The 49,483-nt window shown below is 68.8% G+C and carries 47 protein-coding genes; 14 read left to right on the top strand and 33 right to left on the bottom strand.

What is annotated here, in order from left to right; translation table 11 throughout:
• Positions 1-93: 93 nt before the first annotated feature.
• The 4 genes from ABT130_RS29220 to ABT130_RS29205 are packed head-to-tail and all read right to left on the bottom strand — an operon-like array spanning position 94 to position 4,539.
• Entirely contained in the window at positions 94-1,272 is a 1,179-nt protein-coding gene (locus tag ABT130_RS29220) for an ABC transporter permease (protein ID WP_350960582.1), read from the bottom strand.
• Entirely contained in the window at positions 1,259-1,936 is a 678-nt protein-coding gene (locus ABT130_RS29215; RefSeq protein ID WP_350960579.1) for an ABC transporter ATP-binding protein, read from the bottom strand. Before ABT130_RS29215 ends, ABT130_RS29220 begins: the two co-directional genes overlap by 14 nt.
• Positions 1,929-3,668: a peptidoglycan-binding protein gene (locus ABT130_RS29210; RefSeq protein ID WP_350960576.1), complete on the bottom strand. Its 1,740-nt coding sequence runs from the start codon at positions 3,666-3,668 to the stop codon at positions 1,929-1,931. Before ABT130_RS29210 ends, ABT130_RS29215 begins: the two co-directional genes overlap by 8 nt.
• Before the next feature lies 1 nt (position 3,669).
• Positions 3,670-4,539, bottom strand: a complete 870-nt coding sequence (locus ABT130_RS29205) for a hypothetical protein (RefSeq protein WP_350960574.1) — start codon at positions 4,537-4,539, stop codon at positions 3,670-3,672.
• Positions 4,540-4,834: 295 nt separating this feature from the next.
• Between ABT130_RS29205 and ABT130_RS29200 the strand changes: the two genes are divergently transcribed.
• Positions 4,835-5,014, top strand: coding sequence for a hypothetical protein (locus ABT130_RS29200; RefSeq protein WP_350960571.1), 180 nt, complete (start codon positions 4,835-4,837; stop codon positions 5,012-5,014).
• 176 nt (positions 5,015-5,190) lie between these two features.
• On the opposite strand, the gene ABT130_RS29195 is transcribed toward ABT130_RS29200, so the two are convergent.
• Positions 5,191-6,075: an NAD(P)-dependent oxidoreductase gene (locus ABT130_RS29195; protein WP_350960568.1), complete on the bottom strand. Its 885-nt coding sequence runs from the start codon at positions 6,073-6,075 to the stop codon at positions 5,191-5,193.
• Between the two features lie 49 nt (positions 6,076-6,124).
• Here ABT130_RS29195 and ABT130_RS29190 point away from each other — a divergent pair, with 49 nt between their 5' ends.
• Entirely contained in the window at positions 6,125-6,532 is a 408-nt protein-coding gene (locus tag ABT130_RS29190; RefSeq protein ID WP_350960566.1) for a MerR family transcriptional regulator, read from the top strand.
• A 204-nt stretch (positions 6,533-6,736) separates the two neighbouring features.
• Here ABT130_RS29190 and ABT130_RS29185 read toward each other — a convergent pair whose 3' ends face one another.
• Complete coding sequence (locus ABT130_RS29185; RefSeq protein ID WP_350960564.1) at positions 6,737-7,648, bottom strand: aminoglycoside phosphotransferase family protein; 912 nt, start codon at positions 7,646-7,648, stop codon at positions 6,737-6,739.
• 1,269 nt (positions 7,649-8,917) lie between these two features.
• Here ABT130_RS29185 and ABT130_RS29180 point away from each other — a divergent pair.
• Both ABT130_RS29180 and ABT130_RS29175 read left to right on the top strand, forming a co-directional pair.
• Positions 8,918-9,817: a GAF domain-containing protein gene (locus ABT130_RS29180; protein WP_350960562.1), complete on the top strand. Its 900-nt coding sequence runs from the start codon at positions 8,918-8,920 to the stop codon at positions 9,815-9,817.
• Positions 9,814-11,148, top strand: a complete 1,335-nt coding sequence (locus ABT130_RS29175) for an ATP-binding protein (RefSeq protein WP_350960560.1) — start codon at positions 9,814-9,816, stop codon at positions 11,146-11,148. The genes ABT130_RS29180 and ABT130_RS29175 overlap by 4 nt, the downstream gene beginning before the upstream one ends.
• Here ABT130_RS29175 and ABT130_RS29170 read toward each other — a convergent pair.
• The 7 genes from ABT130_RS29170 to ABT130_RS29140 form a co-directional block, all read right to left on the bottom strand.
• Positions 11,129-12,064 carry a hydroxymethylglutaryl-CoA lyase gene (locus ABT130_RS29170; protein WP_350960557.1) on the bottom strand — a complete coding sequence of 312 codons (936 nt, stop codon included), beginning with the start codon at positions 12,062-12,064 and terminating at the stop codon, positions 11,129-11,131. The two genes, ABT130_RS29175 and ABT130_RS29170, sit on opposite strands and share 20 nt — an antisense overlap.
• Positions 12,061-12,843: an enoyl-CoA hydratase/isomerase family protein gene (locus ABT130_RS29165; RefSeq protein ID WP_350928423.1), complete on the bottom strand. Its 783-nt coding sequence runs from the start codon at positions 12,841-12,843 to the stop codon at positions 12,061-12,063. Before ABT130_RS29165 ends, ABT130_RS29170 begins: the two co-directional genes overlap by 4 nt.
• The gene (locus tag ABT130_RS29160; protein ID WP_350960555.1) at positions 12,844-14,094 is read right to left on the bottom strand and encodes a CaiB/BaiF CoA transferase family protein; all 1,251 of its coding nucleotides are present in this window, start codon (positions 14,092-14,094) and stop codon (positions 12,844-12,846) included.
• Positions 14,091-16,256: a hydantoinase B/oxoprolinase family protein gene (locus ABT130_RS29155; protein ID WP_350960553.1), complete on the bottom strand. Its 2,166-nt coding sequence runs from the start codon at positions 16,254-16,256 to the stop codon at positions 14,091-14,093. Before ABT130_RS29155 ends, ABT130_RS29160 begins: the two co-directional genes overlap by 4 nt.
• 15 nt (positions 16,257-16,271) lie before the next feature.
• Complete coding sequence (locus ABT130_RS29150) at positions 16,272-18,341, bottom strand: hydantoinase/oxoprolinase family protein (RefSeq protein ID WP_350960552.1); 2,070 nt, start codon at positions 18,339-18,341, stop codon at positions 16,272-16,274.
• A gap of 6 nt (positions 18,342-18,347) precedes the next feature.
• Positions 18,348-19,640, bottom strand: a complete 1,293-nt coding sequence (locus ABT130_RS29145; protein ID WP_350960549.1) for a hydroxymethylglutaryl-CoA reductase, degradative — start codon at positions 19,638-19,640, stop codon at positions 18,348-18,350.
• A gap of 146 nt (positions 19,641-19,786) precedes the next feature.
• Complete coding sequence (locus ABT130_RS29140) at positions 19,787-21,706, bottom strand: helix-turn-helix domain-containing protein (protein WP_350960546.1); 1,920 nt, start codon at positions 21,704-21,706, stop codon at positions 19,787-19,789.
• Between the two features lie 662 nt (positions 21,707-22,368).
• Between ABT130_RS29140 and trpS the strand changes: the two genes are divergently transcribed.
• Positions 22,369-23,349, top strand: a complete 981-nt coding sequence (trpS, locus tag ABT130_RS29135; RefSeq protein ID WP_350960545.1) for a tryptophan--tRNA ligase — start codon at positions 22,369-22,371, stop codon at positions 23,347-23,349.
• 208 nt (positions 23,350-23,557) lie between these two features.
• On the opposite strand, the gene ABT130_RS29130 is transcribed toward trpS, so the two are convergent.
• Genes ABT130_RS29130 through ABT130_RS29090 form a run of 9 tightly spaced genes read right to left on the bottom strand, consistent with a single transcriptional unit; the run spans position 23,558 to position 32,448 of the window.
• A complete protein-coding gene (locus ABT130_RS29130) occupies positions 23,558-24,136 on the bottom strand; it encodes a TetR/AcrR family transcriptional regulator (protein ID WP_350960542.1) in 579 nt (192 codons plus the stop codon).
• A 23-nt stretch (positions 24,137-24,159) separates the two neighbouring features.
• On the bottom strand, positions 24,160-25,002 hold the full coding sequence (locus ABT130_RS29125) for an amidohydrolase family protein (protein WP_350960540.1): 843 nt from the start codon (positions 25,000-25,002) through the stop codon (positions 24,160-24,162).
• Positions 24,999-25,745 (bottom strand): HpcH/HpaI aldolase family protein, encoded by a 747-nt coding sequence (locus ABT130_RS29120; protein ID WP_350960538.1) that lies wholly within the window; start codon positions 25,743-25,745, stop codon positions 24,999-25,001. Before ABT130_RS29120 ends, ABT130_RS29125 begins: the two co-directional genes overlap by 4 nt.
• A complete protein-coding gene (locus ABT130_RS29115) occupies positions 25,742-26,455 on the bottom strand; it encodes an ABC transporter ATP-binding protein (protein ID WP_350960535.1) in 714 nt (237 codons plus the stop codon). Before ABT130_RS29115 ends, ABT130_RS29120 begins: the two co-directional genes overlap by 4 nt.
• Positions 26,452-28,176: a branched-chain amino acid ABC transporter ATP-binding protein/permease gene (locus tag ABT130_RS29110; protein ID WP_350960533.1), complete on the bottom strand. Its 1,725-nt coding sequence runs from the start codon at positions 28,174-28,176 to the stop codon at positions 26,452-26,454. The genes ABT130_RS29115 and ABT130_RS29110 overlap by 4 nt, the downstream gene beginning before the upstream one ends.
• The gene (locus ABT130_RS29105) at positions 28,173-29,045 is read right to left on the bottom strand and encodes a branched-chain amino acid ABC transporter permease (RefSeq protein ID WP_350928399.1); all 873 of its coding nucleotides are present in this window, start codon (positions 29,043-29,045) and stop codon (positions 28,173-28,175) included. The genes ABT130_RS29110 and ABT130_RS29105 overlap by 4 nt, the downstream gene beginning before the upstream one ends.
• The gene (locus ABT130_RS29100) at positions 29,045-30,244 is read right to left on the bottom strand and encodes an amino acid ABC transporter substrate-binding protein (protein ID WP_350960530.1); all 1,200 of its coding nucleotides are present in this window, start codon (positions 30,242-30,244) and stop codon (positions 29,045-29,047) included. The genes ABT130_RS29105 and ABT130_RS29100 overlap by 1 nt, the downstream gene beginning before the upstream one ends.
• A gap of 9 nt (positions 30,245-30,253) precedes the next feature.
• On the bottom strand, positions 30,254-31,372 hold the full coding sequence (locus ABT130_RS29095; RefSeq protein WP_350960528.1) for a DUF5624 domain-containing protein: 1,119 nt from the start codon (positions 31,370-31,372) through the stop codon (positions 30,254-30,256).
• Positions 31,369-32,448 carry a hypothetical protein gene (locus ABT130_RS29090; RefSeq protein ID WP_350960526.1) on the bottom strand — a complete coding sequence of 360 codons (1,080 nt, stop codon included), beginning with the start codon at positions 32,446-32,448 and terminating at the stop codon, positions 31,369-31,371. Before ABT130_RS29090 ends, ABT130_RS29095 begins: the two co-directional genes overlap by 4 nt.
• Positions 32,449-32,679: 231 nt before the next feature.
• Here ABT130_RS29090 and ABT130_RS29085 point away from each other — a divergent pair, with 231 nt between their 5' ends.
• Positions 32,680-33,576, top strand: a complete 897-nt coding sequence (locus tag ABT130_RS29085) for an alpha/beta hydrolase fold domain-containing protein (protein WP_350960524.1) — start codon at positions 32,680-32,682, stop codon at positions 33,574-33,576.
• A 260-nt stretch (positions 33,577-33,836) separates the two neighbouring features.
• On the opposite strand, the gene ABT130_RS29080 is transcribed toward ABT130_RS29085, so the two are convergent.
• Entirely contained in the window at positions 33,837-34,427 is a 591-nt protein-coding gene (locus tag ABT130_RS29080; protein ID WP_350960521.1) for a TetR/AcrR family transcriptional regulator, read from the bottom strand.
• Positions 34,428-34,569: 142 nt separating this feature from the next.
• On the opposite strand from ABT130_RS29080, the gene ABT130_RS29075 reads away from it, so the two are divergent.
• On the top strand, positions 34,570-35,481 hold the full coding sequence (locus ABT130_RS29075) for an alpha/beta hydrolase family protein (protein ID WP_350960518.1): 912 nt from the start codon (positions 34,570-34,572) through the stop codon (positions 35,479-35,481).
• 119 nt (positions 35,482-35,600) lie between these two features.
• Here the strand turns inward: ABT130_RS29075 and ABT130_RS29070 are convergent, their stop codons facing one another.
• Together ABT130_RS29070 and ABT130_RS29065 are read right to left on the bottom strand one after the other, a co-directional pair.
• Positions 35,601-35,735 (bottom strand): hypothetical protein, encoded by a 135-nt coding sequence (locus ABT130_RS29070; RefSeq protein WP_350960516.1) that lies wholly within the window; start codon positions 35,733-35,735, stop codon positions 35,601-35,603.
• A 403-nt stretch (positions 35,736-36,138) separates the two neighbouring features.
• The gene (locus ABT130_RS29065) at positions 36,139-37,137 is read right to left on the bottom strand and encodes an SDR family NAD(P)-dependent oxidoreductase (protein WP_350960513.1); all 999 of its coding nucleotides are present in this window, start codon (positions 37,135-37,137) and stop codon (positions 36,139-36,141) included.
• 80 nt (positions 37,138-37,217) lie between these two features.
• On the opposite strand from ABT130_RS29065, the gene ABT130_RS29060 reads away from it, so the two are divergent.
• Both ABT130_RS29060 and ABT130_RS29055 read left to right on the top strand, forming a co-directional pair.
• A complete protein-coding gene (locus ABT130_RS29060) occupies positions 37,218-37,820 on the top strand; it encodes a TetR/AcrR family transcriptional regulator (protein WP_350960510.1) in 603 nt (200 codons plus the stop codon).
• 112 nt (positions 37,821-37,932) lie between these two features.
• Positions 37,933-38,289: a helix-turn-helix domain-containing protein gene (locus ABT130_RS29055; RefSeq protein WP_350960507.1), complete on the top strand. Its 357-nt coding sequence runs from the start codon at positions 37,933-37,935 to the stop codon at positions 38,287-38,289.
• Between the two features lie 15 nt (positions 38,290-38,304).
• Here the strand turns inward: ABT130_RS29055 and ABT130_RS29050 are convergent, their stop codons facing one another.
• Positions 38,305-38,907, bottom strand: coding sequence for a ClpP family protease (locus ABT130_RS29050; protein ID WP_350928375.1), 603 nt, complete (start codon positions 38,905-38,907; stop codon positions 38,305-38,307).
• Positions 38,904-39,530 (bottom strand): ClpP family protease, encoded by a 627-nt coding sequence (locus ABT130_RS29045; RefSeq protein ID WP_350928373.1) that lies wholly within the window; start codon positions 39,528-39,530, stop codon positions 38,904-38,906. Before ABT130_RS29045 ends, ABT130_RS29050 begins: the two co-directional genes overlap by 4 nt.
• A 468-nt stretch (positions 39,531-39,998) precedes the next feature.
• On the opposite strand from ABT130_RS29045, the gene ABT130_RS29040 reads away from it, so the two are divergent.
• Complete coding sequence (locus tag ABT130_RS29040) at positions 39,999-40,187, top strand: hypothetical protein (protein WP_350928371.1); 189 nt, start codon at positions 39,999-40,001, stop codon at positions 40,185-40,187.
• A gap of 209 nt (positions 40,188-40,396) precedes the next feature.
• Here ABT130_RS29040 and ABT130_RS29035 read toward each other — a convergent pair whose 3' ends face one another.
• Positions 40,397-40,936, bottom strand: coding sequence for a TetR/AcrR family transcriptional regulator (locus ABT130_RS29035; protein ID WP_350960504.1), 540 nt, complete (start codon positions 40,934-40,936; stop codon positions 40,397-40,399).
• Positions 40,937-40,994: 58 nt separating this feature from the next.
• Here ABT130_RS29035 and ABT130_RS29030 point away from each other — a divergent pair, with 58 nt between their 5' ends.
• On the top strand, positions 40,995-42,167 hold the full coding sequence (locus ABT130_RS29030) for an FAD-dependent monooxygenase (RefSeq protein WP_350960502.1): 1,173 nt from the start codon (positions 40,995-40,997) through the stop codon (positions 42,165-42,167).
• A gap of 309 nt (positions 42,168-42,476) precedes the next feature.
• Positions 42,477-43,130 (top strand): Pr6Pr family membrane protein, encoded by a 654-nt coding sequence (locus ABT130_RS29025; RefSeq protein ID WP_350960499.1) that lies wholly within the window; start codon positions 42,477-42,479, stop codon positions 43,128-43,130.
• Positions 43,131-43,444: 314 nt separating this feature from the next.
• Here ABT130_RS29025 and ABT130_RS29020 read toward each other — a convergent pair whose 3' ends face one another.
• Complete coding sequence (locus ABT130_RS29020) at positions 43,445-43,909, bottom strand: GNAT family N-acetyltransferase (RefSeq protein ID WP_350928363.1); 465 nt, start codon at positions 43,907-43,909, stop codon at positions 43,445-43,447.
• Between the two features lie 53 nt (positions 43,910-43,962).
• Here ABT130_RS29020 and ABT130_RS29015 point away from each other — a divergent pair, with 53 nt between their 5' ends.
• Positions 43,963-44,463, top strand: coding sequence for a CGNR zinc finger domain-containing protein (locus tag ABT130_RS29015; RefSeq protein WP_350960497.1), 501 nt, complete (start codon positions 43,963-43,965; stop codon positions 44,461-44,463).
• Here the strand turns inward: ABT130_RS29015 and ABT130_RS29010 are convergent.
• Together ABT130_RS29010 and ABT130_RS29005 are read right to left on the bottom strand one after the other, a co-directional pair.
• Positions 44,442-44,654: a hypothetical protein gene (locus tag ABT130_RS29010; RefSeq protein ID WP_350960494.1), complete on the bottom strand. Its 213-nt coding sequence runs from the start codon at positions 44,652-44,654 to the stop codon at positions 44,442-44,444. The genes ABT130_RS29015 and ABT130_RS29010 overlap by 22 nt on opposite strands.
• Positions 44,655-44,741: 87 nt before the next feature.
• Positions 44,742-45,587: a dienelactone hydrolase family protein gene (locus ABT130_RS29005; RefSeq protein WP_350960492.1), complete on the bottom strand. Its 846-nt coding sequence runs from the start codon at positions 45,585-45,587 to the stop codon at positions 44,742-44,744.
• A 96-nt stretch (positions 45,588-45,683) separates the two neighbouring features.
• Here ABT130_RS29005 and ABT130_RS29000 point away from each other — a divergent pair, with 96 nt between their 5' ends.
• Positions 45,684-46,652 carry a GlxA family transcriptional regulator gene (locus tag ABT130_RS29000; protein WP_350960489.1) on the top strand — a complete coding sequence of 323 codons (969 nt, stop codon included), beginning with the start codon at positions 45,684-45,686 and terminating at the stop codon, positions 46,650-46,652.
• Between the two features lie 266 nt (positions 46,653-46,918).
• Here the strand turns inward: ABT130_RS29000 and ABT130_RS28995 are convergent, their stop codons facing one another.
• Positions 46,919-48,724, bottom strand: a complete 1,806-nt coding sequence (locus ABT130_RS28995) for a hypothetical protein (RefSeq protein ID WP_350960487.1) — start codon at positions 48,722-48,724, stop codon at positions 46,919-46,921.
• A gap of 130 nt (positions 48,725-48,854) precedes the next feature.
• A partial coding sequence (locus ABT130_RS28990; RefSeq protein WP_350960485.1) for a hypothetical protein occupies positions 48,855-49,483 on the bottom strand: 629 nt, incomplete at its 5' end.

Here is a 49,483-nt window from a genome sequence, read left to right as displayed (position 1 = left end):
GTGCTCTCCCGCGGGCGGGGGTGCGCGAGAGCCGGCCCGCCCCCCACTGTTGTCGACCCCACCTTTGCCCCCCGCCCGCCCCCCCCACAAAGCTCAGCGCAGTGCGTCGACCGGTTCCATACGGGCCGCGCGCAGCGCCGGATACAGGCCCGCCAGGAGCCCCACCAGCGCACCCGCCACGGGCGCGGCCAGCGCCAGCCGTACATCCAGGACCGGGGTCCACTGACGCACGGCCGCCACCGCGACGACGGCCACCATGCCCAGGCTGGCCCCGATCACCCCGCCGGTCAGGCCGGTCAGGCTGGATTCCAGCAGGAACTGGGCGGCGATGTGGCGGCGAGCCGCGCCCAGGGAGCGGCGCAGGCCGATCTCCGCGACCCGCTCCATGACGGTGACCAGGGTGACGTTGGCGATGCCCACCGCGCCGACGACCAGGGAGACCAGACCGAGGACGAGGAAGAGGCCGTTGACGTCGTCCTGGGCGCCGTCACGCGCCCGCTTGGGGCTGGGCGGGGCGATCACCTGCAGTTCACCGCTGCGGTTGGGGCTGAGCGCGAGCGGCGCCTGGCGGGCGATCAGCTCGGCGGCGCCCAGTTGGGTGGCGACCAGGACGCGGGTGACGTCCTTCAGCCCGAAGTCGGGACCGAGCGCGGGCGGGACGAGGACCGCGCTGTCCAGGATCTGCTCGCGCCGCATGTCGCCGATGATGCCGATGACGGTGTAGGCGCGGTCCTTGATGAACACGGCGGGCGCGTGCTCCAGGCTGGTGATGCCGAGCATGGCGGCGGCCTGCTCCCCCAGCACGACCACGCGGTCGCGGCGGGCGACGTGGCCGGCGTCGTAGAAGCGCCCGGCCAGCATCCGGCCGTGGGTGGTCCCCGGTAGGTCGGGGGTGGCCGCGACGACCGCGAGGGTCTGCCCGGCCACCCTGGTCGGGTCGAGCAGGTTGTTGGCGGTCACGACGAGGTTGGAACTCCCGTCGCTCTGCGCCAGCGCCGTCGCCGACGTCACGCCGCGCAGGCGTCGCAGTTCGCCGGCCGCCTCCCAGGACACCAGGGGGTGGTGGCCCCCGCGCGGCACCTCGACGGTGATGCTGGTGGCCAGCAGCTCGTCGAAGCGGCCGACGATCTGGTTGCCCGCGGTCGCCGCGATGCCCAGGGTGACCACCAGCGTGGTGATGCCCAGGACGGTGCCGAGAGTGGTCAGCGCCGAGCGCACCGGGCGGGCGAGCATCCCGGCCAGGGACTCGGCCCACAGGTCACGGAGCTTCACGGAGCACCCCGTCAGTGATCCGGACCCGGCGTTTGGCCCGGGCGCTCACCTCGTCCTCATGCGTGATCACCAGGATGGTCAGGCCATCGGCGCGCAGGCCGTCGAACAGGTCGAGGATGGCCTCGGTGTTGCGGCTGTCGAGGTTGCCGGTCGGCTCGTCGCACAGCAGCAGGGCGGGCCTGGCCATCAGAGCGCGGGCGATGGCCACGCGCTGGCGCTCGCCCCCCGACAGTCGGTCGGGGACGAAGCCGACACGGTGCCCCATGCCCACCTGCTCCAGTGCCTGCTCGGCCCGTGCCCGCCGGCCGCTTCGCGGATGCGGGCCGTACACCTCGGCCAGCATCACGTTCTCCACGACCGTCCGGTGAGACAGCAGGTGGAAGGACTGGAAGACGAAGCCGATGCGGGTGCCGCGCAGCCGGGTCCGCCCGCCGTCGCGCAGCGCCGTGGTCTCGACGCCATCGAGGCGGTAGGAGCCGGAGGTCGGCCGGTCGAGCAGTCCGAGGATGTTGAGGAGGGTGGACTTGCCGGATCCGGACGGCCCAACGATGGCGACGTAGTCGCCCGGGCCGACGCGCAGGTCCACGTCGGCCAACGCGCGCACCGGCGGATCGGTGGGGAAGTCGCGGCAGACGCCGCTCAACTCGATGACGGGCTCAGGCATCGCTCACCACCACCCGATCGCCCTCCTTGAGCTCGCCCGCGCGCACCGGTGTGACCTCCACGTCGCCGTCGGCGGTCAGCCCGGTACGCACCTCGACCTCGCGGGTGCGGTCGCCGTCCAGCGCGACCCTGACCCGCGGCCGGCCGTCGGCGGAGGTGACCACAGCGGCCACCGGGACGGCCAGCACCTCGCCGTCGGTCGAGCCGACCGAGATCCGCACCGTCATCGGCGAACCGACCAGGGACTTGAGCCCCTTGGCCGAGCCGGGCGTGAGCAGGATGGGCACCGAGCCGGTGTCCGACTCGCCCTTCTGCCCGTTCTCGCCCTCCTCCGGGGTCAGGCGGGCCTCCTCGCCGGTCGCGGTCAGCGTGGCGGACAGCTGGGTGCCGTCGATGGTCTCCATGCTCGCCTCCTGGCCGGGGCGCAGCAGCTTGGCCTCCTTGGCGTCGACCGACCCGCTGACCGCGAAGGTGGAGCTGGTCACGGTGGCGACCTTGCCCTCGATGGTGTCGCCCGGCTTGACCTCCGCCTTGTCGATGCGGGCGGGCAGCTTCGGCAGGAAGACGATCTCGCCTGCCGGCACGCTCACGCCGTAGGTCTTGCGGAACTCGGCCAGCATGGTCCGGGCATCGGCGAGGTTGGCCTTGCTGTGCGTGACCTTCATCCGCAGCGGCGAGACCTTCCTGGCCCGGCTCAGCGCCTGGGCGGCGGTGGCCTCGGCCTCCTTCGCGGTGCGCACCGCCTTGCGCAGCTCCTCCAGCCGCCTGTCCCGGTCGACGCGGACCTGCTCCTCGTAGGCGGCCATCGCCTGCTGGGCGTCGTAGAGGTCCTGCCGGGCGTTGGCCAGCTTCATCTCCAGCAGGCTCGTGTCCACCGCGCTGGGCGTGGGCGCCGGGGTCGTGGTCGGCGTGGGCTCCGGTTTCCTGGCCTCCGTCAGCGCCTGCTCGGCCGTGAGGACCTGCTCCTCGGCAGCTCGTACGGCACGGCGCAACGAGGCCAGCTGGGTCTCCTGCTCGGGCGTGACCTCCGGCGCCTCTGCCAGCGCCCTCTCGGCCGCCCGCAGGTCACGGCGGGCGTTGTCGTGGCGGAGCCGGAGCGGCCGCACGTCGAGACCCTCGCCCAGAGCCTTGCGGTCGGCCGCCAGGGTCTCCTCCGCGGTCTGTACGGCTTGGCGCAACTGCTGCAGGGTCTTGCGGGATTCCAGGTCGGGTTCCTGCGCCCGGTAGCCGCGCTTGACGTACCAGCGCTTCGCCGCCGCCACGGTGGCCGCGTCGAAGACGCCGGTCACCTTCACTCGCAGGGCACGCTGGAGCTGCTTGACGTCGTCGCCCTCGGTGCCGGGCACGAGCGGGCGGTACATCGGCCGCTTCCCTCGCAGGGCGAAGACCGGCCGCCCGTTGACCTGCATCAGCACGTCGCCCTCGCGGATCGGCCCGGGATCGGGAGCCGTGGTGACGCGTTGCGGCGTGCCGTTGGCTCCGCCGTTCGCTCCGCCGACCATTCCGGCCAGCGTGACCGGCAGCGGCGAGCCGTACGTGAGCGTGCCGCTGACCGTGACGGTGCTGGTGAGCTTGCGCCGCTCGACCGGCGCGGTGACCAGGGAGGGCTTGGGCGGTTGGCGCGCGGCCGCCTCGTGGGCCGGGGAACGCAGCCGGGAGCCGACCGCCCAGCCCACACCCGCGATCACCAGTACTCCCACCACGATGAGGGCGAGCACTCTGGACCTGCGCACGCTACCCCTCGGTTGTCATGGCGGCCATGTTCAGGCCGGGGAGGAGCTGGGCGCGGTCGTAGACCTCGTTGGCTTTGGGCCGATAGGCGGCGTAGAACTCCTTGCCGCACTCCAGGTCGTCCAGGGCCGCTTTGATCTCGCGTTGCAGCAAGGGCCGCGCCTGGTCGGCTGTGGGCTTCTGGCCGAGGAGCTTGCCGAACTCGGTCATGAACGGCCCCTCGGTGCTGCGGACGATCTGCGAGGGGCGCTGGGAGGTGACCCGGTAACCCTTGCCCTTGAGGCAGTCGGCGAACGCGCTCGCCAGCTCCACCAGCTTCGGATCGCCGTCGATCTCGCGGCTGATAATCTGCTTCACCATCGCGCTCTGGGCCTTGGCCACCTCCTCCATCGACTTCAGGTTCTTGCCGGTGGCCTTGTTGATCATTTCGAGCGCGCAGGCGTCCATCGTGTTGAAGTACGCCTCCTGCTGCGGCTTGGACAGCCCGGCGATGACCTTCCCGTTGGGGTCGTCGTCGGCGTTGCCCCCGCTGAGGGAGAGGGCGGCCATCCGGCCGACCCCTTCGTTGGGGTAGACGGTGGAGGCGGCGAACCCGAAGCCGTATTTGCTGCGATACGCCTTCATCGCGGGGTAGTCGCCGGACATCTCCTGCTTGACGGCATCTGGTAGCTCTGGCCGGGAGACGACCGGATGGTAGGTGAAGCCTTTGCTCTTCATGCAGGTGGCGAGCTGGGCCTGGCTCTGGCGCTGCTGGTCGGCGGAGGGTACGGCCGATGGCTGGGGCCCTTCGGACGAGGCGCAACCGGTAAGGGCCGCCAGGAGTGAGGTGGATAGGGCTGCGGCGATCGCGAGCAGCACGCGGGCGTTGGTCATGGGGCTGCATTGTCACGAGCGCATGCTGAAGCGAATCTGAAGGCGGCTAAACACATGGCGTGCTCGGCCACCAACGCCAACGCCCGATGACTCCTCCCCGGACGTCGGGCCGGACAGCTCGGCGCCCTCTCGGTCACGACCGGGCCGATACTGCTGCTACCGATGTTCCTCATGCTGCTTGTCACTGCGCTCGTGTGGAAAACGGCACCGCGTCTGACGAAGAACAGCTGACCGGAACGCGGGCCGGCACAAGTCTGCTGCCGGCCCGTCCAGGTCGCGCTCGCACCTTGACGGCATGACGGTCTCGATGCGGGTGAACGACCCCTCCATCAGGCAGCCGAGGAAATCCCTCTACCACGGCGAGGCCGTGGCCTACTGCTGCTCCGGCGCGGGCCTCCGTCCGACCGACGCTCGGGCGATCGTCGGCCAAGCCGACATGTGGCTGAGGCTGCCCGAACACCACTGGCGGCGCTGACCGAGCAACATGGCGAAAGGCCCGGCTCCATGATCTGGAACCGGGCTTTCCGACCTGTGGGGTGTTCACGGGTGGGTGTGAGCCGGGGTGGGTCGGAGCCCTGGAAGATCGCTTCCCGGGCCCCCTACACGGAGTCGACCTCACCGAGACCGCTGAGATCCCGGTGTCGGGATCGGTCAGTCGTTGCGGGGTTTGCTGAACTCTTCGATCAGCACGGGATACTGCTCCCCACCGTGTCCGGCGGCGACCGAGCGGTCGGCCATCGCCTTGATCAACTTCGGCAGTTCGGCGTTGACACCCACCGCCTCGCTCTCCTCGATCAGGTGTGCCATCGCCCGCACATCGGTCTCCAGGGCCGACACCTCCGCCGGGAAGGAGCCGCTGTCGATCTGCTCGGCATACCCAGGCAGCCATTCGGCCACAACGGTAGCGATCTGCTGCGCAAACGACGCATACGTTGCGGCGTCCACACCGGCCGTCCTGAGCAGGGCGGTGCCCTGGAGCCAGGCGTTCAGGACGCTCCACATCATGGCGAGGCCGGCCACGTCGTACAGGGACGCCAGCCCATGGTCCGCACCCAGGTAGGTGACGGTGCCGAGCGCGTCGAGCGTTGACTTGTGCGCCTCGAAGTACGACTGCGGCCCGCTGTGCAGAATCACCGCATCGGCGGTCCCGATCGCCGACGGGATGGCCATGATGGCGCCGTCCAGATAATGGGCGCCGCGCTGCTCGGCCCATTGGGCGACTTCCCGGGCCTGGGCCGAGTCGCCCGAGGTCAGGTTGATCAACATCGTGCCGTCCAGCTCGATATCGCTCGCACCGAGCAGCTCGTGCATGGCCTGGTAATCGGTGACGCAGATGATCGTCAGGGAACCTGCCTTGAGCGCGTCGCCGACCGTTGGCGCCAGCCGTGCACCCTTGGCCACCAGTTGGTCGGCCTTGGAGGTCGTGCGGTTCCACACGGTTGTGGGATGCCCGGCTTTCAGGAACGCGCCGGCGAGCGCCTGGCCCATCAGTCCGAGGCCGATGACCGTCACGGGTGTATCGGTTCTGCTGTTCATGGCAGCATCGTCAACGTTGATACCGGTGTGAAGGTCAAGTGAGGTTTTGATGCTGATCGGGGAACTGAGTCGTCGCACGGGCGTCAACGCCCATCAGTTGCGCTACTACGAGGCCCAGGGCCTGCTGGAGGCAGACCGGGGCGCGAACGGTTACCGCGAGTACGACGAGAACGCCGTGCTGCGGGTGAAGCAGATCCGGCACCTGCTTGGTGCCGGTTTGTCCTCTGAGGACATCGCGTACCTGCTGCCCTGTGCGGTCGGAGAGGCCCCGGAGCTACTCGGGTGCCCCGAGTTGCTGGCCGCGATGCGGTCACGGCTGCAGCGACTGGACGAGCAGATGGACAGGCTCGCTCAATCCCGCGACGCTCTTGCCGACTACATTGACGCGGCCGCTCGAATGACCGGCGAGAGCTGTCCCCCCTTTGCCGATGCCGACCAGGAGCCCGTGCCCGCCTGAGCGATCTGCTGGGTTTTCGGCCAGGAACCCAGGGAGCCCTTCCTGACCCGTTCGCAAGGATCTTCCAGCCTGTCTCGCGCGGCCGGCGGGTGTCTGCGGACGGGTTCACGTGCGGAGCCAGGTACAGGCGAACATCCAGAGCTTCAGAGCACCCACCGAGACTCTGCGATCCCGACGTGAGCTCGACCGCTGGTCCCGGTGGAGTCAGCCGGCACGATCATGGTCAGCCAGGACCTCATCGATGACGCGGCGGTTGCCCGCGGCTTTCCTCTCGTCCCTGTCGATGGTCTCGACCAGGCTGATCAGGGCCTTCCACAGGGCCCAGCCGCGAGCCCGCGCCCACATGGCGGGATCCTGACCGACAGCGCCGCGGAAGGCCTCCCGGCTGTCGCCCGAGAACATCGTCCACGCGATCACCAGATCGCAGGCGGGATCGCCGACTCCTGATGTCCCGAAGTCGATGACGGCGGCCAGCCTCCCGTTCCTGACCAGCAGGTTGCCGCTCGCAACGTCGCCGTGGAACCACACCGGCGGCCCGGACCAGGCCGCCTTGAGGGCGGCGTCCCACACCGCCGATGCCCGGGTGGTGTCGATGCGGCCGTCCAACACGGCGAGGGAGCGGCGTGTCTCATCGTCGTAGTAAGCCGGTGACGCCCCCCGATAGAAGCTGTGCGCGCCCGCCGTCGGCCCGCCCGTCGCGTCGACGCGCTGCAGGGCAAGAATGAAGTCGGCGACCGAGGTCGCGAACTCGGGCAGGTCGCCGATGCGGTCAAGGCTCGCGGTCTCGCCGTCCAGCCAGCCCCGGATCGACCAACTGAACAGGTACCCCTCGCCCGGAGCCCCCTTCGCCAGAGGCGTGGGAATGGCGACCGGCAACGACGGCGCGAGAATCGGCAGCCATCGATGTTCCTTGTCGACCGCCGGGGCATAGCCGGCGGCAGTGGGAAGACGCGCCGTCATCTCGTCACCGAGACGGTAGGTGCGGTTGTCCCACCCGTCCCTCTCGACCGGGGTCACGGGAAGGGCGCCCCACTGCGGGAACTGGGTCGCGACCAGTCGCTTCACCAGCCCCGCATCGATGCCGGCGCGCCCATCGATGTGCAGGCTCTCGACCATCCCGAGAGTGTGTCGGCCGTTCCCTCTGCCACGCAAAGGGTTTTCGGCGTCCATCGAACGTGGACGCCGTCACCTGCTCGTGGGCTGAACATCTGCCCGGCCAAGCCCGCGCCGATGCGCCGGCGTTGATGGCACTCGGCTTCGGCTGCGGCCTGACCTCCGGCGAACCGGCGGACTCGAACGCGCAAGATATGTGATCTCAGGGTATGAGGTTCGCCGGCACAGCGAGCGAAGAGCAGGGGCTCCTCGCTCAGATATCAGCGCCTTTCGGTAAAGCCAGAATCGAGGATGCCCTGTCCGCCGTACACGGGCCTATTGGGGCAGTATGCCGTCGAATACGAACTGGACGGCATGTATACCCAGTTGCCGAGCGCCGAAGTTAAGGTGCCGTCGGGATAATCACAGAAAGCGACCGCCCGATAGGAACCCGTCCCCGCATGGCAGACCGAGATGTAGGCGGTCCGCGAGGCGGCCCCTCCAGAACAATTGGTCGGAATAGCATGGGCAGGAGCGGCCGTGAATGTGGTTGCAGCGATCCCCGCCGCGCAGGCCAGTGAGAGAGACGCGATTCGTAGACGCATTGCTTTCCTTTCCCTGGTGAGGGGTCTACCGTCCAACAGCAACGGTGATGATGTCGCGATGCCCGGTCGGCGACCAACGGGTCTTTTACCTGGGTCCATTCCGGGCCGCGCGAAACCTAGATAAGAATCATCGATTAGCTGGGATCTTGGGAACCTATAAGATTCCAGGGTGCCGCCGGCTCCTCGACTACGCCTTTGCGGAGGCGGTAGAACTCTTCGGTGTCGATGCGGTGGGAGCCGGCCCACTTGTGGAGCAGGGAAACCGGGCCGCTGGGCATGGTGCCGGCGTATGGGCCGGACCGATCATGCGCACACCTCTCCGGTCCACCTGCGCACCGGCGAGGAGTACGCCAGGTCCGACGCGGCCACGATCGATCACATGCTCGACCTCATCGCAGGCTCCCCGGACCACATCGGCGAGCATCGACGAGCGCAGCCGACGCCTGTGGCCCGGCCAGGTCGGCCATCGGCACGGGCAGGAGGATCACCTGGCCCTCCTGCGGGCGCACGAACTGCCGCGCGAGCGCAAGGCCGCCGTCTGAGGGTGCGCGGGCATGACGGCCGCTGCCGGGGAAGGCCAGGACCTGGCATTTCTTTGCCGGGACATGAGATTCGAGATGCGGTTCCTCCGTATTCTGGGCGGAAGGTGGACAAAGCTCACCGTGGAGAAGTCTTTGGAGTGAGCCGGATGGCAGAGGGCTGGGACGACGGGGGAGGGCCCGACGAGAAGCTCGTGGAGCGGTTCCTGGATGGGAAGCTCACGGGGAATGACGTACGCGCCGCGACCCTGCATTCGTGGCGGCGGTGCCAGGAGGCGGGACTCACGCCCAGCACCGTGCAGCCGCGCCTGCTCGGTGCTCTTGATTTCGACTGCGGAGTGGTGCGCGCGGCACGGCCCGTGTTCGAGCGACTGCGTACCGTCGTCGAGGGCACCCCGGTGAGCATGTTCCTGGGCGATGCGAGTGGGGTCATGTTCCTGCGCAACGAGGGCGAACCGGCCCTGCGCCGGACTCTGGACGCGGTCGGCGCCGCACCCGGGTTCCGCTTCGCCGAGGCGGACATGGGCACCAACGCCTTCGGCTCGGCGCTGGTGGAACGGCGAATCTGCCAGGTCATCGGCAATGAGCACTTCGCGGAGGAACTGCGCGGGCTCACCGGCGTGGGCGTCCCGATACGCCACCCGCTCAGCGGACGGGTGAACGGGGTCATCAGCGTCGTCGGCCCGAACGACACGGCCAACGCGGAGATGATGGTCCTGGCCCGGCGATCGGCCGCCGCCGTCGAGCGGCGATTGTTCGAAATGGCGGCCGAACACGAGCGGGCCCTGACAGAGGAGTTCCTCCGGGCGCCAGATGGAGGCGTCGCGACGGCTTCCACGCCCCCGGACCTGTGCCGCCTTGATCGGCTCGCCCTGGAGGACGCCGCCGTGCGGCTGGTCGCGCAGGGCCGGGCGGCGGTGGTGAAGACGGCCCTCTCGGACGGCCGCACCGCCACGCTCGTGGCCCAGCCGATCATCGGTTCCACCGCCATCGCGGTGAAGGCGTGGCTCGCCGACGGCCAGGAGGCCCGGCCGAACGGGGGAAGGTGACCGGACCCGAGGGGTGGCTGCTCGCCGTGAGCGAGCCGGGCATCGGCCGGCTCGCCCTGCGGGCGCGCGAGCGACTCAGCCTGCTGTGCGACGCGGGCTCCCGCATCGGCACCACCCTGGAGATCACCCGGACCGCCGAGGAACTGGCCCAGGTAGCCGTCCCCCGGTTCGCCGACTACGTCGCCGTCGATCTGACCGACTGCGTCCTGCGGGGCGACGAGCCCGGCAGCATGGACACGGGGCAGCGCCGGGTCGCCCTCGCGGGCATCAGCGAGGGGACCGATCTGCACCAGCTTGGCTCGCTCATCCACCCGCTCCCGTCCACGCCGCAGGGGCGCAGCCTCGCCACCGGGCAGCCGGTGCTCGGCCCGGTGTTGTCCACCACCTTCGGGTGGCTGGCACAGGATCCCGAGCGCTGCCGGAGAATCTGTGAGCAGGGCATCCACTCGCTCATCGCGGCGCCGATGCGGGCCCGGGGCGTCACGCTCGGGGTGGTGAGCTTCTATCGCGCCACGGGCAAGGACGCGTTCGAGGATGACGACCTCGCCCTGGCCGAGGAACTGGTCGGCCGCGCCGCGGTGTGCGTCGACAACGCCCGCCGCTACACCCGCGAGCACGCGATATCCGCGGAGCTGGAGCACGTCACCGCGTCGTTGCAGCAGGCGCTCGACCGCCAGCGACGCTTCACCACCGACGCCTCGCACGAACTGCGCACTCCGCTGGCCGGGCTACGGGTCAAGTTGGAGGAGGCGCAACTTCACCCCGACGAGACCGACCTCGCCGACCTGATGGAACACACCCTGGAGGATGTGGACCGGCTGCAGGCCATCATCAGCGACCTCCTCTTGCTGGCCCGGATCGGAGCGACACCGCCCGCCGCCCTGGAGCCCGTCGACCTGGCCGTACTGGTCGAGGCCGGAACCGCGCGCCGCACCGGCGATCCGCACCCGGCACGGCTCGACCTCACCGCCGGCGTGACGGCCGACGCCGTCCCGGAACAGATCCGCCGGGTGCTGGACAACCTGCTGGACAACGCGCAACGGCACGCCGCGCGCGACGTGGTGGTCACGGTGCGCCGCGCCGAAGGCATGGCCGAGCTCAGCGTCACCGACGACGGCCCGGGCGTGCCTCCAGCGGAGCGCGAGCACATCTTCCAGCGCTTCGCCCGGCTGGACACCGCCCGCAGCCGCGACCGCGGCGGCACCGGGCTCGGCCTGGCCGTCGCCCGTGACATCGCCCACGCCCACCACGGCACCCTCCACGCCGAGGACGCGCCCTCGGGCGGAGCACGCTTCGTCCTCCGTCTCCCGCTCAACACCCGGACGGCGTGAGGGCCCGGACCGTACGCGAAGGGCTCGGACGGTTCAGACGCGCGGCGAGCCAGGCGCTCGTCTCGACCAGCTTGCCCAGGTCCACGCCGGTGTCGATGCCGAGTCCGGCCAGTTGCCAGAGCAGGTCCTCGGTGGCGAGGTTGCCGGTGGCGCTCCTGGCGTAGGGGCAGCCGCCGAGGCCGCCGGCGGACGCGTCGACCGTGGTGACCCCGCGGCCGAGCGCGACGAGGGTGTTCGCCAGGGCCTGGCCGTAGGTGTCGTGGAAGTGCACGCCGATCCGTCCGACCGGTACCCCGGCGCCCACCAGGGCGTCGAGCAGCGCGGCAACCCGGCCGGGGGTCGCGACGCCGATCGTGTCGCCGAGGCCGAGCTCGGTGCAGCCGAGCGCGAGCAGCCGCGTCGCGACCGCGACGACCTGGGGGATCGGCACCTCGCCCTCCCACGGGTCGCCGAAGCACATCGACAGGTAGCCGCGTACGCCCAGGCCCGCCTCGCGGGCGCGGGCGACCACAGGGGCGAACATCTCCAGCGACTGGGCGACGGTCCGGTTCAGGTTGGCCCTGGCGAAGGACTCGGTGGCGCTGGCGAAGACGGCGACGTCGGTGAGCCCGAGGCCGATCGCCCGGTCCAGGCCGCGCTCGTTCGGGACGAGCACCGGGTAGCGCACGCCATCGCGCCGCTTCAGCCGGCGCAGCACCTCTTCGGCGTCGGCGAGCTGCGGCACCCATTTCGGGTGCACCAGCGAGGTGGTCTCCACGACGGTGTGCCCGGCGTCGACGAGCCGCTCGACGAGCTCGACCTTCACCTCGACGGGCAGGATCGCGGCCTCGTTCTGCAGGCCGTCCCGTGGCCCTACCTCCCAGATCGTTATCCGGCCGGGCAGGCTGGGCAACGGGTCGACTCCGTAGTGGTTCACCCTTGCCCCTTGCGTGAGGGGAACTCGGGTGATCGGCGGGCGGCGAAGGCCGCCAGGCCCTCGCGGGCGTCGGGCGAGGTGAACGCCCGCTGCCCGTAGCGCGCCTCGGCGTGGAACGCCTGGTGGAGCGGGAGGTCGCCCAGGCGCAGGACGGCCTCCTTGATCGTCTCGACCGCGGTGCCGGACAGCCCGCCGATCCGGCGGGCCCACGCGAGCGCCGTCGGCATCACCTCCTGCGCCGGTACGACGGCGTTGAGCAGGCCCAGCCGCAGCGCTTCGGCGGCCGGGACGCGCTCGCCGAGCAGCAGCAACCGCATGGCCCAGGCGTACGGGATCTGCCGGGTCAGCCGGGCGAGTGTGCCCCCGGCCGGCACCACTCCGACGCCCGGCTCGGGAAGGCCGAACTCGGCGTCCTCGCTCGCGACCCGCAGGTCGGTGGAGAGCATGATCTCGAACCCGCCGCCCAGGCACAGGCCGTTGACGGCGGCGATCACCGGCTTGAACAGGTTGGTGTGCTTCTGGTGCGCGCCGTCCCAGCGGGAGATGTCGAACCGCCCCTCGGCCAGCGCGGGGATCGACTCGCCCAGGTCCGCGCCGACGCAGAACGCGCGTTCGCCCTCACCGGTGAGGACGGCCGCGGCGATCGTGTCGTCGTCCCGCACCCGGGCGAAGGCGTCGGCGAGCTCGTCGTACATGGCCAGGGTCAGCGCGTTGAGCTTGGCGGGACGGGCGAAGGAGATGATGGCCGTGGACCCGTCCCGCTCGAAGCCGATGGTCAATCAGATCACCCCCCCGGCGCGAAGTTCGGCGATCCGCTGCGGTGAGAGGTCCAGCAGGCCCCGCAGTACGGCGTCGGTGTGCTCGCCAGGGCGCGGGGCGAGCGTACGCGGCCGGGCGGGAGTGACGTCGAGCTTGATCGGCTGGCCGAACATCCGCAACGGCCCGAAGTCCGGGTACTCGACGTCGACGATCATGTCGCGCGCGGCGATCTGCGGATCGTCCACCACTTCCGCGATGGTCTTGACCGCGCTCAGCGGCACCTGGTCGCCGGCCAGTTCTTCGAGTTCGGCGCGGGTGCGTGACGCGAACCAGTCGAACAGCAGCGGACGAATCCGGTGGGAGTAGACACCGGGGTCGAACCGCTTGGCCATGGTGTCGATCTCCGGGTCACCGGCGAGTTCGGGACGGTCGAACATCGTGCAGGTCAGCCGCCAGAACTTGTCGGTGTAGCCACCGAAGAAGACGTACCCGTCCTTGCACGGGTACAGCTCGTACGGGCGTACGAACGGGTGCTGGTTGCCCAGCGGCCTGGGCACCTCGCCGTCCACCGTGTACGACACGACCGCGTTCTCGGTCAGCGACAGCACCGAGTCCTGTTGCGACACGTCGACGAGCTGGCCCTCACCGGTGCGTTCGGCGTGCCGCAAGGCGGCCAGGGTGCCGATGACGGCGTACAGGGTGGCCGACAGGTCGCCGATGATCGTGCCGACCCGGACCGGGGGCCGGTCGGCGTAGCCGTTCATCGACCACAGGCCGCCGGTGGCCTGCGCGGAGTTGTCGTAGGCCGGCCTGCTCCGGTACGGCCCGGTCTGGCCGAAGCCGGAGATGGCGGTGTAGACCAGGCGGGGGTTCTCCGCGCGCAGGACGGCGGGCCCGACGCCGAGCTTGTCCATGGTGCCCGGCCGGAAGTTCTCCACCAGCACGTCGGCCCGGCGCACGAGCTGCTTGAGCAGGTCTCGCCCGTCGGGCGTCGCCAGGTCGAGGGTGAGCCCGAGCTTGCCGCGGTTGTACTGCGCGAAGAACGCGCTGAACGTGCTCCCGTCGGCGGCCGGCAGATGAGGGGGGAAGTCGCGGGCGTAGTCCGGTTCGGTCGGCCGCTCGACCTTGATCACCGTCGCGCCGAGGTCGGCGAGGATCATCGAGCAGAACGGGCCCGCGACCACCCGGGTGATGTCCAGCACCACGACTCCGGCGAGAGGCCCGCGCTCCGCCGGGGCGGGGTCGCCGCCGTCCCAGGTCTCGGCGGTCATCGGGCGCACACCTCCTCCGGCGCGGCCACGCGCACTCTGGTCTCCAGCAGGGTGCCGCAGGCCGGGCTGACGAACTCGTCCAGCAGGACGGCGGGCTCTCCGGACCGGGGCCGGATCCGCACGCCGAGTTCGGCGAGGCGTTCGGCGGCGGGACGGGTCCGGATCACGGCGTCGTCGTGCCAGTCGTCGGCGGTGCCGATCGGGGCCCCGCTGGCCGGGCAGTACCAGTGGCCGTCCCGCCCCCGGGCCGGGACGGAGGCTCCGGCGACGCCGATCATCGTGTCCCGGACCGCCGCCTCGGGGGGTATGCCGCCCAGCCGTTCCGCGCGGAGCGCGGCCCTGCGCCCGGCGGTCGCGGCGAGGTCGGCATGGTCACCGTCGAGCACCACGCCGTAAACACGCTCGGCCACGGCCGCGGTCACGTAGCCGTCGCCGACGTCCTGCGCGACCCGCGCCGGGTCGCGCAGCAGGGGGTCGCCGTAACCGCCTCCTCCGGCGATCCACTGGACGAAGACGTCGCCGCGCCGGACGGTGAGGTCGTACTGGTTGATGTCCAGCAACTGCCTGGTGGCCGCGGAGAGGTTCTCCTCGGTGGGGACGGTGCCGCCGGACATGAGCCGCCACACGTCGGTGTCGCGGTACAGAAGGTGGCCGCTGCCGCCGCCGGGCAGGCCGCCCCCGTAGCCGTCGGCGGGCACCTGGGCGCTGGGCGCGAACACGGTCTGCGTCACCTCGCTCGCGCCGTGCAGTGTCCAGGCGAATTCGTGGCCGAGGCCGCCCCGGTGCGCGCCGTGGCCCGCGCTGGCGGGAGAGAGCCGCTTCCACAGGTAGAGCACCGGGTAGAGCATCTCGTTCATCTCCACGTCCGGCAGCATGTTGTTCATCTGCGTCATCATTCCGGCGCAGTCGAGGCCGTCGGCCTCGGGCTGGGCGCCGGCCCCCATGCCGCCGCCGTCCATGTTGAACAGCACGAAGTACTCGCCGTTGTCACGGGTTCCGGCCGAGATCCCGCCCGTCCAGGAGTCGGCCCAGACGCCCTGCGTACGCTCCCGGAGCACGGGGTCGTCACTGGCCCGGCACGACTCGTTGAACAGCTTGGTGATCAGTCTGCTCACCCGGGCCCCGGTGGTGAGGTGGCCGTTGCTGATCGGCGCCGGCGGGCGCGGGTTGACGATGCTCCCCGGCTCGGCGACCACCTCGAAGGCCGTCATGACGCCCTCGTTGAACGGCACATCCCACGCCAGGATCGGCACGATGGCGGTGGCGACGCTGCCCACCAGGGCCCCGTAGCTGCAGTTGACGAACCCGTCGGTCTGCGGGCTGGACCCCGTGAAGTCCAGCGTGGCCTGGCCGCCGCGCTTGGTCAGCGTGCACCGGACCCGGTAGAGATCGTCGGTGTGCCCGTTGTGCTCGGTCCACTCCTCCGCCTCCCACACGCCGTCGGGCAGCCGGGCCAGCCGGTCGCGCACGACCTGCTCGGCGATCTCGAAGTTGCGCCGCGTGTACGCCCGGAAGCGGTCGAGCCCGAACTCGGTGATCGTGGCGAGCAGCCGGCGGATGCCGGTGTTGTTGCTCGCGACGAGGCTGCGCACGTCGTTCCAGTACGGCACGGGGACACGGACGTTGTTGAGCAGGATCCGCCGGACCCACTCGACCGGCTCGCCCCGCTCGAAGACCTTGACCCCGGGCGGCAGCCGCAGGGCCTCGCTGTAGCAGTCGTACGCGCCGGGCGCGAAGCCGCCGGGGGTCATGCCCCCGACGTCGAGCAGATGCGCCTGCGACTGCGCCCAGCCGATCAGCTCCGCGCCGTGGAAGATCGGGGAGATCACGTTGGTGTCGGGCGGGTGGCTCGCCCCCGCGGTGTGCGGGTCGTTGCAGATGAAAGCGTCGCCCGGATACAACGGCTCGCCCCGGATGGCCTCGACGAGGTTGCGGACGGCGACGCTGCCCGACCCGATGTGGAACTGCACGTAGTCCGAGTACGCGTAGATGCGTCCCTCGGGATCGAACAGCGCGGTGTTGAAGTCACCGGCCTCGGTGATGACGGGCGATCCGGAGGACCGGATCATCGCGATGCCCATCTCCTCGACGATCGAGTCGAGGCGCATCCTGATCACTTCCAGCGTGATCGGGTCGAAGTCGTCGGGCGTCGGTGAGCTCACGGGGGTCTCCTTCGATCAGGCGGCGTCGCCGGCGCCGGCGTGGTTCAGGCGGATGAGGAAGTGCCCACCGTCGATGACCTCGACCGTCGCGGCCGGCGGCACGTAGACGGTGGTGTCGGGTTCCTCGATCAGGCACGGGCCCTCGGCCTTGCCGAGCGCGCCGAACCCCCGGTGCACCTCGACGTGGCGGCGGTGGCCGGACAGCGGCTCGACGACCTCCCGCGTGGTGACGGTGTGCCGCTCCTGGCCGGGGGTCTCGGTCACGGTCTGCGTCTCGGTGCGGCCGACCGCCCGTACCCGCGAGTTGACCAGCAGCACCTCGGCCTCGGTCCACGCGGTGCCGGTGCCGAACTCGGCCTCGTAGTCCGCCACGAACCGGCGGCGCAGCGTCTCCTTGTCGCCCTCCCGGAACGGCTCCTCGGGCAGGCGCGTGGTCACCTCGAAGATCTGGCCGACGAACTTCATGTCGGCCTCGCGGAAGACCGCGCGGCGGTCCTGGGGGATGCCCTCGGCGTCGAACCAGTCGCGCGCCCGCTGTTCCAGGGCGGCGAACTCCCTCTCCAGCACCTCGGCCGGCTGGTCCATCGTCCACGGGCTGGTCTGGACCGCGGAGAAGACCGAGTCGGCGTGCATGAGCCCGTACGCCGAGAACACGGCGGCGTTGCGTGGAATGATCACCTCGCCCACTCCCGTATCGGCGGCGATCGCGGCGGCGAACAGTCCGCAGGCGCCGCCGAAGCCGACCAGGGTGAACTCACGGGGGTCGTGCCCGCGGTTGACGGTGATCTTGCGTAGCGCGTTGGCCATCTGCGAGGTCGCCAGCCGGTACATGCCGTGCGCGGCGGCGTCCTCGGACAGCCCGAGCGGGTCGGCGAGGTGCCGCCGGATCGCCTCGCGCGCCTTGCCCGGCGACAGGGTGACCGTCCCGCCCAGGTAGTACTCGGGGTTGATCAGCCCCATGACCAGCGCGGCGTCGGTCACGGCCGGACGCTCGCCGCCCTTGTCGTAGCAGGCGGGCCCGGGCACGGAACCGGCGCTGTGCGGGCCGACGCGCAGCACCCCGCGGCCGTCGATCCAGCCCAGGCTGCCACCCCCGGCGCCGATGGTCTCGATGTCCACCGCGGTGAGGCTGGTGGGCAGCCCGCCGATCTCGGCCCGCGGCAGCACCCGCAGCTCGTCGTCGATGATCGCGGCGGCGTCCAGGCTGGTACCGCCCATGTCGGCGGTGAGCACCCGGCGCCGGCCCAGCCGCATGCCGAGCAGGCGCGCGCCGGTCACCCCGCCGACCGGGCCGGAGTTGAACATCGAGATCGGTGCCCGCGCGGTCTCCTCGACCGAGAGGAACCCGCCGTGGACCTGCATGATCTGCACCCTGGTGCGCAACCCCTTGGCGGCCAGGGCGTCGGCGAGCTGCTGGAAGTGGGTCGCGACGATCGGCTTGACCGCCGCGTCCAGCGCCGTCGTCACCATGCGCTCGTACTCCCGGTACACCGGGGTGAGCGCGCTGGACAGCGAGTACGGCACGTCCGGGTGGTGCTCACGCAGGTAGCCGGCGATCGCCCGCTCGTGCGCGTCGTTGCGGAAGGACCACAGCAGGCACACCGCGATCGACTCGGCGCCGCCCGCCAGCACCTGTTCCACACTCGTACGCACGGCGCCGGGCGACAGCGGCACCAGCACGGTGCCGTGCGCGTCGACGCGTTCGGGCACCTCGACGATCAGACGCCGGTCCACGATGTCCGGCGGCGGCGCCAGCTTGTGCGAGTCGCGCTCATCGGTACGCGCGGAGCGGGCGATCCGCAGCGTGTCCCGGAAGCCCTGGGTGGTCAGCAGCCCCACCCGGGCGTACTTCTGCTCGTCCACCGCGTTGGTGACGATGGTGTTGCCGAGCACGAACCGGTCGATCGCCGGGTAGAACTCCGCCTCGCTCAGCCCGACCTGCTCGCGCAGGATGCTCAGCGCGGCGAGGATGCCGGTGGTCACGTCCGGCGTCGAGAACGCCTTGCCGCGCACGGCGCGGCCGTCGGCGATGGCGACGGCGTCGGTGAAGGTGCCCCCGACATCGATGCCCACGTCCAAAATCATGGCTGCTCAGTCTCCTTCGGCTGCACCGGCTCCGGCGCGGAGCTCGGCCAGGATCTGCTCGGCACGGTCGGCGCGTACCGCCTTGGCGGCGAGCATGCGCGCGACCACCGTGGGGATCTCCTCGGGGCTCGCGCCCGCGGTCACCGCCACGTTGCGCGCGTGCAGTGACATGTGTCCTCGCTGGATGCCCTCGGTGGCCAGGGCCCGCAGCGCGGCGAGGTTCTGCGCGAGCCCCACCGCGGCGACGATGCCGGCCAGCTCGCTCGCGGTCCGCACCCCCAGCAACCGCACCGCCGCGCGCGCCACCGGGTGCACCTTCGTGGCCCCGCCGACCAGGCCGACCGGCATGGGCAGTTCCAGGGAGCCGGACAGGTTGCCCTCGGCGTCGCGCTCGAAGTGGGACAGGGAGGTGTAGCGGCCATCCGGGGCGACCGCGTGGGAGTGCGCGCCCGCCTCGACCGCGCGGGTGTCGTTGCCCGTCGCCAGCACCACGGCGGTGACGCCGTTCATGATGCCCTTGTTGTGGGTCGCCGCCCGGTACGGATCGGCCTCGGCCAGCGCCGCCGCGTGCACGATGTCTTGCACCACCTGCGAGCCCCCGAGGGCCTCGGCGTCGAAGACGGCGCGTGCCCTGGCCAGGCGCAGGTCCGCCTTGTTGGTCAGGATCCGCAGCAGGGTGCGGCCCCCGGCGATCTCCCCCACCCTGGTCGCCACGGCCTCCGCCATCGTGTTCACCGCGTTGGCGCCCATCGCGTCCCGCACGTCGACCACGAGGTGAAGCACGACGTAGACGTCCTCGCCCGACGGCACGAGCCGTACGGTGATGTCCCGTACGCCGCCGCCGAACTCCACCAGGCGCGGGTCCTGCGCGTTCGCCAGCTCGGCGAGCTCGCCGCGTGCCTCCAGCAGCCGCAGCCGCGCCGCGTGGGGATCGGCCGCGCCCAGCACCTGCACCTGCGCCTGCATGATCGGCGCCGAGCACGTCGTGGCGAAGCCACCGTGTACGCGGGCGATGCGCGCGGCGTTGCTCGCCGCGGCGACCACCGACGGCTCCTCCGTCGCCATCGGCACCAGGACGTCGGATCCGTTGACTCTGAAGTTCGTGGCCACGCCCACCGGCACCCCGAGGACCCCGACGACGTTCTCGATCATGTGGTCGGCCTGGTCCAGGGTGAGCCCGGCGGCCGGATCGAGTACGTCGAGCGCGCCGGGATCGAGCCCCGCGCTCTTCGCGGCGAGGGCCCGCCGCTCCCCGGGCGACAGGTCGCGCAACCCCGCCAGCCGGCTGTGAACACCCACGATGCCTCCCGCATACCGCCGAAACAGGCTGATAATCGAGCCGAAACGCAAACGGCCTGTGCGGAAGGTTAGGTCCGACCGGAACGCCGCGCCCATGGGTGAATCACACGGCGTTGAAGCCGTTGCCATGTGTGAATCGACGTAGATCACAGACCAGTCGCGAGGGCGTGCATACGTACGGCCACGGTGACGCGAAAGAACGGCTCCGGCTCGCGCCACGCGGGGCCGAGCAGCAGGGTGATCCTGTCCAGGCGCTGGTTGACCGTGTTGATGTGCACGTTCAGCGCTCGCGCCGCCCGCGCCGGGCTGCAGTGCGAGTCGACGTAGGTGCGCAACGTCTTCACCAGGTCGGTCGAATGATCGCGGTCCCAGCGCAGCACCGGCCCGAGCACCGCCTCGGTGAACGCGACGATCCCGTCGCGACCGGCGCCGAACAGGGCCAGGTACGGCTGGTAGGCCGCCGCGTTGACGGCCGTGTCCTGGATGCCCATGCCGTGCAGCAACTCGGCGCACTGGCGCAGCGGCTCGAACCGGGCGCCCAGCTCGCCCCAGGTGACGACGGGTGTGTCGGCCACCACGAGCACCGGCGCCCCCGTCAGCGGGCGCACACACTCACGGACCTCGGTCGCCGCGCTGTCGGGGTCGGCCGCGTCCGTCAGCACGACCACACAGCCCGCGTGCTCACTGGCCAGCAGGCCGGGGCGCCAGGTGCCGAGCGCCTGCACGGCCGCCCTGCGCCGGTCACGCGGCACCAGCACCGCGACGACCATGCGCAGCGACTCCAGACGGACCCCGCGGGCGCGGGCCCGCAACATCAACTCCTCGCGGTGCGCGCCGTCGCCCAGCAGGATGTCGGAGATCAGTTCTCCCCGCACCCGCTCCTCGGCCTCGGCGACCGCCTCCCGCTTCAGCGCCAGCAGGGCCACGATCTGCGCCGCGCGCTCGATCGTGCGCCGCTCGACCGAGCCCAGCGCGAGATCGCCGTGGCCGACGAGGATCGCGCCGAGCAGCGTCTCGGCCGCCACCACGGCGACCACGACGGACGCCCCGTCGTCCGACGGGTCCAGGAACACGCACCGCCCCGTGGTGCGGCTGCGCTCGACCGCGGCGCGTACGTGCGCGGTCATGGGCGAGGACTCCCCCGAGGCATCGGTCCGCGCCGAGGCGAGCGGGGCCAGGTCGCGGTCGAAGATCTCCACCGACCGTCCCAGCGAGGCGGCCAGCGTCCGGGCCACCTCGTGCGCGGTGCCCCCGCGCAGCACCGCATTGGTGAGGTCCTGATGCACCGCGCTGGCGCGTTCCCTGGCCGCCATGGTGCGCGCGAGATCCTCGTTGGCCACCCGGGCCGCCTCGGCCGACGCGCGGGCCTGCGCCAGCAGGTGCACCGTCTGCAACACCACGGCCGCGTGGTCGGCGAACGCCGACAGCAGCGCGATCTCCTCGGGCGTGAACGCGTGCTCGTCGCGGTTGGCCGCGAACAGCACCCCCAGCACGCGGTCGCCCGCCGCCAGCGGCACGCCGAGCAGCGACACCAGTCCCTCGGCCCGCACGGCCTCGTCGATCTCCGCGTCATGCGGGGCGTCGAGATAGTGGTCATAGTTCGTCGTCCACTGCGGGCTGCGCGTGGACACCACCTTTCCGGCCAGGCCCTTTCCCGGGGGCACCCGAAGCCGGCGGAACTCGGGCGCGAACGTGCCCAGCGTCGAGCGCACCCGCAACTCATCGGTCTCCTGGTCGAACTCCGACAGATACGTCACGTCGGTGCCCACCAGGTCATGCGCCCGGGCCACCAGGCGGTCCAGCAACGCGTCCAGATCGCGCAGCTCGGCCAGCTCACGCGCGCTGGACAGCAGCGCGGACAGCTCCTGATCGCGCCGGCGCCACCGCGCCAGCGCCGCCCGCACCCGCCGCGTCCGCCGCAGCACGCCGGCCAGCTCGGCGCCGTCGAGCGACTCGGCGAGCGGCGCGACGGCGCTCTGCTCGTCGGCCGTCTCATCGAGCAGCAGGTCCAGCAGTCCGAGCACCGAGTCCAGGGGCACCAGCGCCCGCTGCGCGGGCAACACCATGTTCCCCAGCATATGGGCCCCGTCTCACCTGCCGGTATGGACGTGGCCGCTGCGTATATCGCCCTCATCAGGCCCTGGACCAGAGGCCGCCGGTGAACGAAGCCGGCCCGGTGATCGACCTGACCGCTCCGATTCAGCGCCGACGAGCTGTCGGAGGGTTGATGAACGAGCACCGCAGAGCGGCCTATGGATCTTGCGAAACGCCAGGTTGGAGCCGGTGCGCGAGTTTTGGTGCGGCCCCAGGACCTCGGAAACGATGAAATCCCGCCCGATCAAGCGATCGGACAGGATCTTGTCAACCATCCTTGAGCTAACCCAAGAACGGCCCCTGGTGGGGTGTTCACGAGAGCGTGTGACCTGGCGGAATGGACACGTCAGAAGATCGCTTCCCGCGTTAGTCGTGATCGTTTCCCGGACTCAGCCCGCGTAGCCGGCCTACATAAGGATCATCGCCGGCTTACCTGTGATCCTCCGCCTGTCGGATGGTATGGTCACGGTGTGCGGATGATCTTCTTGTCTCTTGGCTGGTGGCGCCCCTGACGGGCGGCACTGTTCATCCGCGTGACTGATAACGCGGCCGCCCGGTTCGGGCGGCCGTTTCGTGTGTTCGCACCTCGGTGGCCCGGCCAGGGTGGCCCCCCGATCCCGAGGGAGCCAAACCGATGCCACGACGACTCACCGGCTTCACCCCGTCCGGCGATCTGCATCTGGGCAACTACATCGGCGCGATCGCACCGATAATCGCCGAGCAGGCCACCACGGATACGGTGGTGTTCATCTCCGACCTGCACTCCCTGACTCTGGAGCATGATCCGGTCGAGGTGCGGCGGCGAACACTGGAATTCGCGACCATCCTGCTGGCGGCAGGCGCTGACCCCGACGCGTGTCTGTTCCTGGTTCAGTCGCACGTACCCGAGCACACCGAACTGCACTACCTGCTGGAGTGCACCACCGGGTACGGCGAGGCCCAGCGAATGATCCAGTTCAAGGAGAAGTCCGGCCGTCAGAACCAGGTCCGGGTGTCGCTGCTGACCTACCCGATCCTGATGGCCGCCGACATCCTGCTGTATGACACCGACGAGGTACCGGTCGGCGAGGACCAGAGCCAGCACGTGGAGTTGGCCCGCGATATCGCCCAGCGGTTCAACACCCGATACAACCCCACCTTCACCATCCCCCGAGCGGTCAACCCGCCGGTCGCCGCCCGCATCATGGACCTGGCGTCACCTGGCGACAAGATGAGCAAGTCGGCCCCCTCGACCGCGGGGGTGCTGCGACTGCTCGACGAGCCGGATGTCCTGCGGCGCAAGGTGATGCGTGCGGTCACCGACACCGACAGCGTGGTGAGCTACGATCCGGATCGCAAACCGGGGATATCGAACCTGCTCGCCATCCTGGCCGCCTGCACCGGCGACGAGCCTCAGCGGCTGGCCGGGCGGTTCAACCGGTACGGCGAATTGAAGAAAACAGTCGCCGACACGGTAGTAGCCACCCTCGCCCCCATCCGGGACCGCTACCTGCGACTGGCCGAAGACCCGCAGCACGTCCAGGCGGTTCTGCGGGCCGGCGCCGACCGTGCCCGTGGGTTGGCCAATGTGAAGGTACGCCAGGCCAAGGCGGCGATCGGTCTGCTACCCGGATGACTCAGCGTGCACGGGAGTTCGGCCATCCGGGTAGCTGACGGCGACCCGAGCGGGAGGCCATCGTGGTGCGCCGTTGCCGGTCGGGCCGTCCAGGCTGTACACCACCCGCGTCACCACCGCGATCGTCCCCGCCATGACGACGACGCCACCGCCCTTTCCACCTGTGGGAAGCGGGCGGTGGCGGCGGCCCGTTCAGGTCACTCACCGGTCACCCCAGCAACCCCTTGGCGATCAGCTGGGTCAGGGTTTCGATGTCCTCGTCGTCGTCGCCTCCCGGGCTCTCCGCGAGGCGGTGGTAGCAGAAGGACTCCAGCATGCAGGATATTGCGAGCGCGGCCAGCCGGGCGCTCTCCTCGCTCCTGGCCGCCGGGGTGTCGGTCTCGCGGATGTGCCGCGTCCAGTTCTCCACGTGGCGCTGGCGTAGTTCGTCGTGGATGTGGCGGAAGGTTCCGCTGGACATGGACGCCTGGAAGATACCGACGATCTCCGGCAGGTGTTCGCGGTAGGTGGCCCAGTACGCGCCGACGTGGCGGCGGATGTCGTCGGTCGTGGAGAGCGAGTGCTCGTGACCGAGGTGATCGACGACATGGGAGCGCAGCGCCGTTTGGAAGTCCCCGGCCAGCGAGGCGAGCAGGGTGTCCTTGTCCTCGAAATAGCGGTAGAACGAGCCCACCGCCTTCCCCGCCTCCGCGGTGATATCGGTGATCTTGATTTCGGCGTAGCTCTTGCGGGTCAACAGCCGCCGCGCGGCGTCCTTGAGCTCTGCCTCGGTACGCTTGGACTTCACCAGATACCTCCCCATCACCGAGATTACTGCCCGTAGAACAGCCTTCCGGGCGCCTCGACGAGGATCCGGTGGCGATCTTCCGGAGTGGGCGCCCAGTCGGCCAGCAGATTCAGCAACTCGCCGGTGTCGCGTTGGCCGTCGGGCAGGTGCGGCCAGTCCGAGCCCCACAGCAGCCGGTCGGGGTGGGCCTCGACCAGCGCGCGGGCCAGCGGCTCGACGGCCGACAGCGGCCCGTCTTTGGCCAGCCGGTACGGTCCCGACAGCTTGAGATGGCAGTACCCGCCCGCGAGCAGCGGCAGCAGCCCGTCGAGGTCCATCCCGTACCCCATGTGGTCGATGACGAAGGGGTGCTCGAACTCGGCGAGAAAGGGCAGAAGATTCCGCACGACCGCGCCCGGCGTGTAGAACTGCAGGTGCCAGCCGCGCGGCCGGGCGCGCTTGGCCATCGCGCGGATGTAGGCGATGAGCTCGTCGGTGCGCCACGACGCGCGGGCGAACAGGTCGAGCCTGATCGCCCGTACCCCCGCCTCGTGGAAACGGTCGAGCTCCGCGTCGCTCACGGAGTCCTCGATCCGGACCACGCCGCGGCAGCGCGGGCCCACCTTGCGCAGCACGTCGAGCAGCAGGCCGTTGTCGGTGCCGTAGAAGGTCGGCTGCACCAGCACCATCCGCTCGATACCGAGCCAGTCGGTCAGGCGAAGGTACTGGTCGAGTGTGCCGTCGGGAAAGGTGTAGAGCGGGTCGGGAACATGTGCGTAGCCGGGCTCGAACACGTGGAAATGGGCGTCGCAGCTCAGCGGCGGCATCGTGAAACCCGGCCGGGTGTTGCTCGTCGTGGCCCGCATGGGCGTGGTCTGAAGGGTCATGACACATCCTTCGCGGCAGAGCTGATGGCCTGGAAGAGCAGGGCGGAGTCCATCCCGGTGATTCGGAGTGGGCAGACACCGGCGAGCCCGGCCGCGGGCATGCCGCCGACCGCCAGTAACCTCCCGTGCGTACGGCAGGCCGCGGCGGCGGTGGCGATCGCGTCGAGCACTCGCGGATCGTCGTAGGCGCCGGGCATGCCGAGCTCCGCGGTGAGATCGTTGACACCGATCGCGAGCATGTCCACGCCGTCCACCTGCGCGATGTGGTCGGCGTTGGCGATCCCCGCCGGGGTCTCGATGAGGATCTGCACCACGGCCGCGGCGTCGAGCGCCGGGTTCAGCTCCCTGGCGGGCACCGGACGCATACCGTACTGAGGCACCTGGGCGGTCTGCGAGCGTTGCCCGCGCGGCGGGAACCGGCAGGCGCGGGCGATCCGCCGTGCCTCGTCCGCCGTCTCGACCCGCGGGGCGACGATGCCGTGGGCGCCACCGTCCAGGAGCCGGCCGATCATGCCGTATTCGCGCTCCGGCACTCGCACCAGCGGCGTCATTCCCAGACTGTCGGCGGCCGAGCAGAGCTGCGCGGCCACATCGGTGGACATGGTGGAGTGCTCCAGGTCGACCAGGACGGCGTGGTGGCCGGTCGCGTGTGCCATCCGCACGACCTCGGAGGTACGGCTGCCGCGGATGCCGAGCATGAGCGTCGGCAGCCCTTGCCGCAGCCGGTCCAGGAAGGCGCTCACGGGGCGCCGCCCAGGAAGAGCGCGCCCATCTCCGGGTCGTCGAGAATCGTCCGGGCGGAGTCCGCCATGAGCACGCGGCCGCTCTCCATGACGACGCCGTGGCCGGCGATCCCGAGCCCGAAGCGCACGTTCTGTTCCACGATGAGCACGGTGATGCCGCCGTCGCGCATGGCGTTCACGGCATCTCCCACCAGACCGAGCGAGCGCGGGTCGAGCCCCAGAGACGGCTCGTCGAGCAGCACCATCGCCGGTTCCAGCATGAGCGCCCTGGCGAACTCGACGGTTCGCCGCTGCCCGCCGGACAGGTTCCCCGCCGGCTCGCCGCTCCGCTCAGCGATGATCGGGAAGCGCTCGGCGAGCCGGGCGAAGCGCCCCTGCAGATACGCCTTCTCGCGGCGGCGCAGGTAGCCGCCGAGAAGTACGTTCTCCGCGACGGTCATCGCGGGGAACAGGCCGTTCTTCTGCGGCACCTGCACGATCCCCGCCTTGATCAGCTCGGCGGGGTGCCGTCCGGCGATGTCGCGGCCGTCGAAGCGGATCGCGCCGAGACGCGGTGCGAGCTGGCCGCTGATGGTCCGCAGCACGGTGGACTTGCCCGCGCCGTTGGGGCCGACGATGCAGGTCACCGAGCCGGGGAGGACCTCCAGGTCCAGCCCCTGCAGCACGTCGCCGCCGCCGTACCCGGCGAAGACACCGGTCATCGAGATCATTGGCTCGCTCCCGTCAGGTAGGCGTCCAGCACCAGCGGGTCGCTCCGCACCTCCTGCGGCGTGCCGGAGGCGATGCGGCGGCCGCCTGCCAGGACGTGGACCGTGTCGCAGAGCCCGAGCACGAAGGGCATGTTGTGCTCGACGATCAGGAAGGTGGTCCCGGTCCGGTTGAGTTCGCGGATCAGGGCGCCCATCTGCTCGATCTGCGTCGGGTTGATGCCGCCCGCCGGTTCGTCGAGCAGCACCAGGCGGGGCTGGAGCAGGAGAATCTGGATCAGTTCGATGAGCTTCTGCTGGCCGTAGGAGAGCTCGCCGGCGGGCAGGTCGCGATAGTCACCGAGCCCGACGAGATCGAGGAGCTCAGCGCCCCTGGCGGCCTGGACACCGGTGATCGCCGGAGCCGCCCAGGACCCGTTGGATCCGGCGACGACGTTCCGCAGCACCGACAACCGGGGGAACAGTCGGGTGATCTGGTGGGTACGGCCCAGCCCCGCCTGGCTGCGTGCCCACCGGCTCGCGGTGTCGATCCGCCGGCCGTCGAGCAGGATCGTGCCGCTGTCCGGCTTCATCGCGCCGTCGACAAGGTTGAACAGCGTGGTCTTGCCGGATCCGTTCGGCCCGATCAACCCGGTGATCGAGCCGGGCTCGACGGTGAGGTCCAGGCCGTCGAGGACGGTGAGCCCGCCGAAGCGTTTGCGAATGCCGTGCACCTCCAATCGCCCCCCGTCGCCGACCGCGAGCCAGGACGGGACGGCGGCGAGGGCCAGGCGTTTGCCCACGGCGGCCGGTCGCTTTCTGGCCAGCGCCTGCCGTACCCCGGGAATGATGCCCTTGGGCAGGAAGAGCAGGACGGCCAGGAGCAGCCCACCGAAGACGACCAGCCGCCAGGCGCCCGCGGTCGGACCGGTGAACAGCTGGTTGGTCAGCTGGGAGAACGGCTCCAGCAGGAAGGCGCCCAGCACGGGGCCCCACAGCGTGCCCGAGCCACCGAGCAGGGCGGCGAGCACGATCATGATGCTGGTGACGATGCTGAACATGGCTCTGGAGTCGAGGAAACCCAGGTAGTAGCCGTAGAAGCCGCCCGCCACGCCGATGGGCACGCTGCTGGCCACGAAGGCGGCGAGCTTGGCCGCCGAGGTGTTGACGCCGATGCCCGCGGCCTTCTCCTCGTCCTCGCGGATGGCCGTCAGCCCGAGGCCGAAGCGTGTGGAGGCGATCGCTTTCGACATCACCAGCGTCAGGATCAGTAGGCCGAGCAGGGCGTAGTAGAAGGGCCAGAGGGCGTAGTCCCTACTCCAGGTCGGCGTGGGAAGGATCATGCCGTCGTTGCCGTTCGTGACCCACGTCCAGTTCAGCGCCACGATGCCGAGCAGGTAGAGCATCGCGAACGTGATCATGATGAACGCGTTGCCTCGTGCCCGGAAGGTCACCAGGCCGAGGACGGCGGCGAGCGCCCCCGCCGTGAGGCCGCCCAGGGGGGCGGCCAGAAGCGGGGAGATCGACCACGCGTTGGCCGCGATGGCGGTCGTGTAGGCGCCGACGCCGAGGAAGGCGCTCTGCCCGAGGGAGATGTAGCCGGTGTAGCCGCCCATGATGTTCCAGGAACTGGCCATGATCGCCAGGAGGAAGATCAGGATGAGCATGTTCAGGTAGTAGGCGTCGCCCCACAGCACGGGCAGCGCGAGGAGGGCGCCGCCGGCCGCGATGATCAGGATTCTCATGCGCTGACCACATCCTGTCGAACTCGAACGCCGAAGATCCCCTGCGGGCGCAGCAGGAGGGTCAGCACGATGACGGCGAAGGGCATGGCAGTGGCCCACGAGGGCGACCCGTAGGTGGCCGTCAGTGTCTCGGCCACGCCGAGCACCAGGGCGCCGATCAGCGCGCCGCCGAGGCTGCCCATGCCGCCGAGCACCACGATGGCGAGCCCCAGGCCGATCCACTGCTCCCCAGAGTCCGGGGTGAAGGGAGACAGGACCGCGAGGATCGAGCCCGCCGCGCCGGTCAGCGCGACGCCGAGGGCGAAGGCGGCGACGTTGACCCGCTCCACCCGGATGCCGACGAGTTCGGCGCCTTGCGGGTTGGCCGTGGCCGCGCGTACGGCTCTGCCCAGCCACGTGTGGTTGAGCACCACGTACAGCGCGGCCAGCAGGGCCAGCGCGCACGCGGAGCCGTACACCTGGGCCGTGGGGAAGACCAGGTCGCCGAGCCGGATGGACGTGCGGGCGTAGGAGGTGGCCACGGTGTGCGGTTCGTGGCCCCAGATGAGGATGGTGATTCCCTCCAGGATCATGGCGAGCGCGAGCGTGGAGAGGATGATCGTGCCCTCACCGCCGCGCTCGGCCCGCTGGATGACGAGCTTGTGGATGAGCCAGCCCAGGCCGAACAGCACAGTGCCGGTGACGGGGATCGTCGCGAAGGGGTCGAGGCCCGTCGCCGTGCAGATGCTGTAGGTGAGGAATGCCCCGGCGATGAGGATCGCGCCGTGGGTCAGGTTGACGATGTGCATGACGCCGAAGATCAGCGTCAGGCCGCTGCTGGCCAGGGCGTATACGCCGCCGACGAGTAGGCCGAAGAGCAACGCCTGCATCAGGTCGCCCAGCTCGGCTTGGCGGCGATCACGGAGGTGACGGTCGCGGCCGAGGCCGGGGCGACGACCTCCAGCTTGCCGCGCTGCCACTGCATCAGCAGCAGGCTGCCGTCGGGAACGCCGCGCTCGTCCCACTTCAGCGGGCCGACGATGGTGTCGACCGTGTTGGCGTGCAGCCAGGCGGCGATCGCATCCTGGTCGAGCTTGCCGACGGCTTGGACGCCGGCTTGAAGCACTTGCGCCGCGGTGTAGGAGTTGGCGGCGTCCTCGCTCGGTTCCTGCTTGAACTGCTTGCGGTAATCCGCGACGAACTCGGCGTTGCCCGGATACTTCGAGGCCGGATGCCAACTGCCGGCGGTGAAGACGGCCTCGGTGTTCATGGCGCCGATGGCCTGCGGGTAGGTGTTGACGCTGGAGGGCGCCCTGGTCTGGTAGAGGATCGACGGGGTGAAGCCGATCCGCTGCAGGGCCTGGACCACGGCCACGCCGTCGACCTCCAGCGCGCCGTGCACCAGCAGGGCGGGGTTGGCCTGCCGGATCGCGTTGACGATCGCGTCGAAGTTCTTGGTGTCCGGCGGGTACTTCTGCCCGTAGACGGTCTTGATGCCGAGCCCTTCGAAGGCCTTCTGGAGGTTCTGGACGGGCACGTCGGTGCTGGGGTCGTCCTGGTACAGGTAGGCCGCGGTGGCGGGCCGCTCCTTCAGTCCCTCCACGTAGGCGGCGAACGGCCGATGCGCGGTGTCGGTCGTGCCCGGCTGGCTGAAGAACAGCCTGGTGTGGCCGCGCGAGAAGATATCCGCCGCACCACCCGACGGCTCGATGTAGAGCATGCGGTTGCGGTCGGCGACGGTCGAGGCCGGCAGGTTCAGGAACGAGGAGAACGTGCCGATCAGCAGGTCCACCCGATCCTGGGTGATCAGCCGGTTGTAGTTGGAGACCACGGTGTTCTGGTCGAAGCCGTCGTCCAGGATGACGAACTCCACCTTGCGGCCCAGAAGCCCGCCACGCGCGTTGATCTGGCTCTGCCAGACCTGGTAGCCCTTGTAGCCGGGGTCGGCGACGTCCGCGGCCGGGCCGGTGAGCGGCAACGATGCGCCGATCTTGAGTGAGTTCGAGGAGGAGGAGCCTGACGCACCGCATGCGGTGGTCAGCGACAGCAGTGATGCGCCGATGAGGAACGAGCGCCGGTCAATGGTCATGGTTCGCTCTCAGAGGTCGGTCAGCCCAGGCACCACTACCTGGGTGGGATCGTCGCCCGCCGCCGCCAGGGAGGCGGCGGCGAAGTCGGTGACGCAGCTGGACAGCAGCTGCCTCGGGTCCTCCAGCACGATGCGGAGCCTGGTCACAAGCGCACGCATGTCGTCGGCCGAGTGGATGGCGGGCATCTCGCTCACCTCGGCGACGCCGGGGTCGGTGACGTCGGGGAGCGTGAGGCGGCCAGGGGTGTAGCGCGGATAGCCGTCGAACATCACGTCGCCGAGTTCGACGGTGGCCCTGGTGCCGCACCAGAGGGTGCGCAGGTCCTCCTCCAGCGCGATCACCTGGGTGAGGTCGCCGTCGGCAGGTGAGGGGAAGGTGGGCGCGTGCGGGGCCACGTACACGCGATCCAGCGGAAGGCGGCCGCGCGAGGCGGCGAGGATCATCGTGGCCACGCTGCTGGTGTTCCAGGTGACGCCCGCGGTCGGACGACCCTGCCTGCCCGCGATCACCACCATGGCCCGCTCCCAGGCCAGGTCCTGCTCGGTGAACCAGCGCGTGACGCGGAAGCTGATGTCGAGGCTGACCAGGAAGAACGTGGCCACCATCATTGAGTTGATGCCGTTGTCGAGGTAGTCGCGGCGGAGCGTCTCGGGAGTGAGGTACTCCTCGTCGTCCAGCGCGGCCGTGAGGTAGCGGGCGGTCACCGCGCACGCGTGGTCGATCATGTCGGCGATCTCACGTTCCCTGCCCCGGTAGGCCTCGACCGCGATCCGGTCCCGCCACAGTTCGGTGCTGTTGGCGGCGCGGGTGGCCTTGACCTCGGTCAGCAGGCGCTCGGCGGCCTTCCGCCAGGACTCCTCGCCCAGGTCGCGGAGCCTGACCAGCGAAGCCACGGCGGGACCCAGGTGGGAGATCGCCGTCAGCTCCTTGAAGCCCCTGGTCGAGAGCCGGAACCCTTCGACCGTGGGTGGCCTGCCGTCTCCCGGGTAGAGCGCGAGGTCGGTGGCCGTCGCGGCGATCAGCGGGTTGTTGCGCGCGCGATCAGTGACCGCGCGGCCCAGCCTCCTGCCGATGCTGTCCGGATCGGCTGTGTAGGTGGCGAACAGCCGGATGAACTCCTCGGTCACTGATGCTCCTGCTCGGTGAAGCGGTAGATGACGCTCTCGGTGGCGAACCGCACGTCGGCGCTGAGCCCGTTGGAGACCGCCACGAGTGGCCCCCGGTCGTCGGTGAAGACGGCGACGTCCGTGCCGCCGCTGGTGGGGAACTCCTCGACGACGCGCAGCCCACCGTCCTGCCAGTGATAGAGCTGGGAACTCAGCGCGGTCGTCGGCGCGGCGGGGGTGCCGTGAATGAAGTTGACCCGCAGCACGTACAGGCCGCCCCTGCCATGCAGGACCGCGAACTCGCGGGTGCCGAGCCCGTCCAGCACGGCGTGCTCCACGAACGACTCACCATCCCAGCGCAGTAGCCGCGACGGGCTGAGGATGCAGCCGACGAGTAGATACTCCTCGCCGTCGGCGCTGAAGGAGGCGAAAGCCCGGCCGTGCTGCTCGGCCAGCTTCTGGTGTACGGCGAAGCGCGCTCCGTCCCAGCGGTACAGGACGGACGGAGCGAGGTGGTCGGCGTGGGCGAGGAAGTCGTGCCCCGCCACCCGGAAGGCGTGCCAGTTGTAGCCCTGCTCGGAGGCGATCTCCTGGAACGGTTCGAAGGCCCGGCCATCCCATCGGTAGATCTGCGACGGCCGGCTCCCAGGCAGCGGAAGCCCCTGTGCCAGGGCCAGGAAGTGCTGATCGGCCAGCGTGAAGTGCCGCCACTGCTTGGCCGCGAAGCCTGGCACGCTCTGGAAAGGGACGAAGCACGCGCCGTCCCATTCGTACAGCTGGGAGTCCACGCCGAACTCATAGGGGCCTTGGCCGCGGCGGATGCTCGCGGTCGCCAGGAACGCCCGCCGGCCGATCCGGAAGAACTCCGCGTCCTCACCCCCCGGCACCCGAAGGCTCTGGAAGGGCTCGAAACCTTCGGCTGTACGGCGGAGCACCCGCAACTCGGTGTCGCTGTCGCCACCGTTCATGCCGGGCGGTTGCCCGGGCACATCGACGGCCAGCTGCGGGATGGCCAGCAGTGAGAGGCCGTCAACCTGGAAGAGCTCCACCGCCCTGGCACCTGAGGTGCGGATGCGACACGACTCCACGAGATACATGTGATCCTCCTCACAGCGAATGTGAATTCGGATTCATCATGCAGGCATCGGCTGGGGTTGACAACCCATACTCAAGGGGTGAATTTGAATTCATCTTCATCTTGAGAGGGGATCAGTGTGCACCTAGGCCTGAAAGCGCGTCTGGGACGCGTAGTCGCCCTGTCTGCGGCAGCATCGGCCTGCCTCGGCGTTCTCGTCGCTCCGGCGGAGGCAAGCGGAGCCGACGAGCGCGTGCGCTCCGTGAGGTCCGACGGCTACACCACCTACTCCGATGTGGCCTACGCACCCGGAGGCGACCAGCAGGTCCTGGACCTGTACGTACCGAAGGGCGCCCGGTGGGCGCCTGTGATCGTCTACATCCACGGCGGTGGCTGGTCCGCCGGAGACAAGAGCGAGCTGCAGCGGATCCCTGAGTGGACATCACTGCTCTCGCAGGGATTTGCTGTTGCCTCCGTCAACTACACCCTGAGCACGAGCGCCAAGTTCCCGCAGCAGATCCACGAGGTGAAGGCCGCGATCCGGTATCTGCGCGCCAACAGCTTCCGCTACGGCCTCAACGGCCGGATCGGCCTGTGGGGCGGATCTGCGGGTGGGCAGCTTGCCGCCCTGGCGGGCACGAGTTGCGGGGTTCCCGCACTGGAAGGCGATGTGGGTGGACGCGGCCCCTCCAGCTGTGTTCAGGCGGTAGCGGACCTTTCGGGGCCCGCCGATTTGTCAGCGTCGGCCGACAACCCGCTCCTGGCGGGAGCGGTGGCCACCTACCTTGGCTGTCCGGACGGCGTACAGTCGTGCTCCCCCGCTCTGCTGAGGCAGGCCAACCCCATCACCCATCTGGCTTCCGGACGGCGGCCCCCGCCGTTCCTCATCGGGCACGGTGACGCCGACACCATGATCCCCATCGGGCAGAGCCGGCTACTGTTCTCCGCGCTCAAGGAGGCCTGCGGAAGCGTCCGCTTCTTCACCTTGCACGGGCAGGACCACTTCTTCCCCTTCACCGGCGGCCTGTCGGAGCCCTTCCCGGCCAGGACCGTGCAGACTTCGAAACACTGTGCTGAACCCGTGACCAGCACTGAGCCTCCACTGAGCTTCAGCACGCTGGCGTCGTTCTTCCGCGCTCATCTCGGCTGACGAGCTCATGCAGTGTCGACGCCGCTGAAAACCGACCCTGTGTCGTCGCCTGGGTTCTGGTGCTTGCCGCAACACGCCTGATCATTAGGGGCGTGTTGCCGGCGAGGCGAGGACCCAGGCGCAGGTTGGATGTCGAGTCGGAGTACTGGCGGCTGGTGCTGTCAAGCGCCAGAACATGGTCGGGCCGGTACTCGACCTGCCGCTCCCGGCTCGATCGCTGTCTGGTGGGCGCGTCGAGCCGGGAGCCGAATCCACCACTGTCAGCACGGCTGGCGTAGCCCTGCGACGAGGAGCGCGGCCAGCCGGCGCGCGTCATAGCGAGGGTCGCTGTCGGCGCCGATACAGAGGTTTCCGACGCCGCGCATGAGCTGGTAGGCCTCGAGGTCAGGGGGGACCTCGCCGGAGGTGGCTGCGGCGTCGAGGAGCTGGGTGCACACCGGCAGGAGCCGGTCGAGGAAGTAGGCGTGCAGCGTCTCGAACCCGGCGCCGTCGTTCTGCATCGCGGCGGCGAGGCCGTGTTTGGTGACCAGGAAGTCGACGAACAGGTCGATCCACCGGGCGAGGGCGGCGTGGGGGGTCGGCCCGGAGGCCAGCAGGGCAGGGCCGGCTTTGGCGCAGGCGTCGACCTGGTGGCGGTAGACGGCGATGATCAGTTCGGCTCGGGTGGGGAAGTGCCGGTAGATCGTGCCGATCCCGACACCGGCCTTGGCGGCGATGTCGCGCACCGGGGCGTCCACGCCGGAGGTGACGAAGACCGTGGCGGCCGCGTCCAGCAGGGTTTGCTGGTTGCGCCGGGCGTCCTTCCGCTTGGACGCGGCCGAGCTTGCCGCGGGCCGATCGCTGCCGTTCATCGTGATTGTCCTTCCCCAACGATTGCAAAGCGGAACCTCGTTCCGTATTGTCAGTGGAACACGGTTCCGTTTCTCCATGGTGTCAGACACCGGACGGAACCGCCGAACCGCGAGCTCGACAAACCGACCGGAAGGCATTTCCATGTCCCACTTGAACGCCGCCTCCGTGATATCCGTGAAGCCGGTGATCCTGCCCGTCCCTGGCCGCGGTGACGACCTCCAGGTGCGTGTCTCGGCCCCCGTGACCGGCAGCAATCTGCCGGTCATCGTCTTCTCGCACGGCTTCGGCTGGTCGATGAACGGCTACGCGCCGCTGGCCGACTTCTGGTCCGCTCACGGCTTCGTGGTCGTGCAGCCCACCCACCTCGACTCCAGGACGCTCGGCCTCCCCGCCGACGACCCCCGCACGCCGCGGATCTGGCGGTTGCGGATCGAGGACCTCACGCGTGTCCTGGACGGGCTCGACGCCCTGGAAGCGTCCGTGCCGGGTCTGGCCGGGCGCCTCGACCGCGGCCGCGTCGCCGTGGCCGGTCATTCCTGGGGAGCTCAGACGGCGAGCGCACTGCTGGGGGCGCGTGTCCTGGACGCGGACGGCGTACCGGGCGAGGATATGTCCGACCCTCGCGTCAAGGCGGGGATCCTGCTCGCCCTTACCGGCCTGGGTGACGACCTGACCCCGTTCGCCGCCGAGCACTTCCCGTTCATGAGGCCTTCCTTCGACGACATGAAGGGACCGGCTCTGATCGTCGCCGGGGACAACGACCAATCCCACCTGTCCACCCGCGGACCGGACTGGTTCACCGACCCCTACACCTACAGCCCGGGCGGCAAAAGCCTGCTCACGCTGTTCGGGGCAGAGCACTCGCTCGGCGGCGTTTCTGGGTACGAGGTCGCCGAAACGACGGACGAGAATCCCGCGCGCGTCGCTCTGATCCAGCAGCTCACCTCGGCCTTCCTGCGCAGCGCCCTCTACCCCGAGGACACCGGCTGGAAGGCGGCGGCCACCGCACTGGAGGAAGACCCCAACCCGCTGGGGAAGCTGCAGAGCAAGTAAGCGAGCCTCACCAGAACCCGCCGCATGGGGCAGGCGGTGCTGGTGTGCGGCATGGCGAAGGCATTCGGGCGCCCCTTCGCCATGCCGCGAGGTGCCGCCTGTCGGCGTGAACCGGAACATCACGTGCGCCGGTCGTGGAGTACGAAGCCCATGGTCTTCCCTTCCACGACGCTGCCCACGCCGTGGGCAGCCTCGCCGAAGCGTGCACGGTGATCCGGCGGCTGTGGACCGAGACCAAACGGTTCGACTTCCATGGCACCCACGGTCAGGGTCGTCCAGGGCGTGCGCGAAGAACAGGGTACGGCTGCGCAACCCGCGAGCCAGGAGACGCTTGAGCGGAGAGGCGGCGGGCTCCGGCCCGCTGGACAGGGACTTCGCCTTCAGGGACGCGAGTTCGCCCGGGTGCTCGTCCAGCAGCGCGCATATGCGGCGGGCAAATGGTCGGGCCGTCGGGTATGTACTCGACCATCTGGACCGGTCGGCCGCTGCGGTGCTCCTCGGTGAGTTCGGTGAGCACGTCCCAGGCGAGGGTGAGTCTGCTCGATGCGCCGCCGTCTCGACGGGCTTGACACCGAGGTCTCGTGGCTGTCCGGGGTCGAGCGCCATCCGCCCCGGACCGCGAGCCTGAGCACGCGGTCCGGACTGTGTGCCATCGCGTCATGCGGAAGCCGCGCCGGACCGGCCTCCCTGGTCCAGCAGGGCGTTGATCATCTCCTGGAGCCGGGCGCGTCCGACAGCGCCGAGTGCGCCGGTCAGAGCCTGGGCGAGCTTGTCGAACGGGTCGTTCATCGGCAGCTCCTTCACCTTCTCGGCCAGTTCCTCCACGCTCCACAGCCCGTCCTTGTGGATGTGGTCGCCGAGGAACCAGCCGTGGTTGACCGCGACCGTTCCGCCCCGCACCGACAGCACCTGGCCGGTGAGCGGGCAGGCCGCGCCGGCCAGGTAGGCGGCGACAGGTGCGCAGGCGGCCGGGTGCAGCGGGTCGAATCGACCCGCCGGTGATTCCTGGCTCATGCCGGGAACGGCGAGCGTGAGTCGGGTACGGGCCATCGAGGGCGAGATGCAGTTGACCCGCACGCCGTAGCGGCCGAGTTCGAGGGCGGCCACGATGGTCAGCGCCGCGACCCCGGCGTTGCCCGCCGCGTAGGAGACCTGCGCGGGCAGCGGGTTGAGCAGCCCGGAGCCGGAGGAGGTGTTGACCACGGCGCGGTCGGCGTGGACTCCTGCCTGATATCGGTCGCGCCAGTGGCGGGCCGCCCAGCGCGTCACCGCGAAGGTGCCCTTGAGCTTGACGGCTACGACGTCGTCGAAGTCCTCCTCCGACAGGTCGGTCAGGCCCATGTTCCGTTCGATGGTCGCGTTGTTGACCACTACGTGCAGGTCGCCGAAGGACTGCAGGGCCGTCTCCACCATGCGGCGGGCGCCGTCCCAGTCGGCGACGCTGTCGGTGTTGGGCACGGCCTGCCCACCGCGGGCAGTGATCTCCTCGACGACCTTCGCGGCCACGCCGGCGTCGCCGCCCGTGCCGTCGATGGCGACACCGGGGTCGTTGACGACGACCTTGGCGCCTTCGGCGGCGAAGAACAACGCCTCCTCCCGCCCGATGCCGCGCCCTGCTCCGGTGATGAGGACGACACGTCCGTCCAGGCTCCCCATGCTGACCACCCTTCAATTACTGCAGTCTCTGTATAGTTTCACAGTATGCATCAATTCAGAGGATGAAATAAACTGCCCGCATGGTGGAGCAACACGGATTGCGGGAGCGCAAGAAGCAGCGCACCCGGCAGGCACTGATCGAGGCGGCGGTGCGCCTGTTCGAGGACAAGGGCTACGACCACGTGACCGTGGCCGCGATCGCCGACGCCGCGGAGGTGTCCCCTCGCACCTTCTTCCTTCACTTCCAGGCCAAGGAGGACGTGCTCCTGGCCAATGCCGATGTGCGCGTCGACCTGGCGCTGCAGGCGATCGCCGAGCGCCGCGTCGAGGAACGGCTGCCCGAAGTGTTGGTGCGGGCGATGGACCAGATGATCGCCAACACCTGGGACAGCGACCTCCCCAACGGGCTCGCGGCACTTCGGGCACGGCTGGTGGCCTCGGTGCCGGCGCTGCAGGCTCAGCTGCTGCAGCGATACCTCACCGCACAGGCCGAACTGGCTCAGGCTCTGCAGCGGGCATTCCCCGACAGACTCGACACGATCACCGCCTCCGCCCTGGTCGGCGCGATGGTGGGTGCGATCAGCGCATCCGCACTGACCGCACTGCAGCGCGGCGACGGACCCAACGAAGTACGGAACGCCATGCGACAGGCCATGGCCCTGGTGGCGCAATCTGTCACCTGACCTCGTCCATCTCAGCCAGATTGGCTCGGTCAGGGACTGTGAGGAGGCGGGGACGGTTCTGCTCTGCGCGAAGTCGGCAGAACTCGAACGCACCGTCTACCTATGGTGAGATATGGCTTCCTCTGTCCCACCACTACGTCCGGCGATCGATCGGACCGATCCCAAGCCGTCTCCGGCTCGCGAGCCGCTGTGGCGGCACGCGCTCGGTGAGTGTCTCAGAGGTCTTCGTCACGAGCGGGGCGAGAAGTTGAGTGAGACGGCGCGTCGCGCCGGCGTCTCGCCGCAGTATCTCTCCGAGATGGAACGAGGCGTCAAAGAGCCATCGAGCGAAATGATCGCTGCGGTCGCCGGCGCGCTGGATGTCACCCTGGTCGATCTGACCCTTGCCGTTGCCGAGAGCCTGCGGTCTGCTCAGAACAGCACGTCGAGAGGTGCTACCTGCTCGGCGGCATATGCTCTGGCCGCGTAGCGTGGCCTGCCGGGATCATCCACGAGCCGATGAGTGCTCCTCGATGATCTGATCGAGGAGCCCGTACTCCAAGGCCGCGGTCGCGGTGAACACTCGATCGTGATCGGTGTCGGCGCGTAGGGTCTCGACAGTCTGGCCCGTGTGCCGTGACAGTATGCGCTCGATGTCCGCTCGGACACGTACGACCTCGTCGGCTTGCAAGATGAGATCGGGGATCGTTCCGCGCCCCTGAGCAGCCGGTTGGTGCAGGATCACTCGTGCGTGCGGGAGAGCGGCACGTTTTCCTTCGGCGCCCGCGGCGAGAAGGACGGCACCCACCGCGATGGCCTGTCCAACGCAGGTTGTCTCAACCCGCGGGCGGATATAGCGCATGGTGTCATATATCGCGAGCATCGCGCTCGGGTCCCCGCCTTCACAGTTGATATAGAACTGTATGTTGGCATCGGGGTTTTCCGACTCCAGAAAAATAAGCTGTGCGACGAGCGCGTTCGCGACGCCCGCATCAATCGCGGTCCCCAGATAGACGATTCGCTCGGTGAGAAGGTGCGAGTAGACATCCATGATCCGCTCGCCACGAGGATTCTGGGCGATGACGTTAGGGATCGTGTACGTGGTCACTGGCCGACTCCTTCGGTGACGCCGAATCCGGGCCGTGGGCGATTGCGTGGCGCTATTTCGTCGAAGCTCTGAACGATTGCGTCTATGAAGCCGTAGTCCAGTGCCTCTTGCGCTGTGTACCAGCGATCGTGCAGGGAATCCTCGAATATGCGTGCTACGGGCTGACCCGTGTCCCCGGCGATAAGACCGAGCACCGTGTCGCGAGTATGCCGGAGGTCGTCGGCCTGCAGTTCGATGTCGACCGCGGTGCCACCGATTCCGGCCGAGCCTTGGTGCATCAGGACACGTGCGTGCGGCAGGGCGCGGCGCTTCCCTCGGGTACCCGACGACAGCAAGAACTGCCCGGCGCTGTAGGCGATACCCAGCGCGAGGGTCGATACGTCACAGGGAATGAGCCGAATGATGTCACGGATCGCAAGCATCGATGGAACCGAGCCGCCCGGGGAGTGAATCCACAACGCGATATCGGTCGACTCGTCCTGCGTGGCGAGTGCTATCAATTGCGTGGCGAGCAACGTCCCGTTGTCGTCATTGAGAGGACCGTCGAGAACGAGAACACGCCCTTCGTAAAGCTGACGTCTTACCCGTGCGTCGAACAGTGGAAGTTTCGATTCTTCGCCCATGCGTCCATCATGTGGGGCGATCCGCATCGGCGTCGACGCGATCTGCCTGCGGCAGATCTGCTCTGAGCAGAGCAAACTCGGTTTCCGGCCCGGTTCGTAGCATTACGGTCGGGAATCGACTCTCGCCCGCAGGATGACGGCCTGAGTTTCCCCCACGCGAACGAGGTCCCTGTCCCCATGGTCATATCGGTGGTACTGCTGGACCTGCGCCTCTTTCAAGATCACATATGCAGGGCGGGGCTCAAGGTCAAGGCGCGACTTGATCTTTGTGCGCGCAGCCCGGGGCGGAGCGGGCGGCGCTGGAGGAGGTGTCGGTGACGGAGACCGTCTACCGCAAACAGCTCCGCCCGGTGCTTCCTGAAGGAGCTGAGGCTATGGATCAGTTCTTTCCAGACCTGTGGACGGTACGGGATCATCGGTGCCCATTAACGTCGAGGTTTTCGAAGGGACACCGTGAACGGTCCCCGCATGTTCTATCTGATTCCGCTGCTCCTCGGCTGGCTGGTCCTGCTTTGCGGCAGCTTCATGGTGGTGTTTATGCCGAGGAGCGCGATGTCGCTCGTCATCATGGTTGCAGCTTTCGGCCTGGCGTTCCTTCTGACGGCGGTGATGATGGCGATCACCGAACTGATCTCAGCGATCAGGCACAGCAGGTAGTCACTCAGCAACGCAAAAGGCCGCTTCCGATCTCTCGGAAACGGCCTCTGACCTGGTGGGGTGTTCACGAACAGGTCTGACCTTGTGGGCAGGTTCGCCATCGAGAACAGCGGCACGCCACCGCCGAACCCGACGACGGCGCTGAGCAGCGCGGTGCCGAGGCGGCCAGGACGACTGAGAGTGCGGTCACGACGCCACCGAATCCTAGATCATGACGACGTGCCCAAGGTCGATCCCACCAGGGTGCGCAGGCCTTCCAGGAGCTCTGCCGGGGTCGGGGTGGCGTCGGGGTCCACGAGCCACTGCGCCGCCAGGCCACCCAGCAGGGTCTGGACCACGGCTCCCAACCGCTCGGAGTCCGAGCCGAACAGCTCCGCCAGCCCGAGCCTGGCCTGCCGTCCCGCCTCCACGAACGACTCGCGCAGCTCAGGGGTGCGCTCCATGTGCGCGATCAACTCGAACTGGATCGCCCACAGCGGTCTGGCCCTGACGAAGGAGTCGATGACCTTGCCCCAGGTCGTCTCGAAGTCCCCCGGCTCGGCCAGCACCCGGCTCAGGTCGTCGCCCCACTCTCGCATCGCCTCCACCAGCACCTCGTTGAGCAGGGCCTCCTTGGTGCCGTAGTGATAGCCGATCGCGGCCAGGCTCACCCCGGCCGCCGTGGCGATGTCGCGTGCGGTGGTGCGGGAGTAGCCCTTGTCGTAGAGGCAGCGCTTGGCGCCGTCCAGAAGATCTTCACGGTTGCCCATGAACCAAGCTTACACATACGTCTTGCACAATTGTCTAACACGTACGTACTATTCAGGCATGTCGAACATCCTGATCTCCGGCGCGAGCATCGCGGGCACGACCCTGGCCTACTGGCTGCGCGAGCACGGCTTCACCCCGACCGTCGTCGAACGCGCCACCGAGGTGCGCGAGGGCGGCTACAAGATCGACATCCGAGGCGCGGCCCTCGACGTCGTCGAGCGGATGGGGCTGCTGGAGAAGGTCCGCGGACTGCGCACCGACGTGCGCACCGGCTCAATAGTGGACGACGAAGGCCGCCAAGTGGCCGGCATGAACGGCGACAGTTTCGGCGGGCGCGTCCACGAGGACGCCGAGGTGCACCGCGGCGACCTCGCCCGGCTCCTCCACGAGGCGACCAACGGCGTCGAGTATCTCTTCGGCGATTCGATCGCCTCGATCGACGGCACCCAGGTGACCTTCGACAGCGGCCTGGTACGCCACTTCGACCTGGTCATAGGCGCCGACGGGCTGCACTCCAACACCCGTGCGCTGACCTTCGGCCCCGAGGAACGTTTCGTCCACGACATGGGCTACAACGTCTCGATCTTCAGCGTGCCCAACCACCTCGGGCTCGACCGCGAGGAGCTGACCTACGTCGGACCCGGCCGTACGGCCCTGCTCTACAGCACCCGGCAGGACACCGGCGCCAAGGCCATGTTCCTGTGGGCTGCCGACAGCAAGGTACGCGAGCGCGCCGAACAGCAGCAGGCACTGGCCCAGTCCTACAGCGGATCCGGCTGGGAGGTGCCGCGCCTGCTGGAAGACATGGCCGACGCGCCCGACTTCTACTTCGACTCCCTCAGCCAGGTGCGCATGGACAGCTGGCACACCGGCCGAGTCGCGCTGGTCGGCGACGCGGCCTACTGCGCTTCCCCCGCCTCCGGGCAGGGCACCAGCCTGGCGCTGGTCGGCGCGTACGTGCTGGCGGGCGAGCTCAAGCGGGCCGCAGGCGACCACACCGCCGCCTTCCCCGCCTACGAGGCGCGGATGCGGCCCTTCGTCGAGGCCAACCAGGCCCTGGGCACCAACAACATCAAGCGCATGGTCCTGTCGAGCCGGTTCCAGGTCCGCATGTCGATGGTGACGCTGCGCCTGGTCAACCTGCTGCCGGGCAAGGACCGGATCATGGCCAAGGTCGTCGAGCAGATCCACCGCGCTGCCACCGCGATCACACTGCCCGCCTCCTGGTAGACGTGTCACCGTCGAACTGGACTCGGGCATCATCGAGCGGGCTTTCACCATCTGAACCCACCGACTCAACGTGCTCATACCGCCCCGCCACCAACCGCACAACACCACGACGACCGCTGGGTTTCGCACGCCCACCGGACGGTCGTGAAGGTCGGCGAGCTCGACATCGCCGGTGACCGTGGCGACGGCCTTGGGAAAACGTGGTGCCGTAGGCGGCCATCGCGGCCAAAGGCCGGCCTTTGCTTTCGGCGTTCCAGCGATCGGCGAACTGTTGGTCGGTGTGATGCGTCCCGTGCGACCCTGATCCCTATGATCTGGGTGACGGTGTACCGCTTGATGCTGATCCTGGCTGCGGTGGTCGGCCTGATCTATACCTGGCTGGCCCTGGGCAGCCCGCTGAACCCGCTCGTGCTCTTCACTGTGCAGAGCAATCTGCTGCTCACGGGGTTTTACTCCTGGCAGGTGGTCAGCAGATGGCGCCCTCCTGCCGAGCTTAAGGGGGCGGTGACGCTCTACATCGTGATCACTGGGCTGGTCTGGCACTTTCTGCGCATGCGCGGAGCCAGCCCCTTCGAGCACCTCTCCCTTCACGGTCACGGTCTGGGCAACTTCCTTCTCCACTACGTGACGCCCGTCATGGCCGTGATCGACTGGCTGTTCTTCGACCGGATCGCTTCTCGGCCGAAATGGGCGGCTGCTCTCACGTGGCTGGTCTATCCGATGGCCTATCTGACCTTTTCCCTGGTCAGAGGTGCCCTGCTGCCTCCAGATGCGTGGAAGCGGTATCCCTATCCGTTTCTGGATGTGGGCAGGTTCGGGTACGGCGGGGTGGCGCTTATGGCGCTGGCGCTGGCCGTCTGCTTCGTACTGCTCGGCTATGGGTTGATCGCCCTGCACCGCCTGGTCAACCATGCCGGTCGTACGGCCGCGGTCCCCATACCTTCACCCCCCGGAAACCCCTGAAACGACAAGATCCCACCCGATCTCGATGATCGGAAGGGATCCCGTCAACTTCAGTCCAGCCGTCTCAAGAACGGCCCATGCGAAGCAAGACGGGCGGGCGCGATACCACGGGCTATACCCGCTCCCACCTGCGCATACGGTCCACGGCGATCCACCTTCGTCCGGCCTTGTCCAGGGTCGTTGTCACCCAGTTGGTCACCCAGAGATTCACCCGTCCGAGCCGGTCAGAGCGCGCTTTCATCGCACGAAAAACGCGGCCGCGGCCTGAGTGAAAGTCGCGCCCCCCAGAATGACCCAGCGGTATTGCGATGTCTTCACGGCTTCCAGCACAACAGGGGATCGGGGTGGTCGGAGAAGCCGAGCTGCCGGTAGAGCGGTTCCGCCTCGTGGGAGGCGGTGAGGTCGACCCGTACGGCGTTGCGGTCGCGGAACCAATCGAGCAGACCGAGCATGATCGCCCGGCTGTGCCCACGCCGCCGGTACGACGGGTCGGTGACCATGCCGATGACGTGGCCGACCCTCCCGTTGCGGGAGTGGGGGCCGGGGAACCACTGTTCGATCGTGCCGATGCCGCAGGCGGCCAGGCCGGTGTCGCCGTCCACGACCAGGATCTGGCAGTCGGGTTCGGTCAGCTTCTGCTTGAAAACCCGTGCGAGCGCGTCGCGCCAGTCGTCACCGGCGTTCGCGGGGTTGAAGAAGTCGCCGCCGAGGTCGTCGAAGAGCAGTGCCCGGAGGCGGACGAGTTCCGGAATGTCGTGCTCTGTTGCTGTTCGCGTCATGACGTACAGGCTGATGTAATGAGCTTGTACGCCTCAACCCTTACGGTGCGGACGTGGTGAACTTCGCCGCGGAACTGGCGAACCGCCCACCGGCGAGCGCCGATGAACTCGCCGACCGCTGCCGCACGGCCGGTCTGGTACTGGAACGCCCCGTCGAACCGTCGGATCTCGACCAGACCCTCGCCGTCATCGACGCCTGGACGAACGTCGTCGACGCCACGGGCGAGCGCGCGAAGGCCGAGCTGGTCAACGAGATGCCGGCCCGGTCGGCCGCCTACCCCCGGCTGACCGACCACGCTCATGGTTGGCACCTGCACTATCGCGACGACCTGCAGCCGCTCGGCGCGGTGCTGTTCGCGCTGATCTCCGTGGGCACGGCGATGCACCTCGTCAGCCGGGGCATGGACCGGCTCGGACGGTGTGCCGCCGCCGGTTGCGGGACGATCTTCGCGGACACCTCACGCACCGCACGGCAGCGTTACTGCTCCCAGCCGTGCGCCAACCGGGATGCGGTACGCCGCCATCGCGCCCGTCAGTCCACGCCCCCCACCTGACTGGCCGGCAGGCGACGGTAGCCGGCGTCGACGGCCAGCAGCTCGTCGTGGGTTCCGGTGACGATCGTGCGGCCGTCCTGGCGCATGGCCACGCGGTCGGCGGTGCCGGATGACAGACAGGCGGTGAGCGATCCCCCACAGCCCGACCTGAAGGCCGACCAGCTGCCGAAGACCTGCCACCAACACACCATCACCCTGCACCCCGGCGACCTCGGCCACCTGTGGCGGGCGCGGCGCCCGGATCTGATCGCCGATTGCGCCGGCGACCGTTGTGCCGCTCAGTCGGATGTCGTCTCGGTATGTTCGAACGGGCTCAAGCGGTCGGTCAGGAAGGCGATGATCTCGTCCCTGGCCTTCAGCGTGGGGTGTCCGTCCTCGTCGACGAGGTGGGCGGTGACAACGCTGTGGGGGGTCCCGACCACGTCGCCGAAGAACGGGGGTGGGCTGGTGTTCGCGGAACTGCCCGGAAGAACACGGCCGTCGAAGGCGTCGCCGAGAAGCGCCTGGTAGGCGGCGAAGCGCTGGCCGGTGCACCAGCGGTCGTCGTCGAAGCGGTAGGCAAGAACCTTCAGTCCGTCGCGCGCGATGCGGTCTCGGACCGCGCGTGCGTCCTCGTCGCTGATCTCGAGTCCGGCAGGGTCGTCCAGCGGCAGCGACGGGTGGTTGACCACTGGCGCGATGACAGCCGGCTCAAGCGCCATCGTGAGAGCGAAGTTGCCGGTGAAGCACAGTCCGATCGCGCCGACTCCCGGACCGCCGCATTCGGCATGGGCTTGGCGCGCGAGCCCACGTAGCCATGCCGTGACCGGGCTGGTGCCGCCCCCGGCGAACGCGCGGAACTCGGCACTGACACACGCGCGGCGGAAAACCTCCATACCGCCCTCGGCCGTGGGATAGGCACCATCGATCCCGAAAAGTGAGGGGACATAGACGGTGAAGCCCGAATCCCGCACCCACCGCGCCAGTCGAAGGACGTCAGGACTGATGCCGGGCATCTCCGGCATCAACACGACGGCCGGCCCGGAACCCGCGGCGTACACCGTCTTCACCACCCCCTCCACATCCACGAGTCGGCGGGAGAAATCCGTGATCATGTCGTCAAGTCCTCCGCTGGCAGCGCTCATGGTGACAGCGTGGACCGTTGCCCCAGCACAAGGTGAGAGGCCAGATCGCCATGTATACGGGTAATCTCGCCAGAGGCTGATGGTGAGGAGGCGAGCGTGAGCGCGCTGCGGGTTGGTGTCCTGGCCTATCCAGGCTGCTTCGCGTCCGAGGTGTTCGGCGTACCCGATCTCTTGACGATGGCCACGCACGTTGCCGGACCGGACAGCTCCGGATACGAGGTGTCGATCGTTTCGCCTCGCCGTCGTGTCGCCGCATCGGGCGGTGCGGCGTTGGACGTCTCACCGCTGCGCGAGGTAGACGTCCTTGTCGTGCCAGGGTTCGAGCTCGTGCCGGGCCTCGACGTGGACACGAAGCTCGCACCCCTCGCCCCTGAAGTCGCGGCGATCCGCTCACACGCTGCTGCGGGCACTGTCATCGTCTCGATCTGTGTCGGTGCGTTCCTGCTCGCCGAGGCTGGACTCCTCAACCGACGCCGTGCTACGACGGCCTGGCTCCTCGCGGACGAACTGGCTCGACGCTGTCCGGACGCTGACATCCGACCTGAGCGTCTGGTCGTCACCGACACGGGAGTGACGACAACGGCGGCCTTCAGCGCCATGTACGACTTCGCGCTGGATCTGATCCGCCAACACAGCGGTGCCGACGTGGCACGGACAACCGCACGGGTGGCGCTCGTCGACGACGCGCGATCGTCCCAGACTCCATACGTTGACGCGCGATTTCTTCCGCAGCCCGGAAACGAGTTCTCCCACAAGGTCATGCGACGGCTCGACCAAAACCTCGCCGCCCGATACGACCTCGCCGCGTTGTCGGACACGTTCAAGGTCAGCACTCGGACGCTGTTGCGGCGCTTCGCGGACGAGACCGGCCAGAGCCCGCTGGAGTACCTGCAGTCGTCGCGTGTCCGTCGCGCCCGCCACCTCCTTGAGACCACGAACCGAACCGTCGCCGGCATCTCCGCCGCGGTCGGATACAAGGACCCCAGCACGTTCGCCGCCCTCTTCGCCAAGCACACCGGACGACGCCCGAGGGACTACCGCTCGGCCTTCCGTCGTGTCGACTGATTACTCTGACGGCCAGAGCGCCGAGCTGCCCGGGACTGCCGGCTGGGGCAGGAACCCGTCCAGCGGCCTCAAGACGTGGAAAACGCGAAATCCCGTCCGATCAAGCGATCGGACGGGGCCGTGGAGTGGAACTCGATCATCGTTTGCTGAGCGGGCGCGAAGCACATGGCAGTGATCTCCGCGGGCGCGTGACCCGTGGAGATCACTGCCCAGCGGCTACGGTCCGGCCGGCCGGTGGTCCGATGCCGCTGAGACGGTGTGGATCGTCAGCCCACCGGGCCGTTGACCACAATGTTGTCGACCGTCATGGCGCCGCTGTTGTGGATGCCCCAGATGAGGTAATAGTCATCGAACGCACCGGTGGTGAACGTCACCGATCTGCTTTTCACCCCGGAGCCGGTGGAATCGGTCAACATCCCGCCCCACCAGTCGTTGCCATATCCTCCGCTGGTGGTCCGCGCCAGGAAGTAGTGCTCGACCTGGGAGTTCGCAGGCCCGAGAATCCGGTACCGGTAGGTCACCGTGTAGGTCGTCGAGCGCTTCAGCTTCATCTTGGCCCTGTTCGAGATCAGGAACTCCGTCCACTCCCCGTTGGGCAGGCTCTGACCGTAGGCCGAGTAGGTTCCCGACACCACATGGGACTTGTCCGAGGTGATCCACATGGAATGGTCGACGCCCCACGAAGAGTAGGCGGTCTTGTCGTACGAGCCCGCCTCGAAGTTCTCCCCGATACAGCGGCACGGCCCGGAGGAGCCGTCGTAGTTCATCTTCCACTCCACGTTGCCTCCGAGAGGACCGGCACGGCCGATGTTCGTCGGCTTGACGGTGATCTTCTGGTCATCGAAGGCGGCGGGAATCGTCGTCTCGAACCCATGGGAGTCGCCATACTCCGGATGGGCATCACGGATGTCGGTACGGAGCTGGAAGGCTGAGGCCGTCTTGACCAGCTTGCCGTCCGCGAAGATCGAGACCTCTACCGGCGAGCGGGTGTCGGGGTCGATCGCCCAACCCTTGACCAGGATGTTCTCGCCCTGCCAGCGCACTTCGTCCAGCGCCCCGAACGGGTCGTGCCGGGAGTTCTGGGTCATGCAGCCAAGCTGTTTCCCCACCCCTCCAGAGTCGGCGTTCACACAGAGCTCGCTGGGGGTGCCTTCGAGTCCGTCATGCTTGATCCACACTTCCCAGCCATGATTGGGGCCGAACGTGGGGAAAGCCTGGGCGATGTCGGGGCGCGGCAGGGCTGCGCTGTAGCCGCGGAAAAACTCTTGCTTGTCACGGAATCCGCTGAATGTCGCGTAGGAGGCGGTATAAGGATCGATCATCCAGCCGCCGATCACGGAGTACGCACCCGACTCGACGACCGCGAGAGGAATCCGGTACTCGATGGCGCCGAACGCCCGGGAGTCGAACTCAAGGCATCCGAGGTCGGTGAACTTGGTGGTGGTGTAGAACGCCGATACGCAAACCTGGTGCAGCCCTCTGGTCGGTGGGATCTCAACGTCGAAGTCGAACCCGTGCGCGTCGCCGTAAGGGGTGCCCGGCCTCGTGGTGTTGGCCCGGCTTGTGACCTGCGCCTGTCCTGATGTGCCGCCGATCACTTGGACGGTCCTGGATGGGGAGTAGGTGTCCGCGGCCCATCCCTTGACGCGGATCCGTCCGCCCGCCTCCAGGATCGCCTCCTCGAGTTTTCCCACCACCGTGTTGGTTCCCGGGTCAGTGGTGGGTGCGACCTTGGGCTGCTGCGGGAGGTTGAGGAAGCCGTCGGGAGTCCGGTCCAGCCGCCGCGTCTTCGGTGGTTCGACCTTCCGCGTGCCCGACAGGTCGGGGAGTTGGGCGCGGTCGAGCTCGCTCGGCGTGTAGGGCGTGAACTTCTCCTTTTTCTTCGCCTTCTCCTTTTTCTTTGTCCCCGGCTCCGGCTCCTTGGCCGTATCCGCGAGGTTCCCCGCAGATACGGTCAGCGCCGGCGCGTTGGCGAGTGTGCCTCCGGCGGCCTGCGCCGGTGGTGCCATCGGGAGGAGCAGGAGCGCACACAGCACGCTCGCCGCTCGCAGGGCATTGGTTCCTCTTCGCATGGTCATTCCTCTGACTCCCTGGACGGGATGAGATGGGGAACAGACGTCGGTGGGGCGAATGAAGGCCACGGACCGCGCATCCGGGTTGTCATGTGGACGGGTTCCATCCAGGGGCTCCGTCCGGTCTCTTTCATCGGGCGGAGGGACGGGTCATGGTGTCGTAGGTTTCGAGGAGTTTGTGGGCGGTGGTGACGGGGGCGAGGGTTTCGGTGTAGCTGTTTTGTTTGAGGCTCTTGGAGTGGTGGTCGTAGCGCAGGCGCAGGGTGTCGGCGGTGTGGTAGGCGAAGGCCACGATGGTGTTGGCCAGCGGATCCTGGCTCCACCGGGCAACGGGCAGCTGGTTCTTGTACCAGGTCAGACAGTTGGTCAGCCAGGCGTACTGCTGACCGGCGAAGGGATTGAAAGTGGCGGCGCAGGCCGCGTCAGAGGTGGCGGCACAAGAGTTGTAGGTGTTTTGCGCCGTGCGGAAGATGGTGGTGATGGTGGTGTCGCCGGGGGTGTCGGCGGGCAGGCGTTCGGCGCCGTGCAGCAGGACCTGCAGGAGTTCGTCGTCGTTGAGAGCGGTGGGAAAACCGGCCGCGGTGTAGGCCTGCAGCAGGCGCAGGGCGGTGGTGAGGTCGGCGTTGGCCTGGAAGAGAGGCTTGCCGGGGGTGGTCAGCTCGGCGACGACGGCGTCGTAGTAGCCCTTCTGGCGTTCGGTCAGGAACCGGGTGACCTGGGTGCGAACGGCCTGCTGAGGCTCGGGGTATTCGGTGAGAG

Source organism: Streptosporangium sp. NPDC001681, from assembly GCF_040298085.1.
Classification (GTDB): domain Bacteria; phylum Actinomycetota; class Actinomycetes; order Streptosporangiales; family Streptosporangiaceae; genus Streptosporangium.
This window is presented reverse-complemented; position numbering and strand designations above follow the sequence as displayed.

Bases quoted from the DNA above. Each gene is read 5' to 3' on its own strand.
- ABT130_RS29090 (WP_350960526.1), bottom strand. From the start codon at position 32,448: ATGTATCTCGTGGAGTCGTGTCGCATCCGCACCTCAGGTGCCAGGGCG.
- ABT130_RS29160 (WP_350960555.1), bottom strand. From the start codon at position 14,094: ATGACCGCCGAGACCTGGGACGGCGGCGACCCCGCCCCGGCGGAGCGC.
- ABT130_RS29140 (WP_350960546.1), bottom strand. From the start codon at position 21,706: ATGGTGTTGCCCGCGCAGCGGGCGCTGGTGCCCCTGGACTCGGTGCTC.
- ABT130_RS29215 (WP_350960579.1), bottom strand. From the start codon at position 1,936: ATGCCTGAGCCCGTCATCGAGTTGAGCGGCGTCTGCCGCGACTTCCCC.
- ABT130_RS29115 (WP_350960535.1), bottom strand. From the start codon at position 26,455: ATGATCTCGATGACCGGTGTCTTCGCCGGGTACGGCGGCGGCGACGTG.
- ABT130_RS29205 (WP_350960574.1), bottom strand. From the start codon at position 4,539: ATGACCAACGCCCGCGTGCTGCTCGCGATCGCCGCAGCCCTATCCACC.
- ABT130_RS29055 (WP_350960507.1), top strand. From the start codon at position 37,933: ATGGCTTCCTCTGTCCCACCACTACGTCCGGCGATCGATCGGACCGAT.
- ABT130_RS29110 (WP_350960533.1), bottom strand. From the start codon at position 28,176: ATGAGAATCCTGATCATCGCGGCCGGCGGCGCCCTCCTCGCGCTGCCC.
- ABT130_RS29100 (WP_350960530.1), bottom strand. From the start codon at position 30,244: ATGACCATTGACCGGCGCTCGTTCCTCATCGGCGCATCACTGCTGTCG.
- ABT130_RS29005 (WP_350960492.1), bottom strand. From the start codon at position 45,587: ATGAGCGCTGCCAGCGGAGGACTTGACGACATGATCACGGATTTCTCC.
- ABT130_RS29030 (WP_350960502.1), top strand. From the start codon at position 40,995: ATGTCGAACATCCTGATCTCCGGCGCGAGCATCGCGGGCACGACCCTG.
- ABT130_RS29075 (WP_350960518.1), top strand. From the start codon at position 34,570: ATGTCCCACTTGAACGCCGCCTCCGTGATATCCGTGAAGCCGGTGATC.
- ABT130_RS29020 (WP_350928363.1), bottom strand. From the start codon at position 43,909: ATGACGCGAACAGCAACAGAGCACGACATTCCGGAACTCGTCCGCCTC.
- ABT130_RS29080 (WP_350960521.1), bottom strand. From the start codon at position 34,427: ATGAACGGCAGCGATCGGCCCGCGGCAAGCTCGGCCGCGTCCAAGCGG.
- ABT130_RS29025 (WP_350960499.1), top strand. From the start codon at position 42,477: ATGATCTGGGTGACGGTGTACCGCTTGATGCTGATCCTGGCTGCGGTG.
- ABT130_RS29105 (WP_350928399.1), bottom strand. From the start codon at position 29,045: ATGCAGGCGTTGCTCTTCGGCCTACTCGTCGGCGGCGTATACGCCCTG.
- ABT130_RS28995 (WP_350960487.1), bottom strand. From the start codon at position 48,724: ATGCGAAGAGGAACCAATGCCCTGCGAGCGGCGAGCGTGCTGTGTGCG.
- ABT130_RS29035 (WP_350960504.1), bottom strand. From the start codon at position 40,936: ATGGGCAACCGTGAAGATCTTCTGGACGGCGCCAAGCGCTGCCTCTAC.
- ABT130_RS29060 (WP_350960510.1), top strand. From the start codon at position 37,218: ATGGTGGAGCAACACGGATTGCGGGAGCGCAAGAAGCAGCGCACCCGG.
- ABT130_RS29070 (WP_350960516.1), bottom strand. From the start codon at position 35,735: ATGGAAGTCGAACCGTTTGGTCTCGGTCCACAGCCGCCGGATCACCGT.
- ABT130_RS29195 (WP_350960568.1), bottom strand. From the start codon at position 6,075: ATGAACAGCAGAACCGATACACCCGTGACGGTCATCGGCCTCGGACTG.
- ABT130_RS29150 (WP_350960552.1), bottom strand. From the start codon at position 18,341: ATGATTTTGGACGTGGGCATCGATGTCGGGGGCACCTTCACCGACGCC.
- ABT130_RS29180 (WP_350960562.1), top strand. From the start codon at position 8,918: ATGGCAGAGGGCTGGGACGACGGGGGAGGGCCCGACGAGAAGCTCGTG.
- ABT130_RS29065 (WP_350960513.1), bottom strand. From the start codon at position 37,137: ATGGGGAGCCTGGACGGACGTGTCGTCCTCATCACCGGAGCAGGGCGC.
- trpS (WP_350960545.1), top strand. From the start codon at position 22,369: ATGCCACGACGACTCACCGGCTTCACCCCGTCCGGCGATCTGCATCTG.
- ABT130_RS29185 (WP_350960564.1), bottom strand. From the start codon at position 7,648: ATGGTCGAGAGCCTGCACATCGATGGGCGCGCCGGCATCGATGCGGGG.
- ABT130_RS29125 (WP_350960540.1), bottom strand. From the start codon at position 25,002: ATGACCCTTCAGACCACGCCCATGCGGGCCACGACGAGCAACACCCGG.
- ABT130_RS29190 (WP_350960566.1), top strand. From the start codon at position 6,125: ATGCTGATCGGGGAACTGAGTCGTCGCACGGGCGTCAACGCCCATCAG.
- ABT130_RS29045 (WP_350928373.1), bottom strand. From the start codon at position 39,530: ATGGGCGAAGAATCGAAACTTCCACTGTTCGACGCACGGGTAAGACGT.
- ABT130_RS29010 (WP_350960494.1), bottom strand. From the start codon at position 44,654: ATGGTGTGTTGGTGGCAGGTCTTCGGCAGCTGGTCGGCCTTCAGGTCG.
- ABT130_RS29040 (WP_350928371.1), top strand. From the start codon at position 39,999: ATGTTCTATCTGATTCCGCTGCTCCTCGGCTGGCTGGTCCTGCTTTGC.
- ABT130_RS29200 (WP_350960571.1), top strand. From the start codon at position 4,835: ATGACGGTCTCGATGCGGGTGAACGACCCCTCCATCAGGCAGCCGAGG.